This window comes from Butyrivibrio proteoclasticus, assembly GCF_900115735.1.
GTDB lineage: Bacteria > Bacillota > Clostridia > Lachnospirales > Lachnospiraceae > Butyrivibrio > Butyrivibrio proteoclasticus_B.
Genome location: NZ_FOXO01000007.1, coordinates 1 through 57,671, shown reverse-complemented (window position 1 = coordinate 57,671; position 57,671 = coordinate 1). Strand labels below are relative to the sequence as shown.

Here is a 57,671-nt window from a genome sequence, read left to right as displayed (position 1 = left end):
CTGCATCCAAGGCACTCCTGCCTTTCTCCGGTGCAGCAGAAGCATGTGATGATACACCTTTAAACGTATACTTCACCTGAATACAGGAGTTAGATGACCCTGTCACAACCTCATTGCAATCTGCGGGATGCCAGGTCAGCGCGGCATCCAGGTCATTCCATATACCATCTCGTGCAAAAAAAGCTTTTGAAGCGCAGCCCTCTTCTCCGGGGCATCCATACAAAATAATCGTACCCTCATGCCCTGATTCCTGCAGGTATTTCTTTATTCCTATTGCTGCAGCCATGGCTCCTGCGCCCAAAAGATTATGACCGCATCCATGCGCTGAGCTGTCCGAGGTTATGCTTTCTTCAAGTTTTTCAACATCCAGATGCTCTTTCTTTTCCACATCACACTTAGGAATACCTGAAAGAGCATCATACTCAGCCAAAAGTCCTATTACAGGTTTCCCACTGCCAAAAGAGGCCATAAAGGCTGTTGTAATGCCGCCCAAACCTTTTCTGACCTCAAATCCTTCGTCTCCCATGACCTTACAATACAGCTTGCATGACTTATTCTCCTGCAGGGAGATCTCTGCGTAATCCCATATTTTATCGGACACATCATATATAAGTTTTTCTTTTTTCTCTATCTCTTCTACTGCTATTTTTTTATACTTATCCATCATCAAGCCCCATTCATCCGGTTATTTAGTTCAAGAAGTCATATATTTCTATAGAACTTTGCTGAAAAATTCCTGAAGTCTTGGATGCTTTGGATGTTCAAATACTTCTGAAGGAGTCCCCTGCTCAAGAAGCTTACCATCAGCCATGAAAAGAACTCTGTTTCCAACCTCTCTTGCAAAGCCCATTTCATGAGTAACAACAACCATAGTCATTCCTTCAGCCGCAAGCTGCTTCATAACATCCAAAACCTCTCCTACCATCTCTGGATCAAGAGCTGATGTAGGCTCATCAAACAGCATAACTTCAGGTTCCATCATAAGAGCTCTGACAATAGCTATACGTTGTTTTTGTCCGCCGGAAAGCTGAATAGGATAAGAATTGGCTCTGTCCTCAAGTCCGACTCTTTTAAGGAGCTCTAACGCTTTCTTTTTAGCTTCTTCCTCAGGTACATTTTTTACCTTAACCGGGGCAAGAATCATATTTTCCATAATGGTCATATGTGGAAAAAGATTAAAATGTTGAAACACCATTCCCATCTTCTGCCTGTGAAGATCCATATTTACCTTTACCCACTTACCGTTTTTATCCTTATATTTTTTCTTGGTAATATCAACATCATCAAAAATAATAGCTCCGCCTGTCGGCTCCTCAAGAAGGTTCAGGGAACGAAGAAAGGTTGATTTTCCACTACCGGAAGGACCGATAACAACCATTACATCTCCTTTGTCTATATCAACAGTCACTCCGTCAAGAGCTTTAATCTTACCGCCATTATAATGTTTTTCCAAATCAACTATCTTGATCAGTTTATCTCTTGTCGCCACGGCTCATTCTCCTTTCAAAATGTGCTATCAGTTTACTTGTAGGGAAACACAGGCAGAAATATATTGCCGTTGCTACAAGTAAAGGCTCGATGATAATGAAAGTAGCACCTCTTACCGCATTTACAGCTGACATAATATCCTGAACACCTATAGTATAAGTAATTGCTGACTCTTTTATAATGACTACAAATTCGTTAGCTATTGCAGGAAGAATATTCTTGATAGCCTGAGGCAAAATAATATATCTCATAGTTTGAAGCTGGCTCATTCCAAGTGATCTTGAAGCCTCTGTCTGTCCGCCATCAATTGACTGTATTCCAGATCTCATGATCTCACAAAGATATGCACCGGAGTTCATTCCAAGAGCTATAACACCGGGGAAAAACCTCTCAAACTTAATAAATCCCATGAACGTAAAGCTAGGAAGTGTGATAAGGGAACCAAAAACACCATAATATATAATTGCAACCTGAACAATAACAGGTGTTGATCTTAAAATTTCAACATATGCAGTCGCAAGGAAACTGAGTGGATTGAACTTTCCAATAGCAACAAGTAACCCTTTCTCTCTCTGGTGTCCCTCCTTATCAAGTCCCAAAAACGCAAGTGGATAAAATTTTGACATTCTCATGCTCGATAAAATAAGTGCCAAAACAAAACCAATAGCCACTGTAAATAATGAAAGCATTACAGTGACTACAATACCCTGCCAGAACAGGCTGGCATAGGGAGAAATCTTAGTGAAATTTTCTGCCTTAATAAAACTATCCATATCCATCCTTATTTTCTTATGCAGAGCAGAATCCTTTTTATGATCTGCCCTGCATTATTTTTCTATGATATTCAAAGTATTTAGTGACCACAATCAGCAACCTGTCCAATATCAGTTATCAAGCAAGCCCTCGATGATCTCGCCACTTGCCTGCTCATTGGCAGTTGCAACAAACTCATCCATCTTGCCACTTTCTTTTGCACTCTTGATTGCTTCATTTACAGCTGCCTTAAGCGCTTCATTACCTTTTGAAATTCCAATAGCAGAGCCTTCTGCACCATCATAAGGAACATCAAGAACTACACAAAGATCCGGATAGTTCTTAGCATAACTTTCTGCAACAGCTGTCTCAATATATGCACCATCAAGCTTACCGGCAATCAACTCTGCAACGATATCTGTTACCTTTGTAAGCTGAATAAGATCAGCATCAGGACTGTTTGTCTGTGCAAGATCCACCTGAATTGAACCTGTCTGAGCACCAATCTGAAGACCTGCAGCATTAACATCAGCAAGGCTTGCAAACTTATCCTTGTTGGCCTGAGTACATACAAATGACTGTCCACCTTCATAATAGATATCAGAAAAATCCATAATTGATTCACGTTTTGGATCAGGTGAAAGACCTGCAACGCCAAGGTCAACAGCCTTAGTCTGAAGTTCCATCAAAACGCCATCAAAGTCAACAGGAACAACCTCAAGCTCAAGTCCGAGATAATCCGCTATGTACTGAGCAAGTGCAATATCAAATCCTGCAAGCTGTGGAGTTCCGCTCTCATCTACTGCATAGAACTCATATGGAGCAAAGTCAGGAGATGTGGCTACTGTAAGCTTTCCTGCTGTAACTGTGGAAACACCTGAATTAGCACCATCCGCGCTCTCATTTGTAGTAGATGAAGAAGACCCGCATCCAACAGCAAGAATTGCCATCATTGACGCCATAAACAAAGAAACGATTTTCTTTTTCATAATTTTTCCTCCTATATGCATACATTTTATTGAAATATGCATTCTAATATTGATTTTTGTATTTTTATGCATTAATCATGTATAAATAATAATACACTTGATGTTTTTTATCAATACTAAATTAAAAGAAAATTAAATTCTTGATGCGCTATCGCAATTACGATAACATTATTATATAGCATCGATTATATCTTGTTAAGAATGCGGATGGAGCAAATACTTATGAAATTTAGTAAGAAAAACGAAAACCTGATCCATGATTCGGGAATAATAAAAGACAAACGCTTTTACAAATCCAAAATATTTGTCGGACTGTGTCAGCTCTTTTCTGTAATTCTGATTATTTTGGGAATTTTGGCTATATTCGCCAAATAAGGGGACATATCTATGAGTGAAGATTCAAAAAGAAGAGTATATGAAGTACTGGAAGCATCTCATACAGGTGATGTTTCATCAAAGGCTTATGACATGCTGATGACCACTGCTGTAATCGTAAGCCTTATTCCACTTACGTTAAAAAACGAAAATATCTATTCAAAATATATCGATGTATTCACATTCATAATTTTATTAATAGATTATTGTGCGAGGCTATATACCGCCGATTATAAAATGGGCTATAAAAGTATAAGCGCTTATATAGCATATTTCTTTTCGCCACTGGCAATATTTGATTTGCTCTCTCTCGTTCCTATACTATATGTTATATGGCCGGTAAATACCTCCCTTAAACTTCTTCGCCTTTTCAGAGCATTCAGAATAGTCAAGCTTGTCCGATACTCAAAAACCATGGTCGTAATCTCAAATGTATTAAGAAAAGTAAAGAAACAACTTGGCGCAGTACTCATCCTGATTATGATATATATTTTTATCTCTGCAATGCTGATTTTTCAGCTGGAAGCATCTCTTTTTAACAATTTCCTTGATGCTTTGTATTGGGCAACAATCTCCATAACAACTATAGGTTATGGTGATATATCTCCTATCACAACAGCCGGAAGAGTTATTACTATGATATCTGCTCTTGTAGGAATGGCTGTCATCGCACTTCCTACAGGTATTATTACTGCTGCATATATGGACGAGATACGCAGAAAGAAATCCAAATACGAACTATAGTTTCATGGTGACTGCAGAAATTCTTTTATATTAAACTCTTTGCCGGTTCTATCCTCATATATTTCAGAAATACTTTTACCCTGGTCTTTTGGATCTAAATCAACATTCTGTGCATGAACCTTCCAGGAACTGTCATCTGACAAAATTTGATATGCGATATTGTGCTGAAGCCATTCATATGCCATATCCTCTGCTGTCCTATAAGACTCCATATCACTTCCATGAATCTGATGAACTCTAATAAGCGCCTCGCATATAATAGTAATATCTTCAGTATTGTTTATCTTGTAAGAATCGTATATTCTCCAATTATCCGTGGTATATACAGCTGAAAACTCTTCATTTCCATATGTAAAAACATAATTTTTACCATTTCCATATGTATCCCGCAAGTTTATATCTGAAGGATCTGAAAGAATACCACTTTTTGTCTCTGTAGCAGCTACATCTGAAGAATCTGAAAGCATGTCATTGCCGCTTTCTTCCAAAGTACTATACTGACCGGAATCTTCTTTAGTATCTTCCTCTTCAGTTTCAAAGTAACTATATATTTGTTCAAGGCTAAGCTCTGCACTTGCCTCATGTTCCCCAATTTGTTCTAAACTGCATCCACTTAGGGACAGCAAAAATATAAAATAAAGTAAAAAGAATTGTTTTTTCATCATATCCAAGATTATACCTTTATATTTAATGAAATCAATAATACATATTAAGATTGTAAATGAATCTCATCTCCCCCTACCATTATTAAGTTGACATTTAGCCTGAAATATAATAACTTAACCAAGTAATTGATTTTTAATTACGGAAAAAAGTATAAAAGGGGAAAAATTTTAATGTCAACACTAGCTTTACTTGCAGTACTTCCTGCAATCGTTCTGCTCGTTGTTATCTACAGAGCTGATAACATCGAGAAAGAGCCATTTTCACTTATGGCAAAAGTTTTCGGACTTGGCGCTCTTACAACAATCAGCGCCATGATCTTAGAAGAGATAGGATTATTTATTTTATCATTCTTTTTCTACACACCAAATGCTCTGTATACATTCTTTGAGATGTTCTGCGTAGTTGCGCTTGCCGAGGAAACAGGAAAATATTTTGTCCTCAAAAAGGCTACCTGGAAAAACAAAGAGTTCAATTTCTCATTCGATGGAATCGTTTATTCTGTTTGCGCTTCACTTGGTTTTGCCACACTCGAAAATATCCTATATGTATTCCAGGGTGGTTTTTCAACTGCTGTAATGCGTGCTGTTACTGCTGTTCCCGGGCACTGCATCTTCGGTATCTTCATGGGTATCTACTACGGTATAGCCAAGGGATGTGAGCTCAGAGGTGATGAGAAAGGCAAAAAAGACAACTTAAATAAAGCGCTTCTTGTTCCTATTTTCCTTCATGGTTTCTATGATTTCAGTTGCTCACTTGAATATGATGGTATGTTTCTTATCTTTATCCTTCTTGAGATATTTATGACAGTTAAAGCAATCAAGATGGTAAAAAAGATGTCAAAAGAGGATAAGCCTCTTGGTCCGGAGGTTCAGATGGCTGCTCCTACAATAGATTCAATAGGATCCATTGCTCCTGTAGTATTTCCTGAAAACATTCAGCCGGCTGTAGAAAGTCCTGCAAACGTAACACCTGAATCTGTTACATTAAATACTCAATCCGCTCCTGAAAATGTTCCACCGGTAAATCCAAATCCTGTATTTACTGCCGAGAGCATTGACCCGTCAACGAACGCATAAAACAAATAAAAAAAGCTTGCTGAGGTTTTAGCAAGCTTTTTTATTATTCTTTTTTAATTTGCCGGAATGAGATCCCTATACCAGCGCAAAGCGCCAAGATATGCCTCATAAACTTTATCCATATCCATATTTTCAAGAACCATTATCCTTGAAACTTCCGTCCAATCAGCGTCCTCATAGGATCGAATAAAATTCAAAACCTTTGCGTAATCACCCTCCCCCTCCAAAAGAGCTGCTTTTACATTCTTGGGTACAACAACCATATCAAGAGCTTCCCGCATAGGTTTTTCAAGCATTATATCAAGCGCCGAAAAAAGCCCCATAATAAACAGTTCAGGCGCCATCATCGCAAGTTCGAAGCTTTCTGCGAGGTTCTCTGCAAATTTAGCTCTTATCATAACAAGTCTCGTAATCTCAGAAGGCTTATCAGAACAGAGTTCTTTAGTAACAGCTGTATTTATCCATCGTTTCAATTCTTTTTGGCCCATCATGGCAGCTGCATGTCTAATGGATTTAATTTCCGAATTAAGGGCCATCCTGTTTACTATTTCCAAAAGAGAAATAACAAGCGCCGGATCCTTTCCAATTACATCCGCAGCCTCTGTAAGGTCAAAGTCCGGATTATTTACCACATTTAAAAGCTCGATATAATTCACCTTCAAAGGACTAACTTCTGTCTCAGAATCCTTTACAGGCATTCTAAAGAATCCGCCTTCATAAAGATCATAGCCTCCGTCTTTGGTAAGCTCATCATATTCTTCCTGGGTATCAACATTAACTGCACACAGCTTTATTTGGGGATAGACCGAATTAAAATAAAGCCTGGCTTTATCTATATGTATCTTGGCATGGTTAAGCAGAATGTAATCGCACTTACTTAAAATCTCTCTGTAAGGTTCAAAGTCCGTAATTTGGAGCTTTCGCATAGCGAGTTTATACCCCTGCCCCTTGAGTTCTTTTACCCTTCTGATAAACTGTTCCTCCGGTAAGATTGTATTATCCATCAAAAGAACTACCTTTCCAGCCGGCACAGTACACTGAAGAGAAATCTCAGAGAAAATAGAAAACTGATTGACGGGGACAAAGACTTCCTTTCCACCTGAAAGTGTAGCAACCCCCATGTTGCTTACAACTTCAAGCTCATGAATGGTGCCAGCACCGTCATATCTGGCTCCTCCCTCAAAGCCGGGATTAAGAAAATGGTTCTCTTTCCTTGCGAAAACCGAATAGGCACAAACCGACATTTTATCGTCAAATAAAGGAATTAATGTAGCAAGCATTATCCGCTCCTTTCACGTGCGCATAACAAACTTCCACTCAGTATTATTGTACCTTATCATTTGGAATATACCAATTATATTTTTATAAAATTACGTTAATTAGACCTCTTTTTCGTATGTGGTTCTATCAATAATGAACTTAGGCCTTCCCTTAACTTCATCATATATCTTGGAAATATAGAAACCTATCACACCAAGTCCCATCATGATAACAGATGATGTAAAACATTGAAGGATAATAACAGTAGTAAATCCAGCCCTTGCACTTCCCAAAAAGTATTGAACAAGTGCTTCTATACTAAATGTCAATCCCACAAAGAAAACCAAAAATCCAAGTATTGTCACTATCTGCATAGGTGCAGAGGTGAAAGAAGAAATATTAGTAACAGCATATTTAATAAGTGACCTTGTACTCCATTTGGAAGTACCGGCCTCTCTTTCTCTTACGTCATACTCTACTTCTGTGCTCTTAAAGCCTATCCATGATGAAAGAGCTCTAAAGAAAGCATTTTTTTCTCTCATATTAAGAAGAACATTGATGGCCTTTCTGTCAAGAAGCTTAAAATCAGATGCTCTGGACATATCAAATCCAACTGCATCACTCATGATCGCATAAAAACTCTTAGCTGCAAATTTATGAAGTGCACTTTCTGTGCCACGACTTGTTTTTACGCCCTCTACTATTTCATAGCCCTGTTCCCAAAGTCTGTACATTTCAACAATCTTTTCCGGTGGATGCTGAAGATCACAGTCTATAACCACGCAACAATCGCCTGTAGCCTGTGATAATCCGGCAAAAACAGCCGACTCTTTTCCAAAGTTTCTTGAAAAACATACTCCCTTAACATTCTTATTTTGAGAAGCAGCCTCCTCGATAATCTCCCAGGTTCTATCCTTAGAACCATCATTTATAAACAAAAGTTCATGCGCTATATTTGCATCATTCAATATCCCATCAATAGTACTAACTGCCTTAGGGATAATTTCTTCTTCGTTGTAAGCCGGAATAATAACTGAAAGCACCTATAAATCCTCACCTTGTGTATATTTTTGTCTATCTTTTTTTCGCACTGTATTATATCATAATTATGAGGGCAATTCTATAAATCTAGAGAATAGGGGGATTTAATATGAGTCAGAATGAAATGCTGGCTATGATTCTTGCCGGTGGTCGCGGAAGTAGATTAAAAGATCTGACTACCAAAGTAGCAAAACCGGCAGTCTACTATGGCGGAAAATACCGCATCATTGACTTTCCACTCAGCAACTGCGCCAATAGTGGCATTGACGTTGTTGGCGTTTTAACGCAATATGAATCTGTACTGCTAAACAGTTATGTTGCGCAGGATGGACGATGGGGGCTTGACTCCAAAGATAGCGGCGTTTATGTTTTAACACCTCGCGAAAAGGCTGATGAAGGTCTTGACGTCTACAGAGGCACAGCTGATGCTATCTCTCAGAACATCGATTTTATCGATGCTTACAATCCGGAGTATCTTCTTATCCTATCCGGTGATCACATTTATAAAATGAATTATGCAAAGATGCTTGCTTATCACAAAGAAATGAATGCAGATGCCACTATTGCTGTGCGCGGCGTTCCCATGAAAGAAGCAAGCCGCTTTGGTATCATGAATACAGATGGCAATGGACGCATCATCGAATTTGAAGAAAAACCTGCAAAACCAAAAAGCAACCTTGCTTCCATGGGAATCTATATATTCAGTTGGAAGCTTCTTAGAAAGATGCTTGTAGATGATATGAAAAATCCAGATTCTGACCATGACTTTGGAAAAGATATTATTCCAAAGATGCTTGGCGAGCACAGAGGTCTTTTCGCTTATGAATTCAGCGGCTATTGGAAAGATGTTGGAACTATTGATTCTCTTTGGGAAGCAAACATGGATCTTCTTGATCCTAAAAACGAGCTCAATCTCAATGATTCTTCATGGCTCATCTATACTGAAGATGTCTCCACTCTTCCTCAATACATCGGCAAAGAAGCAAAAGTAAAAAAAGCTTACATAACTCAAGGTGTTCAGGTTGAAGGTTCTGTTTCCAATTCAGTTCTTTTCACAAATGCTGTCGTAAAAAAAGGTGCCAAAGTAATAGACAGTGTACTGATGCCTGGGGCAATTGTTGAAGAGGGGGCCATTGTTACAAGGGCACTTGTTGCCGAAAATGTTAAGATTGGCAAAAAAGCAAAGGTCGGTACAAAGGCCAGCGAAAACATAACACTAGTTGCAAAGAATGTAAAAGGAGGTAACAAATAATGGCTAAAGCATTTGGAATTGTATCCTCCGCAGACAACACAATATATGTTGATGGTCTTCAGGACTACCGTCCTATTGGATCATTCTCGTTCCTTGGAAGATTCAGGGTTGTTGATTTTCCTATTTCCAACATGAGCAATTCGGACATCAACAGGATTCAGGTTTACCTACAGTCAAAACCAAGATCCCTCTGCGAGCACATTGGCTCCGGAAGACATTACAACATCAACAGTAAGAGAGGTAAAATTCAACTTCTTTTTTCAGAAAACACCTCTTCACGTTCAATTTATAATAATGATATTTCTGCCTATAAGGCCAACCTTGATTATATCCAGCGTATGCACGAAGAATACGTTATTGTGGCTCCCAGCTATATGGTTTACAAGCAGGACTATCGTCAGCTTCTTGAGAGTCACATAGCATCAGGCGCTGAGGTCACTATCCTCTACCATAAAGTAGAAAACGCAAGAGATTACTTCAAAGGCTGTCATACAGTAGTTCTAAACAAGCAAAAGGGTGTGCAGGCCATTGAAAAAAACCTGGGCACAGCCAATAACAAAAATATCCTCATGGATACCTACTGCATGAGAAAGGAGACATTTATAGAACTTGTTCAGGATGCAAGCTGGATGTCTTCAATTTACACTTTACCCGATATAATTAATCTCTACTGCAAGCAGATGGATGTCAGAGCCTACCAGCACAAAGGTTACTTCGCCAGCCTTACAAGTCTTGATGATTATTACCACGCATCAATGGAACTTCTTGATTACAGTATAGCAAGCGACCTTTTTAAGGCAGACTGGCCAATATATACCAGAACTACAGACTCCTGTCCTACTCAGTATTTTGAGACAGCTAAAGTCTCTAATTCTTTTATCAGCAATGGCTGCCTTATTGAAGGAACAGTTGAAAATTCCATAATTGGCCGTGGTGCTGTGATAGGGAAGGGTGCCACTATCAAAAATTCAATAATTATGGCTTATTCTGAAATTTCAGAAAACATTCACATTGAAAACGCCGTTGTAGATAAATGGGCAAAAATCGTAAATGCCAAGAACATCATAGGGACAGCGCTTCAGCCACAATATATAAAAAGACGCGACATTCTCTGATGAAAAGCAAAAAAGAACTCCCAAATCCGGGAGTTCTTTTTTTGGGGGGAAAAATTTATTTAAGTTTGAACTTACCAACAATCTCTCCGAGAGTATCCGCAATCTCTTCCTGCTTGTTGGACATATCATTTACATTGGATACTACATCAGCTGCAGCCATGACAGAGTCATTCACTTTACTTGACAGATCAGCTGTATCCTGTGTAGACTCTGCGATGTTTTGAATAGCTTTTGATACTTCTTCCATAGCTGCTCTGATATTCTCAACCATTCCTGCAATCTTTTCTGAAGAATCGCCAAATGCTCCTGCATCATCGCCGTACTGTTTTGCCATATTAACAAATTTATCATAGTCAGGTGCAACTGTTTCTTTGATAAATCCAAGGAGCTCTCCGGATGAGCTTGAAAGTGTTCCGAATGCTTCCTGTACACCGTCTATTGTCTCTCTGATCTGTTCTACTGCCTCTGAAGTGCTGCTTGCAAGCTTGTTGATTTCTGAAGCAACAACTGCAAATCCTTTACCTGCATCGCCTGCTCTTGCAGCCTCAATGCTGGCATTAAGTGAAAGAAGATTGATCTGATCAGCGATTTCAGCAATCGTATCTGCAAGAGTTCCGATTTCATCAACAACTTTAGCTTTTTCATTGGCATCAGTAAGGTCAGCCTCACGCTGTTCTGCAATGTGTATTGCGTTATCATATGCAGCCTTACTTTGCTGCTCGATCTCTCTTGCTTTCTTCTTGATATCAACTGCATCTTCGCTTGTCTTTTCAGTCTCAGATGCAAGCTGCTGAACCGATGCATTTACTTCTTCAACTGATGCATTAACCTGCTCTGTAGCAGCTCCTGAAGACATCATTGCATCGTTAACACCTGACATATTGGTCTGGATATCATTAAACTGGCCGGAGAGCTCGTTAGCCATATTTGCGAGGCCTGTTGATGTCTCGCTCACCTGTACTGATCCATCTGAAATTCTAGAAATAACGTCCTTGTTATTCTCAAACATATCGTTAAGGGAATCACTCATCTGACCAAGTTCATCGCCTCTGTTAGATACGATTTTATCAACTGTAAAGTCTCCACTTGCAAGAATGTTCGCAAACTGTTTAACGCTGTTGATACTCTTAGCAATACTCATAACAAAGATTGTTATAATGACAGCACTTACAATAAGAGCAATGATCATGATTACTGTAAGAACTCTTGTAGCACTTTTTGATGGTGCTTCAATTTCTTCAAGATCCATTCTGATGATCATCTTCCAGTTGACATTAGGAATATCCATATAGGTTAAGAGGATTGTTTTTCCACCAACTCTCATAACTCCCATATGTGGCTCTTCGCCTGAATTTGAAAGGATCATCTGACCTGCTGCTGCTATATTTGCATCAGGGTCCTCCTGCATCTTTACGCCATCCATTACCTTTTGGTTGTCGTCCGTATATATATAAGTACCATCAGAAGAAAGAAGTATAGCACTTCCTGTTGAACCTACTTTGATATTTGATACAAGCTCCGAAATATCTGTAAGCTCCATATCAACAGTTACACATCCAATATATTTATTTCCATCATATATTGGAGCAGAACAACTGGACATGATCTTTCCGCTTGTAGGATCATAATATGGATCTGTTATAACGGCCTGTCCCTGTGAAAGAGCTTTTGCATTCAAATAATAATCCTGATTAAAATAATCATACTCTGCATTACTATAATCCCAGGTTTCAACTATTGTACTTCCATCTCTGTACCAATATGGGCCGATATATTTTTCAGCCGGATCAAATGTATTTGGCTCAAACCACAATCCTGCACCAAGGATAGAATCATTATCATTAATAATTTTAGATAATGTTCCCTTATAGTTATCCATCTGAACAAACTGATAAGATGTAGAAACCATTTCTGCAATATTTACAGCTGTAGTTCTTATGATCTCCAGTTTTCCATCAAGACTATTTGCATTTGCCTCAACATTATTGTTCATGGCTTCAGTATTCGCTGTCTGAAGATTGACAGACAGTTCCTTGGTAGCCACATAAGTCAAGATGATCATGGCGATTGCCATGATAGGCAAAATACAAAGTAACATTTTAACTTTCAGGCTCATTTTTTTCATAGACACACCTCTTCTGAATCATACATTTTTTCGCGCCAATGTTTTCAAGTGTATACTGGACGCTAACTATATTTTACAATATATTGTTTATATATATTCTTAAATAAGTATAAATATCTATAAAAAATCACTTTATAGCATTCGCTTTTTATCTTTTTTTAATAAGTTTTTAATACGCTAAATAGTTTATATTCTAACCTGCTGTGGTAAAATTATTATGATTTTCATAAAACACAATGTAGTTAAGAAAGGAAAATAACATATGAGCCCAGAACAATTTCGCCATGCTAACAGTACTTCTTTTTCTGTTTGTGTAGTTATACTATTAAGTGGACTTATACTAACGATAATCAACACATTTTCTACAGGATTAACAGTAGGTAAAATTGCAATTTTTGCCAATGTCATAATTGGTGGCGCAATGATCTGTATTGGTGAGTTTAAGTTTGCAACGCAAAAGCTTGGCTGTATTCTCATAATGGGTGGTTCAACACTCTACTACTTTGTTCTGCTCATCGCTGAAGACAGCATTTCATATTTTGCGTTTGGTCTGCCGATACTTTTTAGCAGCATTGTTTACTTAAATGTAAGGCTTTGTAAAGCAGGAATCTCTGCTATATCTCTTTCGTTCTTAATCACGTGTATCAAAGCCTTTGTGACAAAAGGCACTTTGGATATGGTCCATGTACCGGCGTTTATTACTCTGGCTTTGGCTTTCATAGCTTGTATTGCTACGGTAACTCTTTTAACTAAATTTAATGATGAAAACAATGAAAAGATAACAAAGAATGCTGAAAAGTCGCTCAAGACAGGAAATGCAATGGCAGAAATTGCCAATACTATTACTGACCTATTTAATTCTTCTCAGGAAGATATGGCATCTCTGCAGAATATAATCGAAACACAGCATGAAGGCATGAAAGACATTGCATCAAGCATGGAAAGTACTGCTCAGGCTGTAACAAGGCAAGCTGAACGAGTTCAGGAAATACAGGAAGAAACAAATACTACAGAGCAGCACAGAAAAGATATGACTGTAGCTTCAGAAAGTACTCAGGAAGCTGTAAGAAGCGGCGTAAAAGTTATAGAAGATCTTAAGATCAAATCTGAAGATGTTTCAAAGCAAAGTCAGGTTACAGTTGATGCTACTCAGGCAGTTATCAATAAGGTTGAAGAAGTACAAAAGATTGTCGGTTCTATTATGTCTATTTCCAAACAGACTAACCTTCTTGCACTTAATGCCAGCATAGAGGCTGCAAGAGCCGGTGAAGCAGGAAAAGGCTTTGCAGTAGTTGCTAACGACGTGCGAGAGCTTGCCGATGAAACAAATACAGCTTCTACAAAGATTACCAATATCATAAATGAGCTTAACGAAGATGTGCAGAAAGCCATGGCAAGTATTGATGATACAGTTGCATCCGTATCTGAACAGAATGCAATGATTGAATCTGTTGGAGAGAACTTCAACAGTATCAATGAAAATGTAACAGAAATGCTCGACAGATTCGCCGAGATCGGAGAAGGAATGAAACAGATTGCATCTTCTACTACAGAAATTAACGACAGTATCTCTAATCTGTCAGCAACAAGTCAGGAAGTTGCTTCTCTATCCAACGAAGGAGTTCGCTCATCTGATATGGCTGTTGAAAAATTCGAAGGTTTCAAGAAGATATTGGGCGAAATATTCCAGCAGGCTAATAAGCTTAAAGATATGCAGACTGATGATTAAATATCAGAGTAAAAATATAAGGCTACGCATACAAAATGCGTAGCCTTTTCTTGTGCTTTATTCTGATACTGAGCTGGAAGAAGCATCTGATTCTTCAGAAGAGCTGCTATCTGATGGTGAAGTCTCTACAGTTGTTGCTGTCTCTGTGGCAGCTTGTGTAGTAGATTCTGATGCTTCATCGTAAGATGTAACACCTGTCACATAATAGCTGTCTGTCTCAGAGTTTTTCTCTAATTTAAGTGTGATTGCATAGGTTTCAGGGGAAGCATCTTTAATAAGTGTCTCATATATATCAATGATCTTAATGATCATATCATTGTAAATATATGCCTCAACCTCTTCTTCCGTCTTTTCCTCGTACATTGCAACTATCTGCTCTTCATTTTCAGCATAGTAAGACTGTGCCTGCTCCTCTATTAGATCAAGAGCTTCCGAATTGTCTATTACATCAATTGGAAAAGCAGTATCAATCATTGCTATAACAGTTCCCACACCATTTTTATCAACAGAAACCTCTGAAATCTTGTAATCAGTAATCATATCTGAAAAAAGTGAGCAGAACGATTCAACTCGCTCCATTGTAGCATCATCTATCTCGCTGCTCACAAACCCATCCATAAAGTTCTGTTTAAGGTATTCGCTATCAAATGTCTTAACAAATTCGCCTTCAGAAACCTCGGCGCTCGCGTACTTCTCAATATCTTCATTTGTACCGCTTTTAACTATGGAAAGAAATTTATCAGCAGTATCCTGGATAGCAGTTTTATCAGCTGAAGAACAGCCTGTAAGAAGTGAAAATGATGTTGCTGTTAATGCAACTGACATAAATAATTTTTTAATAGTATTCATTTGTATATTAACCGCCAAAAAGGCTCTGTCATCATCCTTTCAAGAATATATTACAATTTTTGTAACACATGTTTTAGTATAGCACAAATAGCCAAAATAGCCAAAGACTATCGCAATTACATCATTTTAGTGATAGAATATAGACTATAATATCACTTAATTAAAGGAGGTTTTCTTAATGAGAGTTCTTTTTAGTTCAGGAATCATAAGAGAAGTAAGCTCCGTCGAAGTTAAGCCATTGGATTTTGGTGATGGCCAGATAAGCGGAACAGAAATCGACTTCTTACTTACAACCGGTGATAACTTAAAATATATATATAGTCAAAATGTTCCTATAGAGGAGTCAGGTCAGAGAGCTATAGATTTTGTGAAAGCTCTTTACGAAGATGGAAAGGCCAACTTCACACATGAGCCTGTAGAAATGCTTTGATATTTATGAAATATTAAAGGTCCTATGCTTTAATTGCACAGGACCTTTAAATTTGCTGTTCTTCCATGGTATTCTCCATTAAATTGGTGAAGATTATCTCTTTCCAAGACAACCCTGGTTTTTTAGTTCGATTAAAAGATCAAACACAACCCCCAAAGGTAAACCGGTAATATGGGCAACTTTTTCAGGATCTGGATAATATTCGTTTTCACAATCCCTTCTAATGCAGTCAATAACCTCCATTCTGGCATCACATGTAGCTGTCATACACATTTTTCCTCCTTTCCAAAATAGTATAATAATTCAAAAGCAGTTCCCATCTGCTTTTCTATTATTATATCGTAAAATAGGCACAAAAGTTAACACTTCTGTGCCTATTTAATGAAAAGTTTATTATTTTAGAGTCCAAGAAGGAGCCATGCCAGTAATACTATCAGAAGAAGTATCCCCACAGCTATCGGCATAATAACAATCCATGCTGACAATAACATAGCAAAGAGATCTCCTTTTTCCAGGTTATCTCCTACTTCATAGGGAATCCTGTCCTCTCTCGGATCATAATATTCATCTGCATAAATATCAGGCGTCTCTTCACTTTTTTTATTTTCTTCTCTTGCCTTAAATATTCTGTCAACTTTTCTATTCCATCCCATTCAAAGTAACCTTTCAAAATTACACAAGCTTATGATGGCATGCTACAAAGTGATTTGGAGATATCTCTTCCCACTCAGGAACAACATGCTCGCATATCTCTGTACAATACTTACATCTTGTATGGAACTTACATCCCTTAGGAGGGTTAACAGGGCTAGGTATATCTCCTTCGAGAACTACCAGATCCTTTTTGCTATCTGTCGTAGGTATTGACTCAAGAAGAGCTTTTGTATAAGGATGAGCAGGTGCAGCAAAAATGTCATCAGATGTAGCAAGCTCAACAAGGTTTCCTAAATACATAACACCGATTCTGTCTGAGATATATTTTACAACAGAAAGGTCATGTGTAATAAAAAGATAAGTAAGGTTCTTTTTCTCTTTAAGTTCCTGTAACAGGTTAAGAATCTGTGACTGAATTGAAACGTCAAGAGCTGACACCGCTTCATCACATACTACAAATTTAGGATTAACAGCAAGGCTTCGTGCAATACCGATACGCTGTCTCTGTCCACCTGAGAACTGGTGTGCAAATCTGTGTACGAAGTATCCTGCAAGTCCGCAGTCTTCCATGATCTTGATTACTTCATCCTGCATACGCTCATTGTTGCCTTTGCAGAACTTATGAGCCATAAGTCCCTCACCGATAAGTGATGCAACAGTCATTCTGGGATTAAGTGATGAATATGGATCCTGGAAAATGTACTGGAGCTGATTTCTGATAAGGCGAACTTCGTTGTATGAAAGTCTTGCAAGATCAATACCTTCATCACGATTCTCTTCATGCTTTGCAAAATCAGGATTACTTCTATAGTTTGCGCGAAGAGCCTCTATTCTCTCATCAATTGCTGCTATTGCCGCTTTATCAGCATCAATAGTATTTTTAATAAGATCTGCCTTTGCCTTAAGAGAAGCAAGCTTATTCTTCTCTTTATCTGTAGCCTTATCAGCCTTTTTATTAACTACATACTCAAGCTCATCTGCATCAAGCTTGGCACTTTTATGCTTCTCAATATCCTTATTGAGTTTCTCACATGCTGTATATCTCTCTGTATATATCTTCTCAACAGGAGCAAGGTCATCAGCAACAATGAAACCACCGATAAGATTAACGATGTTGAGATACGAGTCCTTAGCAGTCTTCTTTTTAGCTGTGAGATCTGTGTGAAGATGGAGTTTCTTATCATCAGGAGCAGCATCATACTCTTTCTGAGCTTTTTCATACTCAGCCTGATGCTCTTCCATCTTCTTCTTAAGCTTTGTAAGGTTAGTAACAGTCTTTTTAACATACTTAGGAGCAAGTTCATCAAGAGAAGCTCCATAGTACATTGTCTTACCACCAGTCTGACGGTATAGCTGAAGAAGCGTGCGGCCGAAAGTTGACTTACCGCAGCCTGACTCTCCAACAAGACCTAAAGTCTCACCTTCATAAATATCCAGTGTAATACCATCATTGGCTTTTACATACATTCCCTTTTTAGCTACAGGGAAATACTGTTTTAAGTTTGTAATCTTTAAGAGGACTTTATCATTTTGTGGCATGACGATCCTCCTTTCTAGCATAGAAACATCTTACCTGCTGGCCCTCACGAACCTTGATAAGTGGTGGTTCTTCATTTAAGCACTTCTCTGTTGCATATTTACAACGAGGAGCGAACTTACATCCCTTAGGAAGCTTAAGTGGATGAGGTACTGCGCCCGGTATAGCATCAAGCTTCTGGTTAGAAGGAGTATCAAGTCTTGGAATTGATATCATAAGTCCTTCAGTATATGGATGCGAGAACTCTGATACGTGGAAAATTGTCTCTGCATCTGTAAGCTCAACAACCTGTCCGCAGTACATAACTGCAACCGTATCAGCAATCTGTCTAATTACACCAAGATCGTGTGTAATGAAGATAATTGATGTATTATACTCACTCTTAAGATCATTCATAAGCTTAAGGATCTGAGCCTGAATTGTAACATCAAGAGCTGTTGTAGGTTCATCAGCAATAAGAAGCTTTGGCTTGCAGGCAAGCGCCATAGCGATCATGACTCTCTGTCTCATACCACCTGAAAGCTGGTGTGGATACTGCTTTGCTACGATGTGAGGATTAGGAATCTTAACATCTGCAAGCATCTCTACAACCTTTGCAGCTGCTTCTTTTTTATTCATACCCTGGTGGATAATGAAAGGCTCACTTACCTGTCTTTCAATAGTGAAGACAGGATTTAAGCTTGTCATTGGTTCCTGGAAAATAACAGAAATATCATTACCACGAACCTTGTACATTTCTTTTTCTGAAAGCTTTGTGAGATCTCTTCCATCGAACATAATCTCACCGCTATCTATATATCCGTTACCATCAAGAAGCTGCAAAATACTCATTGCTGATACGCTCTTTCCGGAACCGGACTCTCCTACTACGCCAATGGTCTTTCCTTCATCAACCGAATAAGAAACACCGTTGACAGCCTTAACTATTCCTTTTTTTGTTCTAAAAAAGGTATGTAAATCTTTTAATTCTAATAAAGCCATCTTTTACACTCCCTTACTTGTCACGGTCAGATTTTGGATCCATTACATCTCTTAATGTGTCACCTACAATATTGATACAGATACAGGTAACTGCAAGGAAGATTGATGTAAATACCCACTGCCACCAGTAATTCTTGATAATCGTTGAATTGTTTGAGCCACTAAGCATATTACCCCATGTTGGCCTTGGATATGTAACACCAAATCCAAGATAACTAAGTGATGACTCAGTAAGCATACATGTTGCAAAATCAAGTGTAAGTGTAACAAAGATGATTGAAACAATGTTTGGAAGGATGTGTCTGAAAGCAATTCTTCCCTCTTTAACACCCATAGCCTTAGCTGCAGTAACGTATTCATTCTCACGTGCAACAAGAACCTGTCCTCTAACCATTCGTGCAAGTCCTGTCCATGTAAGAACACCAAGGATACACATAAGAATGAATATCTTTTTATTCTCTGAGATATCCATCTGCGCCATAATAGCTGAAAGAATAAGCGCAAATGGAAGGAATGGGATAGCTGCAAAGATCTCAGCTACACGCATGAGAATGATATCCACTGTTCCACCAAAGTATCCTGAAAGGCATCCAACCACGATACCAATTATAGTTGAAATAATAACTGCTACAGCACCGATAGTCATGGTCATCTTTCCACCTGCGATGATACGCTGGAAGATATCTGCACCATTTCCGTCTGTTCCAAAGATGTATCCCTTAAGTCCCCACTTATCAATAAGCTTGCCGCTGTCATTAACTGCATAGCTCTGGAAAGCACCAGCAAATACTTTTGCTACCTTGCCATCAAGTCCACTTGGTACATCTGTCTGATGAAGTGTTGAGCCACCCCATGAGAGCACTCTTCCCTCTGATGTAAGAGCTGTATAGTGGTATGTTCCTGCCTCAAGCTGAACTATTGTCTCGTCTTCATGAAGCTCTGGCATAGCAACTGAATCATTAGGGAAGTTACCTGTGAAGAAAAGGCTTCCATCACTGAGCATTCCGCAAAGATGATTATTAGTTGCATAGATTGAAACAATCTTTCTCTTTCCAAGGAACTTCTTTGAAGACTTAGCTGATTCATTTATATTTGCACGATACTGGTCATACAGGCCACGCTTTCCTGTGTAGATTGATGTTCCTGCATCAGTAAGACCAACTACATAGTTAAGTGTGAAATCGATATCTTTCAGATCATCTTTATCAACAAAGCTGCTGATATTCTGATATGCATTGGCATTACCCCAGATATAGAGCTTACCATCGTTCATAAGAATTGCTGTACACTGATATCCGCATACAAGCTTTTTAATATTAGCTACATCAATAGTTCCATTAACAAGCTCATCAGGCATTGGAATGATGTTCTCACCGGCTGCAACAGATGTAGCTGCTGCAACCTCAGTTTCCTCTGTAGTCTCTTCTTCAGCATCTGTAGCTTCAGTATCTTCACCCTCTACAGAAGCTGAAGCACCAGCCTCTTCGAGAATAGCCTGTTCTTCTTCACTAACTGACTCTTCAGCTTCCTCAAGCTGCTCAAGGACTTCTTTATCAGTTGTGATGTACTGACCGTGCTTATTGGATCCCCATCCATAAACCTTACCGGATTCACTGATTGCAATAATATGGTCAATACCTGCTGCAACATAAGCTATTGTATCATTCTTAACAGCATCAGGTATCTCACTGATATCAATACCGGTTGTTCCAATCTGAGTTGCTCCCCAAACATATACGTCTCCTGAATTAGAAAGACCAACTGAGAAACTACCATAGCTGTCTATCATCTTTATATCATTTTTAAGTCCTGAAGGAACTTTCATCATGCTCATTGTAGGAGCTACGTTTTTCTGAGTAACTTCTGTATATGAGTCATAGTAGTTAGGCATAAAAAGTGGTCCAAAGAAAACCAACAGGAACATTAAAATAACTACTATCAAAGCTCCAACTGCAAGTCTTCTCTCAAGGAAGTTTCTTACAATCTGTCCTACAGGGCTTACTACTTCTTCTACATCAATGGAGTCGGCAAGGTCTCTGCTTCCTCCAAAAAATACTCTGCGTACCCAGCCGCTTAATCGGCCAAAAAAATTCTTTTTCTTCATAATCTCACTGCTCCTTAGGCGCTTACTCTGACTCTAGGGTCAACAAGTCCGTATACAATATCAATTATCAGGTTGCCTATAAGAGAAATAGCAACATAGAAAAGCTGCATCAAAATAACTACATCAAAGTCCTGTGTACGGAGTGAAACAATCATAAGCTTACCCATTCCGTTGATACCAAATGTATTCTCGAAAATAAGTGATCCGCCAAAAATACCAAGGAACCATCCAACAACAAGAGTAACGATTGGAATAAGAGCGTTTCTCCAGGCATGTGAATAAATAACTGCCTTTTCCGTTACACCCTTAGCTCTTGCTGTTCTGATGCAGTCAAGTGAAAGTGCATCGATCATTGAAGCTCTGACATATCTAGTCATAGAACCAAGTGAGCAGAATGTCATTGTTATAAGAGGAAGTGCCATGTAGTACATTCTGTCTACAAACCATTTCCATCCTGTATAGTTACTTCCGGGAGTCTTCATTCCACTAGGAGGGAATATTCCAAGAAGTGAACAGAATATCCAAACAAAAAGGATTGCTGTTACGAAAGTTGGAAGTGAATATCCGATGATCGTAATGACCTGCATGGCCTGATCTCCTTTGCTTCCCTTATGTACAGCACAAACTATTCCAAGCGGAATTGTTATTCCAAGCGCAAGAATGGTTGCAAAGATATTTATAAATATAGTATTTTTCAAAGGTTCCTGAACAACATTGATAACGTCATCCTTGAACTCATATGAATATCCGAAATCTCCCTGCAAAAGTCCTGAATATGTACCATAGTAATTAGGCATAATTCCAACCCATCTAAGGTATCTCACCGCCATATTATCGGTATCTGTTCCATATCTACGCTGGTATTCCAAATACAAATCATTAAACATCTTGTCCTTCTCTTCTTCGGAAGCATTACGAAGACGAGTTTTCTGAGCTGTCATATCAGCCTTAGCGTCTGTATAAGCTCTGTTATTTGGCACCAGATTATATATAAGGAATAGTAAAACTGACATAACTACAAGAACAATAAACATGTAGCCTATTCTTTTAAGAATATATTTTCCCACAGCCAAAACCTCCTAAAAATATTCTTTATATAAACCATCTGTAATCATTTTGCAGATAGGAATGTTCAAATTAAAATAACAAATAATCTATATTGCGAAAATCATCTTTAAACCGACAATAATCCACGGTCATGGGCCCATTCCCATAACCGTGGATTGTCAGTCAGTTACCTATATTACCATAATCCTACCGAAACTTCTAGTAGAAAATTAGTTCCAATAAATATCTGCTTCATCCTTAATATAATATGCCTGATAATCGTCATATATTGTAGGATTAATAGTCATATTAAGTGAGTAATCATAAACCGCTGAGTTGAATCCAGTAGCAAAGTTAAAGCATGTGTACATAGGTGTACCACTGTAGTAACCATAAATCTGCTGCTGAGCAAGCTCATCAAGCATTGGTGCAAAGTCACCAGTTGTCTTCTGAACAGCAAATCCTGCAGCTGCGATATTATCATTCTGCTCAAAACCTGTTACAAGGAGATCTGAGAACTCGTTATCAACAGTACCATACCAGTTAAGTACAAGAGGCATATAGTAGTCGCCATCGATTTCAACTGTCTTGTATGCACCGTCAACTGACTGATAGTTCTTGTCATTCTCTGTAGCATACTCACCTGAAATCTTCTTATAACGAACACCTTCTGTGTACTCGCCACCTTCTGCATTGTATACCCAACCATCGTTCTCAAGAACTTCGATAGCTGAATCTACAGAAGTATCATATGTGTTAAGAAGCATTCCCTGATCTACAGCAGCCTTATACATCCAAGATCCTGTGTAGTAAGGTCCGTCAACAACTCCGCCGTAACCACCTGTGAAGTCCTTAGCAAATGTTGCTCTGTCCATGCAGTATGCAATAGCCTGACGAACTGCTGTGTACTGAACTGGGCCATAGTCACATCTGAATCCAAGTTTACCGTAACCTGCTCTTGAATAGTGTGTATAAGCATAAGCTCCGTTTGAACCATCAGCAAGTGCTACAGCTTCATCAGTTGCAGAACCACCTGTGATACCTGAAAGGAGATCAATACCGCCTGACTTAAAGTCTTCAAGCTGAGTCTCTGCGATTACCTTCTTGTAAACTACTTTGTCGATAGAAGGAACTGCTCCATCATAGTTACCTGCATAGTACTCATTTTTCTCAAGAACAGCTGACTTATCGCTTGCATCATAACTCTTTACAACATAAGGGCCTGTGTAAGGATATGTTGTATCTGTATTGTTAGCTGACTCAGTAATGTGCTTAGCCATTACATAGCTATCACCGTCTTTTGCATAGAAGTCGCCTGTGATATAAACACCTTCGCCGTCATCAGCTATATCACAATCACCAAACCAGAGATCCTTGTATGAAGGAGCAAAGTAATCTCTTGCAAGGTATGTATTAGCATAGAAGTATGGAAGATACTGAGCATCAATTGTTACTGAGAATGTGTAATCATCTAAAAGACGAATACCTGCCATAACCTTTGTTGCGCCATCTGTGCCTTCGTTTGTTCCGTCGTATGCAGCAAATCCTTTATAGCCTACTTCATAAAGAAGTCTTGCGTGATCTTTACCTGCAGCTTCTGCAGCAACCGGTGTTGAAAATGCAAGTGGGAAGTACAGATAGTTCTTAGCTGTTACAGCAGATCCATCTGAGAATTTAAGGTTGTCCTTGATCTTAACTGTGTAAGTTTTTGAACCATCCTCATTATCTACTTCATCGAAGCTGTCAACAACAGTCTTATTTACTTCGTAGCCACCCTCTTTTGTCATAGCAACAATATCAAGACCGTTTGTAAGTCTGTAGATATCATGGTCTGATGCTCCAGGGTTACTTGCTCCGAATGTAGCATATCTAAACTTACCTGAAAGATCAGTTGTGTCACCGAGGATAATTGAGTTATCTTCTTTTTCTGATGTCCAGTCGATAAGAGCAAGCGCTGGATTCCAATATGGGTTTGTAGGATGCTCTTCTACACCCTTAATCTGAGTATTATAAACATCATAGTATTCGTTTGAATAAAGAGGAATCTCAGGAAGCATATAGTTCCAACGTGTGATGTAATATTTCCACCACTCAGCATATACTTCATCTTCTGTAGCGAAGTCTGTTCCTTCTGTAGATGTGTTATAGACCATAGCCATTGAAAGGAAATCAAGACCAAGCTCATAGCTCTTTCCGTCTACATTGAGGTAAGCAAGACCTGTTTCCTCATCCTCTGTTACATCAGCAATTGAGATCTGCTTGCCATACTTGTCGTAAAGTGAAATGTAATCAGCATTCTCACCATACTCTTTTCCGTTCAGTTCCTGAACTGATGATGGAAGATCAGCAGTTGAAACCAATTCTGTTTCTGCTTCTTCTGTTGTTTCTGTCTCTGCAGCTGCTTCTGTAGAAGCCTCTTCAGTTGCCTGAGGAGCTGCAGGTGTCTCTGTTGTTGTCTTACCGCAAGCTGATAATGAACCAGCTACCATTGTAAGAGCAAGGAGAGACGCAAGTGTCTTTTTTTTCATATTTTTACCTCCCGCATAATATATATGTAATCGCACAGTGTTTGTCACTGACGTACATATGTCTTTTTAACACTTTATCATTTTAAATCGGCGAAACCAAAAATGCAACTAAAGTTTTCTTATTTTGGTAAAAAATAATCTATCTCTGTTACTGTTCACTCGCATACAGCTCGCTCCAGTAACCACTTCGCGCATTCATTCCAAATCGACTTCGTCGATGGAATGCGCTCACTCCCGTATCAAGTTCTCACGAAATGCGCAGTTTAGTGCGCATTTCTGTCTGAACAGTAACCTATCTCTTCCTATAATAAATAATTATCAAACTTTTTCTCTCATATTATTAGCCAGCTCTTCTATCGTGCCATCCTTAAACGGACTCTTAAGACCAACTTCAGCCAGCTCATTTTCATAGAAATCTCTTGTTGAAAGCTTGCAAAGCTGCAAGTAATGGTTCCAGGCATCCTTATAATCTTTGTCCATCCATACTTTAAACTGCATAGCTACTACGCTTGCAAGAACATAATCAATATAATAGAAAGGGTTCCAGAAAATGTGTCCCTGTTTCTGCCAGAAACCACCTTCATCAAAGAACTCATCGCCATCAAAATCAAGCCATGGTCTGTATGTTTTCTCAAGGTCTTTCCAAACCTGTTTTCTCTCTGCAGGAGTCATCTCAGGCTTGTCATAAACAATATGCTGGAACTCATCAACCATACATCCATAAGGAATAAATGTAATTGAATCCTGAAGATGCATCTTGAGATAGTCATCTGCTCTGTCGCCAAAGAACTTATCCATCCATCCGTATGTGAAGTATTCCATTGACATGGAATGGATCTCAGCAGTCTCCATAGTAAGGTCATTGTTTTCAGGAGTCTCGTCATTTCTGGTAACAAATCCCTGGAACGCATGTCCACACTCATGAGTGATAACATCTACGTCTCCACTTGTACCATTGAAGTTAGCAAAGATAAATGGAGCCTTATATTTAGGAAGATAATCCATATATCCACCGGCTTTTTTGGTCTTTCTGCCAAGGACATCAAAGAGCTCATTCTCCATCATGAAGTCAAAGAACTCTTTTGTTTCAGGAGAAAGTTCTGAATACATCTCCTGTCCTGCTTTCATGATCTCTTCAGGTGTTCCGATAGGTGCTGGATTGCCATTTTTGAAGAATACATCGTTATCATAGTATTTAAGCTCATCTACACCAATCTGAGCTTTTCTCTTTTCCTGAATCTCACATACAAAAGGAACAAAAGATTCCTTTATCTGCTTTCTGAAATTCTCAACCTCAGCTCTTCTGTATGCATTCCTCTGCATACGATTGTAGCCAAGTTCTACGTAATTATCGTATCCAAGCTTTCTAGCCTGCTCTGTTCTGTTCTTTACAAGCTTGTCATAAATATCATCAATCTCATCAGTAACTGAGAGGAAATACTCTGAAAGAGCTTTCCATGCGCGCTTTCTTGTGTCTCTGTTCTCATCGGTAAGTTTTTTACGAAGAAGTGAAATGTTATACTCTTCCCCATCAAAAGGAATCTTTGCAGAAGCGATCACTTTGTCATACTTACTGATAAGTGCATTTTCTTCCTGCATAAGAGGAAGAATCTCTTCACTGATTGAGTTGTTAGCAAGTTCAATATTCTTGAAAAAGATCTTGTTTATCTTTTCTTCAAGATACTCACGATATGGAGATTCAAATAAAACCTTTTTATACTGATTATCCAGATTGGAAATAAGAGGCATTATCTCATCAACATAATCATTTTCTTTTGAATAAAACTCATCAGTTGTATCAATATTATGTCTAAATACAGCGAGTCTGATCTCTGTATTAACATCTGCAGAAAAATCTGTGTATTTCTTATGGAGCGCGTACTGTTCTTCACCGCTCTTAGCATTCTTACTATCTGCAATAAGTTTTTCATAAAAAGCATTTATTGCTTCCATATCAGGACGCTCATAAGGCATCTGTGACAGTTTCATCATTTATGTAAACCCACTTTCTACTTTAAATATTAAATTTTTATAAATTACATTTTTTCATTATACTTTATACATATCAATTTAGCAATAGAAAGCGTTGAATTGTTAAAATATATCAAGTTAATTCACTAAACTGCAGGAGTGAAATTAATCTATTACCGATATCACGTGTTTTTATATGTAAAATATTATGTCAACATATTAACGTGGTAAATTACTAAAGGTATTTATCATAATAATCCGCGGCAATATGATCTCCTTTTGTATATGCGTAAGTGACTTCTTTAACTCTCTAAAAATTTTAGATTACGGCTACGTACGCCACAATTGACTGAACCTGATGAAAACGCCTTGGCCTGCGAGCCGACGGTGAGGATGATGGGAACAGTAGATTTTCACGCACCGTCGGATTCAGCATTGTAGCGTTTTCCTCAGAACCCGTCAATGGCAAGCACCTTCGGTGTGGCTGGGGATTATTGCCTCAGGCTCCAATTCCGAGAACAGTAGGGATGGCTACTTTCAAAGATGCATGTGACTATATGTCTGCGTCTGCGTCTTTCAATGTAAAAAGAGTGAAGATTCTGTTTTGGAAATATAGCCTGATTTTTGAGCTTACGACACCATGCGACAAGGGTTTTGACTTGTGATTTTGGGCATATACGGCCTTATTTGAGGTTACCACACCATTATATAGAGAGCATATGTCTAAAGTTCACTCATCCAATGGATGTGGCAATCCATTTTTTCTCGTATATGCCCAATTTCACTTCCTGAAAATACTGTCGATGGATGTGTTAACTTAAAAAATATGACTATATACCCAATTCACTTTGATACCTATCATGACCTAAGTAAAAGAAAAATACAAAATAGGTCATGAATTTTGTAGCAGTTTAAGCATTATCACGATAAAAATATGACCTAAATATAAGAAAAATACAGAATAGGTCATGAATTTTGTAGTAGTTTAGCAATATCACGACAAAAAATATGACCTAGCCAAAAGAAAAATGCTGTTTAGGTCATGAATTCTGTAATAACAAGGCAATATCATGACAAAAATCATGACCTAGGCAAGTGAAAAATGCTAATTAGGTCATATTTTTTGTAATAGCACGTTATCTGTGCGGTTATAATAAATAAATTGTCACAGTAAAATGAAAATATAGCCCTACACATTATTGAAAGTAGCCATCCCTACTGTTCTCGGAGTCAGAGCCAGAGGCAATTGTACCAGCCACACCGCAAGGTGCTTGCCATTGACGGGTTCTGAGGAAAACGCTACAATGCTGAATCCGACGGTGCGAGAAAACTACTGTTCCCATCATCCTCACCGTCAGCAGAGCCTGCATGGCGTTTTCCTCAGGCTCAGTCAATGGTGGCGTAAGGAGCCGCAATATAAACTTTTTTTCAAACCGTCCCTATGTATCCAACTCACTTACGCATATACAAATAAAGAGGATTTCTGCGCAACCAAACAGGTTGACAGAAATCCTCTTGCTAATCCACAAAGTGGTTTTTAGCTGTTTTCAAGCTTATCTTGTATCAATTCTTAACGATCATCTTGCCGCCGCGCTTTGATACTACATCAAAGATAACTGCTGCAAGAAGAACTACACCTTTTACAACCTTCTGCATGTTGGCATCAACGCCCATAAGTGACATACCAAGGTTGATAACACCCATAAGAACCGCACCTACAATAACCCCCGGAACTGTTCCGATTCCACCGTAAGCTGATGCTCCACCGATGAAACAGGAACCAATCGCATCCATTTCATAGTTCTGGCCATAGGTTGGCTGAGCTGATGTAAGTCTTGCGATTGTTACCATTCCTGCAAGTGCTGCCAAAAATCCCATATTTGTATATGCAAGGAAATATACTCTGTTTGTGTCGATACCTGAAAGCTTTGTAGCCTTCTCATTTCCGCCAACTGCATAGAAGTAACGGCCAACTGTAGTGTTACTTGTGATGTAACCATAGATGATTACTACAACCAATACCCAGATGAGAACTGTAGGAATTCCCTTATGCTGAGAAAGTTTATAAGCAAATAGAATAATAACTGCTGCCAAGATTGCAAGCTTTATTCCAAAGGTCCATACAGGTTCAAGGTCATAACCGTTCTGTTTTTTCTTTACTCTGCTGAGAATCTGCAAAAGAACCAGCACTGATGCCGCAAGGATTCCTCCAAAAAGACATGTGAGGTTCAGGCTTCCATTCCCAAAGAAATCAGGAATATAGCAATCTGCACCGCCTCCGAAAAGGTTTACAAATGTTGTCTGATCCTTTATAGATACTGTAAGACCATTTAATGCTACATTTGACAATCCTCTAAACGCCAGCATTCCTGCCAGTGTAACAATGAAAGGAGGAATTCTTACAAATGCAATCCAGAAGCCCTGGAATGCGCCGATTGCTGTTCCTATGAGGATCATTATCAGAATTGTAAGCCACACAGGTGCTCCTACATTTACCATCAAAAGAGCTCCGATAGCACCTACAAAGCATACCACCGATCCAACTGAAAGATCGATGTTACCACCTGTCAGAATACAAAGCAGCATACCTGTTGCAAGAATGAACACATACGCGTTCTGCGAGATCAGGTTACTTACATTCATAGGAAGAAGTATTGCTCCACCTGTTCTCCATGAAAAAAACGCTACTACAATAATTAAGACTATTACCATGGTGTTTTTCTTCAAAAACCCCAAAACCTGTTCCTTATTCATCGCTTTCCTCCTATTTATTTAACCAGCAGTTTGCAAAATCTTAGACATAATTTTTTCCTGAGTTGCCTCCTTGGCATCAAGTTCTCCTACAATCCTTCCCTCGTTCATGACATAGATTCTGTCTGACATTCCAAGTACCTCAGGAAGTTCGGAAGAAATAAGGATTACAGATTTTCCTTCCGCTACCAGCTGATTTATTATGCAGTAAATTTCGTATTTAGCACCTACATCAATACCTCTCGTAGGTTCATCAAGTATTAGGATATCAGGATTAGCAAACATCCATTTTGCCAAAAGAACTTTCTGCTGATTTCCACCGCTTAAGTTGCCAACATGCTGCTCTACAGAAGGCGCCTTTGTCTTTAGCTTATCCTTGTACTCTACCGCAACCGCATATTCTTTATGCTTGTCAATTACTGTTCTGTGGCTTACTGCCTCAAGATTTGCAACTGTTGTATTTGTCTTGATCGGATTTGAAAGAATAAGGCCATTTCCCTTTCTGTCCTCAGTAACATATGCAAGTCCATGCTTGATCGCACTCTTAACAGTATTTAGCTGTACTTCTTTTCCGTTTAATAAAATCTGTCCGGTGATATTCTCTCCGTAGCTCTTTCCAAAAATACTCATGGCAAGCTCTGTTCTTCCTGCGCCCATAAGGCCGGAGATTCCTAAAACTTCACCTTTTCTGACATAGATATTTACGTCATCAACAACTTTTCTATCTTTATGTAAAGGATGGTAAACATTCCAGTTCTTTACTTCCATGCTCACATCGCCGATGTTTGGCACTCTCTTTGGGAATCTGTCTGAGATCTCACGACCTACCATTCCCTTGATTATCCTGCTCTCAGAGAAATCATCAACGCCCTTTGTAAGAGTCTCAATAGTCGCTCCGTCTCTTATGACAGTGATCTTGTCTGCCACATAAGAAACCTCATTTAATTTGTGAGAAATGATAATGGAAGTAAGACCACGTTCTTCCTTTAACCTTAGCAAAAGATCAAGCAGCGCTTTTGAATCAGTCTCATTGAGTGATGATGTAGGCTCATCCAAAATAAGAAGCCTTGCCCTTTTAGAAAGAGCCTTGGCAATCTCTACAAGCTGCTGTTTACCAACACCAATATCCTTGATCAATGTCTGTGTACTTTCTCTAAGTCCAACAATATCCAGGTATCTTCTCGCCTGCTTGTTTGTCTCGTTCCAGTCAATCTTTATTTTCTTTCCTCTCTCATTTCCGAGGAACATATTCTCAGCAATAGTCATATAGGGAATAAGCGCAAGTTCCTGATGAATAATAACTATTCCCTTCTCTTCACTATCCTTTATGGCTCCAAACTTGCAAATTTCACCATCATATACAATATCACCCTCATAAGAACCATATGGATAAACACCACTAAGCACATTCATCAGTGTGGATTTTCCTGCCCCGTTTTCTCCAACAAGCGCATGGATCTCACCATTCACAACTTTTAAGTTAACGTTGTCTAATGCTTTCACACCAGGAAAGGTCTTGGTGATATTTTTCATTTCCAATAATATCTTTTCCAATGTTGCCCCTCCTCCTTTTCTATCTGTATCGACTTATTCTCAAATATAAGGCGGGCCAGTAAGACCCGCCTGTATAAAGCTTAATTACTGAAGATCGCTCTCTTTGTAGTAACCCGAATCAATAAGAAGTTCTTTGTAGTTGTTAACATCAGCAAATACAGGTTCGCAAAGGTATGAAGGAATAACGCCTGTTCCGTTGTTGTATGTTGATGTATCGTTAACAGGAGCATCTGTGCCCTTCATGATAGCGTCAACCATCTCTACTGTCTTAGCTGCAAGTGTACGTGTATCCTTGAAGATTGACATTGACTGCTTACCAGCGATCATGTTCTTAACGTTTGCAACGTCACAGTCCTGACCTGTGATGATTGGCCAATCACCTGTGTAGTTAGCTTCAAGAGAGTTTGTAACACCAAGTGCTGTTGAATCATTTGAGCAAAGAACTGCATCAAGCTTTGTTCCATTTGCATAGTTAGCAGAAATGATAGCATCCATTCTTGACTGTGCATTCTCTGTTGACCAGTTAGCTGTTGCAACGTTATCAAAGTCCTTCTGACCTGACTGAACTACGAGCTTGCCTTCGTCAATGTACTTGTTAAGTACGTCCATGGCACCGCCATAGAAGAATCTTGCGCTGTTGTCACCAGGATCACCTGTGAAGATCTCGATATTGAATGGGCCTGCTGCGTTATCAAGGTCAAGCTGATCTCTGATGTACTCGCCCTGCTTTGTTCCAACCATGTAGTTATCAAATGTTGCATAGTATGAAACAGCATCTGAATTCATAATAAGACGGTCATAAGCGATAACTGATATCCCTGCTTCTTTTGCCTGAGCAAGAACAGTTCCAAGTGAATCACCATCGATAGAAGCAATAACAAGAACCTGTGCTCCTTGGCTGATCATGTTCTCAATCTGAGAAACCTGAGTAGCAATATCGTTTGATGCATACTGAAGGTCAACATCATATCCTGCTGCCTTGAGCTGCTCTTCCATGTTGGCACCATCCTGGTTCCATCTCTGAAGATCCTTAGTAGGCATTGCAACGCCGACTTTTCCGCCGCCTGCGCTCTCTGTCTGTGCAGGTGTCTCTGTCTTTGTCTCTGTTTTGGTCTCAGTCTGAGCTGCGCTGTTGTCAGTCTGTGTCTGAGCCGGTGCTGCACTTCCGCATCCAACCATGAGCGATGCTGCCATAGCCATTGAAAGAACTGCACTTAATAGTTTTCTCTTCATTTCTTTTCCTCCCACAATAGTTTGTTAGTAGTTTTTTGCAGATTGTTTTCTGCTCCTTACGAGAGTCATTCTAGCATCGGGAGAATAGGAGTAACTTACGACTTATAGCACATTTTTATTATTAAATCTTTGTAAAAAAAAGCTGTGCTAGCATTTTATTGCAAGCACAGCTTAATCGTTTTCAAAATAATGCTATTATCATTATTTTGGCATTTTACCCGGAACATTTAAGTACACATCTTCTTTTAAATGAAAACCGCTTTTAATTATAACTTCATCGATATTATCCGCCGTAACACTGACCGGTTCTATCTTTAGATACGGGATTTCTTTTCCATCATTATCATATACAGAGAGTTCTTCTTCCATAAGTTTCTCACCTTTTGCAAGTCTAACTGCTGATTGCGCCGCTTTCTGAGCCAGCTTCTCGATTGGCTTATACACAGTCATAAGCTGAGTTCCCTCGACTATCCTCTGGCAGGCTTCAAGATCAGCATCCTGTCCCACAACCAGCTTTTTCCCTGCAAGTCGCTTTTCAGACAGCGCATGGACCACTTTGCTGGCAAGGTCATCATTGCCGCACATAATAGCATCAGCCTGTTCAACCAGATCCATGTGCTCGTAGATATAATCCCCTGCAAGTTCCGCTCTCCAGCCATCAGCATGAAAGACATCAAGGACAAGTATCTTATTCTCCTCCATTACTTTTCCAAAGCCGCTCTCAACCATAGGTACATTGTAGTCTGTTGGCGATCCACAGAGCATAAGCACTTTCCCGCTGCTCAGCCCCTTTTTCATAAGGGCATTTCCCATCATTTCCCCGACCTTCTCATTGTCAAAAGAAATATAGAGATCTGCATCTGCCCCTGCAATAGGTCTGTCATAGGCGATTACCTTGATTCCTGCTTCCCTGGCCTTTTCTACGCTCTCCAAGATTTCCTCGGAATCAATAGTAATGATAACTATCACATCCATGCCCTTTTTTATAAAATAATCAATCTGCTGTTTTTGCTGCGCAGGATCTCCATTGGCATTTTGAACATTAACCTCTGCTCCCAGTTCTTTTGCCGTGGAGACAAATATGTCCCTATCCCTCTGCCAGCGCTCTATCACAAAAGAATCAAAGCACATGCCGATCTGGATCTTATCGCTTTCCTTCTCCGCACTACTATCTGCTTTCGCCGATTCTTTTTCACATCCGCTAAAGGACATAACAGTTAAAAAAGCCAGTAAAAAAACACAAATAACCCTTCTTATTCTTTTCCCCATTTTAAATACCCTTTAGAACCTGTCTTTATATTCTGTAGGTGTAACTCCAACGTTTTTCTTAAAACTGCGGCTAAAATAATTGGGATCAGTATAGCCACAGGAAATACATATCTCTTTTATGGAAAGGTCCGACTCCTCCAAAAGCTTTTTAGCCTTTTCTATCCTTACATTTGTCAGATACTCAATGAAATTAAGGCCATTCTCTTCTTTAAATATCTTACTGAAATAGTAAGGCGATATATTTACAACCCTTGATACATCATCAAGTGATATGTCCTTGTGAAAATTGTCTTTTATATAATCCATAGCCGTTTTCATGATGCTATTTGAGCGTTCTTCTCTCTTACTGATCACATTTTGACAGGCCCCAGACATCTTGTCTATAAACCATTTCTTTATCTCAAGTGGCGAATCAAGCTCCATTATTTCAGGAAGGTAGTTATTTCTCCCAGAGTACTTGTAGGTCTGTCCGCCGTTTTGATATGCAAGATGCTCTGCGTATAAAGAAAACTCCAGAACTTTAAGCCTCATGGACATCAGGTCTCCATCCACGGCCCTCTGGCACATCCAGTCGGCATACTTTTCCGCATATACCAAAGTTCCATTCTGGTCACCTTTTGAAACCGCATCAAACATGGGCTTTTCAAGGTCCTTGGGATAATCATCCTCATATCCACAGCTAATAGTAAGGTCATCCACATGGGCAACTGAGCCCGTTGTAGCTATAAGTGCGTTTAAAGCTTCCTTATAAGACTCTGCAAGCTCCCTTAAGGGCTTAACTCCGCCAATTCCCACTCTGAAGCTGATCTCCGTCTTTTTCTTAAGAAACCTGGCCATTTCCCTTGCCCTGTCAATGATCTCAGTTCTCTCGTTATAATCAAGACTCTCTTTTTCAAGAGGCAAAAGAACTGCTATCTTATTGGCCATTACGTTTCCAATCTTGCAGTCAAAAAAAGTCCTGACACCTTCTCTTATCTCCTGATATTTACCTGATATTTTTACAGAGCTTCCAACTGCGTTGGTCATGTGGTTTCCCTCCTGGGAATCGCCACAGACAATGGCAAGCATACAGCCATAGTTCTCATTCATCCCCAAGATAGCCCTATAACTGTCTATATCCTCTTCAAAGTGTTCCTGTAAAAGAATGTCATAAATAAGTCCATTCTCGATAATAGGCTCAACAGTCTCAAGCTTTTCCTTGATTAGGAGCTCATTGCTGCGCTTTTCACGCTCGCTATCTATCTGCTCCATGGCCTTTTTCAGCACTGTAATTACCTTTATCCTCTCCATGGGCTTTGTGATATACTCCAAAACCCCCAGTTTTATGGCCTCTTTAGCATAGTCGAACTTATCATAGGCGGACATAACAATGAAAACAGTGTTAGTGCAGAACCTCTTCATTTCTTTTATAGCATCAATGCCGTTGATTCCCGGCATATGGATATCTATAACCGCAATATCAGGTCTAAAGCTCTCTGCAAGTTCTATGACCTTTCGTCCTGATTTTGCAAACTCAACCTGGCATAGCTGCCCGAACTCTTTTTCGATTATGAATTTCATTGAATCGATGACAATCCCCTCGTCATCAGCGATCATCACTCTGTACATTCTTTGCTCCCTCAAGAGGCAGACGAATAACTACTTCGCAGCCCTTACCTTCTCCTTCACTAAATATCCGCAATACGTCCTCATACCCCACAAAAAGACGTAGCCTTTTTATCACATTGTCCATGCCTATTCCGTTGTTGTCATAGGCGTTTTCATCGCTTACATAATCCCCTGAAAGGATCTTTTCTATAGTCTCATTACTGATGCCTTTTCCGTTATCCTTCACACTTATGCAGACATCTTTATCCTGCCTGTAAACCCTAAGAACAATCCTGCCATCACCGGCCATTTCCCTTATACCGTGATTTACAGCGTTCTCTACGATAGGCTGAAGGATCATACTGGGCATTTTGTGATCAAGAAGTCTTTCATCCACCTGTTTTTCATAACCGATATCCCCAGAAAAACGCACATTTAAAATGTGGATGTAATTGTCAACCAAAGTAACCTCTTCCCTTAAAGTAACAGCATCCTTCTGATTTTTAACATTGTATCTGAAAAAGTCAGCTACAGTCTGAACATATTCATATGTTCTGTCGGCCCCCTCCATCATAGCAAGCTGTGCACCTGCATTTAACGTGTTAAAAAGAAAATGCGGGTTTATCTGGGCCTGCAGATACCGCAGCTGTGCGTCCTTAAGATGTGCCTCCATCATCAGCTCTTTTTCCTGCATATAACGCTCATTGGCCATACTGACCTTGAGCTGTTCAATATAGTCCTTGATGCTGACGATCATCTTGTTAAAGGCGCCAATAACAATGCCGACTTCATCGCTATAGGATACCGATGGAAGCGTGACATCAAAGTCACCGTCTGCGATCTCATTGGCTGAATCCGCAAGGCTTCTAAGTGGCATTATCATTGCTTTAACAAAGCTTGTGATTATGATCACATTCCCTATCATCACAAAAGTCATGACCACAACGCCTATAATCTCAAAGGTTCTAAAGGTCTGGATCAGTGTTATGAAATCCTCTGAATTTATTACAAAAAGCTCCAGATTAAGACTTGTAATATAGCTTTGTATGTTCTCAAAAAGATCCGTGGAGGATTCATAGTAGGCTCTGTATTTTTCTACATTTCTTCCTCTTTTGGCCTCTATAGTCTGCTCAACCTGCTCAAGGTATTCCCCCGACATGTACTTTATGTTTCTTTCCATTCGGTTAAAAGAAAAATCAGTAACTTTATCTCCCAGATCATCAGTCAAATCCTTGAATTTCTGAGCATTTATATAGTAGTTCTCAAGAGACTCGCTGGTCTTTGAAGAAAGATACTCCGTCATGGAATCCTGAACCATGTTAAGCGCCACGGAAAGCTCATTTAAAGACCTGTTACTTTCATAGACCATCTCCATGTCTTTTGACATACTGTTGATCCCGACTATCAAAAAGAGATTAACGATAAATATGGTTATATTGGCAAGAACGCAGGCGCTTATGATCTTGGTCTGAAGGGGGCTGTTTAAGAATTTATTCATCAAGAGCCTCCTTCTTCAGGAAATCTGCCACGTTACTTCTGTCGATAAGTGTTACGTCTGCCAGATAATATTCGCTTGTATTTCCAAATTCATAATAGTCCAAAAGGGCAGAAACACTGTACTCTCCAAGCTGCCTGGTATCAATTGAGATTGTTGCATAAACACCTCCTCTGTCTATAGCTTTAACAATCTCCGAAGAGTCATAATATCCAAGTACATTGACCTCACCTACCTTGTTAAAATCGACAACTGCCTGATACGTACAAGTGGTATTAAGCTCATTCAGACACACAATTACATCAGGAACATCCTCATTTAAAAAGATATCCCTGATTGATTCTTCCACTGAAAATGCATTTGTGTTATCAACTGTAACAATTGAAACATCAAACTCTGCATCTGTTACATTTTCTTCACTGATAGTATCCTGAATGGCAGAAATAATGATATTCTGTCCGGCATCTTTGGTATCAGCATTTGCAAGAACTGCGACCTGAACCTTTCTGTTTTCCTCAATTCCCTCGTCTCCAAAAAGCTTTTCGCGCCTCGCATCCTTGATAATATTGATGATCTGCTTAGCATACATTTTGCCTACGCTGTATCCACCGATTCCTACAAAACTCAGCCTGTCGGAATGAGTGTTATCACCATAGAGAGTGACTACAGGTATTCCATTACTAACCGCATCATTTATAAGTGCAGTCATGGAACTTGACTCATCGGCACAAACCATAATCCCGTCAACCTTTGATGCTGTTGCTATCTTCATCAGTTCTTCACAGGAATAGTCCCTTGAAAGATTCATCCCCAAAAGATCTACATAGATATCAGATTCCCTGGCTTTTTCCAGCGCTCCCTCATACACCGACTGCCAGAAATCTGTCTTGTAATTATCAGTTATCATCACAAAGTACTTGTCATAAGTGTGGGCTTCCGCCTGCTTAACAAGCTCTAATCTATAAAATCTAAAGTATAGCGACCCAAAGATAAGTGTCAAAAGCGTAAAAAGAAGCGTTAGTATCAGCACCAGATACTGTCTTCTTATTTTTTTTTCGTATAAGTCTTTTCTTACTTTCATAAGGTTGATTTTAGCAGATGACTTTAGTCAAAAAAAGTGGATTTTATTGTCATTGAAAATCAAAAATGACAATAAAATCCACTTCATTATGCATAAAGCGCTTTATTATTGCTTGGTGAGAAAATTGATGTAAATGTAGTCTCTCTGTTTTTAAAGCTTATTTCACCTGAGATATTTTTCTCAATTATGGAAGCTGCTATCTTACCTATCTCCGGATCAAACTGTGTTCCGCAGTTTCTAAGAATCTCTTCTTTGGCTTCAAGCGGCGATAGCTGCCTTCTGTATGACCTGTTTGATGTCATGGCATCATAGGCGTCAGCCACACAGATTATACGAGGGATAAGCGGTATCTCATCGCCCTTCAATCCGTCAGGATATCCCTTTCCGTCATATCTCTCATGATGCCATCTGGCGCCGTAAGAAATAAGTGGTATCTCTGTAATAGATGAAAGTATCTCATGACCAATAATGGGGTGCTGTTTGATAGCAGCCATCTCTTTTTCATTGAGTTCTCCGGGTTTGCGAAGAACCGTATCAGATACTCCTATCTTACCTATATCATGTAACAGACCTGCCTGATAGATAATCTCAAGCATTTTGTCATCGTAGCCCATCGCCTCAGAAATCTCGCAGGCATACTCGGCAACTCGCACCGAATGACCATTAGTATATGTATCCTTGGCATCAATTGCAGAAGAAAGCGATTTGATGATCTGTTTAGTATAAATAACCAGCTTTTTATGCTCCTCAGCAAGAGAATCTCTATATGAATACATCTTAGTGATAAGATAATCATTTACATACTGACTGTTTATAACATTATCTATTCGTCTGTTAAGAACTTCCTGCGCCAAAGGCTTTCTGATAACATCAGCCGCACCAATGGTAAGGAAAAAAGCTTCTTTTCCTGAATCTTCAGGAATAAGAATGATCACAGGTGTATTCTCCAATACCGGATCAGACTTAAGCCTTGAAAACAGGGCAAAATAATCATTCCCCGGGTAATCAAGATCCAACAGGATAAGTGACGGACGAAGTCTGGACTTAAGGAGCGAGAGCGCCTCTCTCTCAGATTTAACAAAGACACAATTTCTGTCCCCATTTATCAGATTACGGATATTCTCTTGTTCAGATACATTAGAAGATATACAAAGTAATATCTGTGTGTCTTTCGAAAACATGTTTTCCCTTTAACAAAACCCTTTTTACAAAAAATAAAAAACCTACCTAAAAACGCAGATTTAAATATAACAAATCACCTGTGAAAAAATCTGCAAAAAAATGTGAAAAAAAAACGAATTTTTTCAGTGCTTTACTGCCATTGTCAAAAACTTCTCGACAAACTCAGGGCATGAAGGATAATAAAGGTGCGGAAAACCAATATATGAGCCATTTATATGATGGATGCACATGTACTTACGATTTCCGGTTGGCTTTTTTGCCACAAAAGCCTCTCCGTTATTATCTGTGTCATAATAATGGAATTCATGACCCTTAATATGAAGCTCGTCATCACTTAGATCAACATAGCCAAAGCGTACAAGTTTCCCTGCCCAGCTTGTATCAGCATCGATAAAACCAGCCATTTCGTAAGAATTTCCATCGGGATCCGTGATCTTTTTCGTAAGGTACATGAATCCTCCGCACTCCGCCAAAACGGGAAGTCCAAGGGCGAGCTTTTCTTTTATATCATTTAGCATATCTCTATTATCAGAAAGCTCTTTTAGATAATTTTCAGGATAGCCCCCACCAAGAATGATGCCATCTGTATTTTCAGGAAGCGCCTTATCCCTGATTGGTGAAATGAAAACAATATCCGCCCCAAGGCTTTTTAAGAGTTCGAGGTTTTCTCTGTAGTAAAAACAAAAAGCCTCATCACATGCCACTGCTATTCTTGCTCTTAGTGCCTTTGTATCAGCCTTTCTTTTGGGAAAAGAAATAGTTTCTGCCTTTTTAGAAAGCTCTAAAAGGCCTTTTATGTCTACGCCTTCTTCAATTATCCCGGCTGTCATATCAAGTTTTTCTTTAAGATCATCTATTTCTTTGGGGAGAATAAGGCCTAAGTGTCTGCTTGAGAGCTCAATATCTTTTTTATTTTCAACATACCCATAGCACCTTATTCCCAGCTCTTTTTCTATAAGGGGCATAAGTACAGCCGCAAAGCTCTTTGATGTCTTATTAAGAATCACGCCTTTTATAAGTTTTTCACTGTCATAGTCAAGAAAGCCTCTTATCTGCGCAATAACAGATCTTCCGGCGCCTCTCCCATCAACTACCAGCACAATCGGTGCTTTTAAAACTCTTGCCAGATCATAAGATGAACCCTGTTCCTCTACTCCGCCTAAGCCATCGTAAAGCCCCATTACGCCTTCTATTACAGCGATATCCCCCGCATACTCATCTGCAAAGATTTTTCTTGTAAGGTCATCTGACGTAAAAAAAGTGTCCAGATTCCCTGAAGGGATACCTACCACATTTCTGTGAAACATGGGGTCAATGTAGTCCGGGCCGCATTTAAAGCTGCACACATTTATATTCTTATTTTTAAGGGCAGCAAGTATCCCGAGGGTTACTGTGGTTTTTCCACTTCCGCTTTTAGGGGCTGCTATAAGTATTCTTGGATAATTCATTCTTCCTCAATGTCCAATCGTAAAAGAAACGATATATACCGGGTTTTCTGCTTCCATAAGGGAGTATTGTCCAAGGCTTTTTGCTTTACTTACCTGGACAAGTGCTATATCTGCATCTTTGATCTCATAATCTTTGATAAGTTCATTTAATGCAGAGATTGTCTCGATCGTAACTGCATTTGCAACAACTCTTATCTTCTTTTCAAAGCTTCTTAATCTTTCAAATATACTCTTTAGATTCCCACTGCTACCGCCAATAAAAACCTTGTCAGGAGCAGGCAGATTATCAAGAGCTCCTGGTGCAACGCCTTCCACTACTTCGAGATTTAAAAGCATGAATTTGTCAGCATTTTTCCTAATAAGGTCGCATGCCTCTTTCTTTTTCTCCACAGAGTAAACTTTTATTTTAGGAGATAATCTTGCACATTCCACTGAAACAGAGCCTGTTCCACCTCCGATATCATATATGACATCTCCATCACATGGCTTTAGCTTGCAAATAGACAAAGTTCTTATTTCCTCTTTTGTCATTGGTACTTTGTCCCTGATAAATTCTTCATCCTTAAGTCCCGGAAGAAGCTTTTTTTCTGCCTTCTGCTCATTTTTGATCATCAGGGTGTAAAGACCTTCTTCCTTAAGTTCCATGCATCCTGCGGCGTCAAGCACACAAATCTTTTCATCACCATAAATGTTACAGCCGGCATATACTGTGAACTTACCTTTTTTATTATCCTCCAGTTTTTTTAGAAGTTTTCCGATTCTGTTTATATCTTTTACACCGGAAGTAATGACTATGGTGCCGGCATATCCTGTTACAGATGCTATTAGCTCTCCGGTCCATTTTTGCTCATCTACTCCATGAGTACTGATTATTGCTTTATCCTGCCAGTTCTCACCTATTCTTGCACACAGGGCACTTACTGATGATATTCCCGGCAAAACTATGGGACTGTAGCCCTCATTTTCAAGCGCTTCAAGGAGCTTTCCGGCGCCGCTGTAAAATCCAGTATCACCTGAGAAAAGAACTACCACTTTAATAGTTTCTTTTTCATTTTCTTCTTTTATCTTTTTAAGAGCAGGTATTATGTCAGATGCAAGATAATAAGGATACTTTGGGCAGTCTGAGTCTATGCCCTCAAGCATTCTCCCCGCACCAAAAATGTAATCCGCTTCATCTAAGGCCTTTTGTACTTCCAAAGTAAGGGTTTCTTTCCCCATTCCAAAGCCCGCCAAAGTGACTTGCAGGCTCTTTACTCGCTCTTTACCTGTGTTTTGGCCAAACAGACTGATAATTTTCTCTCTGACTCTTTCATAGTCTTCACCGGCATTTTCGACCGGGCGCTTTATTATAAAGATCTGAGCCCCTGCATCCCTGGCGGCCTGTATCCTTTCAAGCTCTCCTCCGGCCTTTCCGCTCTCCTTTAAGACCACGACCTTTGCATCATAGTTTTTAAAAAAAGTAAGATTCATGTCATAGGAAAATGGCCCCTGCATGGCTATTATCTGCTTTCCCAAAAGTCCATTGTCGTAACAGATCTTAAGGCTCTCACTATTTGGGATGACTCTTACCACAAGGCGTTCTAATAAGCTCTTTTCACGGCAAAACTCAGGTATATCCTTAGAGCCTGTTGTCAAAAAAACTGTACCCCTCGTTTCAAGAAGTGCTTTGACGCAGTCCCTGGCACTTTCAAAGAACCTTGCGCCAGGGGCAGCGATCTTCTCATTGCTTCTGTGCACTCTAAAAAAACGAATATCATGAAAATCCTTTCTTGCATCATCGATTTCTTTTTTCACAAGCTCTGCATAAGGATGAGTTGAATCAACTATCGCCAGTGGCATTTCTCTTTCAAAAAGCTCTTTCATCTGCCATCTGTCAAGCCTTCCGATGCGCACGTCAATAAAAGGATCATCATCTATCACCATTTTCCCGTAATCCGTTGCAACAAGATAAATACTTGGTATTTGAGCCTTTGCAAGGTCTATTGCCAGTTCTTTTCCTTCAGTTGTTCCGCCAAAAATGATTATCTTATTCATTTATCCTGTACCCTCTTGGAGTCACCAATTTATCACCAATAAGTTTAGATCTTGAATTACCGATAAATACTGTGGTGAACATGTTTACACTCTCGTTTTTAAGGTCTGATAAAGTGCACACATGGGCCCTTGTGCATTCTCGGCCAATATTTTCCACGTAACCGCAGGCTCTTTTTTCGTCTGCACCGCTTGAAAGCATGATGTCACAGGCTTTTTTCAAATAGTCTGCACGCTTTTTGCTGGAAGGATTGTAGATAACTATCGAAAAATCCCCATCTATCGCTGCTTTCAGTCTCTTTTCTATCTGCTCCCATGGGGTCAATAAGTCACTTAAGGATATTACGCAAAAGTCATGATTTATGGGTGCTCCCAGGACCGCTGCCCCGGAAATTGCTGCAGTAACGCCAGGTATCACACAAACGTCTACCTCAGGATACTCTTCCCAAAGTTCATACACAGGTGATGCCATACCGTAAACTCCAGCATCGCCGCTGCAGATAAGTGCTACATTTTTCCCTTCCCTTGCAAATTCAAAGCTTTTCCTGCACCTTTCAATTTCCTGTTTCATAGGGGTTGTAAAAAAGTCTTTTTCCGGAAAAAGATCCTTAACAAGATCCACATAGACTGTATAGCCTGCAATGATATCGCTGCTTTCCATAGCTTCAATTGCCTGCCCGGTCATCATACTCTTATCTCCGGGCCCCATTCCAACTAAAAATATCTTTCCTACCATGTTATTGTGATCATCCTTCTCTTTGCTTCCGCAAGGGTCATTCCATCTCTGGAAGTCTTAGTTTTTAAAAGCTCCGCCCCTTTGCCTGCGCCCAAAACTGCTGCCCTTTCACATACATTTCCCACGCCGACTTTGCTCTTTACAAAATCAGATTCCTCAAAATTCCCTTCGGCCTTTTCAATTTCTTCAGAGGAAAATGTGAGGAGCTTTACTCCAAAATACTGACACAGCTTAAGTAGGCCAATCTCGCTACTTTTCACATCTATTGAACAGATGGCATAGAGATTTTGGGATAGCTCTTCTTCGTCATACTGCTCAAGAACAAATTCTTTCAGTTGCTCAAAGCTCTTGCCTTTCTTGCATCCCATTCCTAAGACCATGCGCTTTGGATAAAGAAAAAGCGCATCACCAAAGGTCTTTTTTTCTTTATCATCACCTATATAAAAATCAGGAATGCATAAAAGCCCAGTGCTATCATTTTGTAAATTCATATTGATTTCTGATAGCTCTGCCGGCTCTTCTCCCACAAACTCTTTTTCCTTAAGGTCACAGAAAAACCTAACCTTTTCGCCCCTTAAAACCTTGGAAGATATCTTTTTTATCTTTTCCTTTTCAGAGATAACAAGGCCGTTTTTCCTGGCAAAAACATCTATGGCAAAGGCTCTGTTAATATCCGTTGCAGTTGTGATAACTGCTGTAGCACCTATTCTTTTGGCCAAAAGAGCTGCCAGGTCATTACCACCTCCGTAATGCCCTGACAAAATCGGAATGACAAAGTGTCCCAGCTCATCTATTACAACTACCGGGATATCTTTTAATTTATTCTGAATGCATGGAGAAAGGAGCCTTACTGCAATTCCCACAGCTCCGATAAATACTATAGGTTGATGTTCTTCAAAGCATCTTTTAAAAAAGTCAGAGAGCTTCTCATCCTCACTTTTTATCTCAGCAAGAATATCACTATTTTCGGAAAAGAGCTTTTCTGCCAACTGCCTTCCTTTATCTGTAATATAGGAGGCCTGTACCACTTTGATCTGGTTCATTTTTTTATTCCTCTAAAACCTGTTTCAAAATCCGGTGAATAGAGTTTTGACAATGAGTATCCGGATTTTGCTATCACTCCTCCAACAAGAACAACTGCCAGATTCTTAATGCCTTCTTTCTGTCCGCTCTCATAAAGGCTCCCCACAGTACAGAGAATTTTCTTTTCATCAGGCCAGCTTGCCTTATACACAATTGCAGCCGGAGTATCAGCGCTGTATCCACCGTTAATCAGCCTTTTTGATAATTCATCAAGCATTCCCGCACTTAAATATATTGCCATTGAGGCCTTATGAGCTGCCAGGCTCTCAATTGATTCATTTACAGGGACCGGGGTTTTCCCCTCCATTCTGGTGATTATAAGGGTCTGACTCACATCAGGAAGTGTGTATTCAAGATTAAGCGAAGCCGCAGCCCCAAAGCAGGCGCTGACACCCGGGCAGCTGTCATAGCTTATATTTTCTTTATCAAGAAGCTGCATCTGTTCCATAACAGCCCCATATATACTAGGCTCCCCTGTGTGAAGCCTGACCACTTCCTTTCCATTTCTTTCTGAAAGGACCATTATCTCCATGACTTCATCCAGGGTCAAAAGGGCGCTGTTATATATTTCGCAGGTCTCTTTTGCATATTCTAAAAGCTGTGGATTAACCAAAGATCCTGCATAGATTATTACATCTGCTTTTTGTAAGAGCTTCATGCCCCTTACCGTTATAAGGTCAGCAGCACCGCACCCTGCACCAACAAAATGAACCATTTTTTCCTCTTTCTTTTACATCAGTAAATCTTTTGCACCGGCAGACTTTGCAAGTATCCCAAAATCCCCGGAATAGATGACACATTCTATCTGTATTTTCCCCTGAGCCCTGAAGTTTAGGTAAAACAAAACCTTCTCAAGTACAATGTCCATGGTCTCCTTAAGTATCCCAGCCTCTTCCACAAGGCGAAGTGCTTCCTCAGTGTTTGTGCACCCAAGTATCTTTCTTGCAAGTGCAGAATCACCATTAGCCAGGATTCCGCAACAGGCAAGGATTTCCATTCTGCAGTCAGCCTCATGGGAATGAGTATTCATGATACCGCCCGCAACTTTGATGAGCTTTCCGATATGGCCTGTAAGAACCATTTTCTCAAATCCCATATCGCATACCATGTCTACGGTTTCACCGATGAAATTGGAGCACTTTACGCTTTTATCAAGGTCATATCCAAAATTATCCTTCATAAACTGCTGGCCAAAATTGCCAGGAGATACTATGGCAACCTTCTGCCCAAGAGCTTTTTTCTGATTAAGCTCTACCCTTATGGTATCAAGAATAGCCTTAGTACTCATGGGCTCAACAATGCCTGTGGTTCCAAGTATCGAAATTCCGCCCTCAATTCCAAGCCTGGGGTTAAATGTCCTTTTTGCAAGCTCTTCCCCCTCTGGAACGGAGATCTCAACTTTCAAAACGCCATTAAAGTCAAAAATACTGCACACTTCTGTAACTTCTTTTTGGATCATCTCCCTGGGAACATGATTTATTGCAGCATTTCCAACCTCCTGGTCAAGTCCAGGCTTTGTAACTCTTCCAACTCCGATTCCGCCGTCAATTATTACTTTCAATGAGGAATGTATATCTTTTTCAAAAGAATCCTCTATAATACTTACTTTTGAAACAATGTGGCTTCCTGTTGTAACATCCGGATCATCACCACCATCCTTGATAACAGCGCAGGTTACATAGGTCTTTCCCTGTTGTATATCCACGATCTTAGCCTCAAACATAACACCAGCAGGGGTCTCTATCTTAATCGTGCTTTTTTCTTTTCCCGAAAGCAGCATGTACGCTGCTGCCTTTGATGCAGCCGCAGCACAGCTCCCTGTTGTAAATCCTTTTCTCATAGGCCATATACCAATGCATTTACGATAGCTGCAGCTATATTACTGCCGCCTTTTCTTCCGCGGTTTATTATGTACGGGACATCTGATTGTAAAAAGAGCTCTTTTGCCGCTACTACATTTACAAATCCCACCGGCACACCAATGACAAACTCAGGTCTGTAGATACCTTTTTCCATCATCTCATATAAGGAAATAAGGGCTGTCGGGGCATTTCCTATGGCAAAAATTATAGGAACATTAAGCTCTGCTGCCCTTTCCATACTTACAGTTGCCCTTGTGACTCCGCGCTCTTTCGCCTCCTTAGCAACACTTTCATCAGCCATGAAACAGTGGACTTCTCCGCCGTACGTAGCAAGTCTCTTTTTATTGATGCCCGCCATGGCCATATTGGTGTCGGTAACGATATGTGCGCCGTTTTTTATCATATCTCTGGCAATCTTTATGGCGTTTTCTGAGTAGGCAAGAGTATCAGCATATTCGAAATCCGCACTTGTATGTATCACTCTTTTTGTGACAGGAGCCTCTTCATCAGGAATTATCTTGCCCATGTCCTCAAGCTCTTTTGTTATTATCTCAAAGCTTCTCTTTTCAATTTCAGAAGGAAGTACAAATTCGATATTCTCCATATTCACCCCAAAATGCTGTATATATAATCCATGTCCAGGTTATCTCTGACGACCTTCGCAAGCCTGTCATATTCGTTTTCCTTAAAGACCCTGTAATTTACTGCCTCTCCAAGCTTTATGCCTTTTTTATCTGCTATCTTTTTTACCAGGTCAAGAGCTATATCACCTTCATCGAAGACTCCGTGAACATAGGTGCCAAAAACATTCTCCTGCTGGCATGACAAAAGAGCTTCTCCGGTTCTGCCCTTAGTCTCACCCATATGTATTTCATAGCCTGTATATTTTGCTCCTGAGAGCACATCAAAGAAGCCATCCATCCGGTCAAAAGTACCTTCACACTGGGTTCTTCTTTTTTTATCCTTAAGCATAGTTTCTACAGGCAAAAGGCCAAGTCCCTTAATACTTCCGCCCTCTTCAACTTTGTCAGGATCGCTTATTATTCCTCCAAGCATCTGAAAGCCTCCGCATATGCCAATAACCGGACAGGAGGAAGATTTTCTTTTTATGGCCGCCTCTATTCCGGACTCCCGCATCCACCTAAGGTCTCCTATAGTATTCTTACTGCCGGGGATGATGATAAGGTCCGCGCTCTCTATATCTCTGGGATTTGTTATAAATCTCACGTTTACCCCATCAATGCTTTCAAATGGAGCAACATCTGTAAAATTGGATATCCTGGGAAGCCTTACTACTGCTACCTCTATTGAAGGGCCATTCTCCTGCCTGTGATCCGTAAGCCTTTCGCTAAGGCTGTCCTCATCATCTATGAGAAGTCTTGTATATGGCACCGTTCCTACAACAGGCACATGTCCCATCTCTTCTATCATCTCTATTCCGGAATCAAGAAGACTCTTATCCCCTCTGAACTTGTTGATGATCAGGCCCTTTACTCTTTCTCTCTCGTCTTTTTCAAGGAGTTCCAAAGTACCAAGGAGCTGGGCAAATACGCCTCCCCTGTCGATATCCCCCACAAGAAGGACCGGCGCATCAATGAGCTTTGCAAGTCCCATGTTGACTATATCATCTGCCTTCAGATTGATCTCCGCAGGGCTTCCTGCGCCCTCAACCACAATAATGTCTGCCTGCTTTTCAAGCTCGTGATAGGCTGCAAGTATATCGGGTATCAGTTTCTTTTTATATTTAAAATACTCTCTGGCAGGCATATTACCTATAACTTCGCCATTTACTATAACCTGAGACCCTATGTCATTTGTGGGCTTTAACAAAACAGGATTCATGTACACAGAAGGCTTTACTCCTGCGCATTCTGCCTGCATTGCCTGGGCTCTTCCAAGCTCTAATCCATCCTCTGTGACAAAAGAGTTAAGCGCCATATTTTGGGATTTGAATGGCATAACTCTATACCCGTCCTGTTTAAATACACGGCAAAGGCCGCCTGCTAAAAGGCTCTTTCCCACATTGGACATAGTTCCCTGAACCATTATTACTTTTGTTTTCATATATTTACCTGTTTATAAGCTGAAAAAGAGCGTCTGAATAGCCTCTAAGTCCGTCAATCAGCGTCTTTCCACAGCCTTTTTCCATGTGATATATCTCTTCTATTGTCTCACCGGTTACTATCTCTTCTGGTGCTCCAACAGCTACGACTCTTCCATCATTTATCGCAACCACTTTATCCGCTAAAGCCTCTACAAATTCAAGATCATGCATAGAGAGCACAACCGCTATGTTTTCTCTTTTAGCCATCCTCTTGATTATTGACAGGATATCCACTTTGAACTGAATATCAAGAAAAGAAGTGGGCTCATCAAGGATCATTATCTCAGGCTCCTGACAGATTGCCCTGGCAAGCATGATCCTCTGTCGCTGTCCGTCGCTAAGTTTACCAAAGTCATTCTCTGCAAATTCTTTTGCATCAACCAAAGCGATCGACTGATCAACTTTTTCCCAGTCCTTTGGAGATAGTATTCCAAGTCTTCCTGTATAAGGGTATCTCCCTGTTGCCACCACTTCTCTTGCGGACATAAGCTGCGGCGTGATCCTCTTTGTTGTGACCATAGACATCACAGTTGAGAGTTCTTCGCCATTTACAAGTTTGTCCTCTTTTTCTTTTATATAAATATTTCCTGATAGTTTCTCAAGCTGCCTTGTGATGGTATTAAGGATCGTAGACTTGCCTGCCCCGTTAGGACCTATCAGTGCCACGATCTCACCCGGCATAACCTCCATTGTGATGCCTGAAACTACATTTTTTCTATAGCCGACATCCAACTTGTAAACTCTTAATACTTTATTCACTTCGTCTCTCACCTCGCCTTAAAAGCAGCAGGATAACAACAGGTGCAAGCCCCACAGCCGTCACAGAACTGATACTAAGTTCCATGGGTGCAAAGGCTGTCCTTGCTACATCATCGCAAATAAGTGTAATAATTGCTCCTCCAAGGAAACACGCAGGTATCATGATAAGTGTTTTTTCTGTCTTAAAAAGACCACGCATGATATGTGGAACTGCTATTCCCACAAAAGATATAGGACCGGCAAAGGCTGTCACTGTTGCCGACAAAAGGCTTGATGCAAGAATAAGGATTACTCGTAATGCCTTTATATTGACTCCCATGTTCCTTGCATACGCTTCACCAAGCTGATATGCGCCAATAGGCTTTGAGAGCATGAATGATAAAAAAAGGCATGCAAACACGATGATTACCGATATCCGCACATGCTCTATTGTAGTTCCTGAAAAGCTTCCAAGTGACCAGTTATGGAGATTAACAATATTAGAGTCTTCTGCAAAACACACAACAAAATCAGTTATTGCAGAGCATATGTACCCGATCATAACGCCGCATACTACTAAAAGAGACATATTGCGGACTTTACCAGCCAGGCTCAGAACGATCCCCATTGAAAGAAGTGACCCCAAAAATGCTGCAGCTATCATTCCAAAGGATGAAAATACCCTGCCGCTTTTTAATAAAAAGACCATTACAAGTGCGACAAAGAGCTTGGCTGATGAAGACACACCAAGCACATAAGGCCCTGCAATGGGATTTCCAAAAAATACCTGTAATAAGAAGCCTGAAACAGCCAGCGCTCCGCCCATGATAACTGCCGCAAGGATCCGTGGCAGTCTTATTGTCAGTAAAATATTCCTGGCAAGATCATCTACTGATCCATTAAAAAGAGCATAAAGCTCTTTGATGCCTATATCTGCACTTCCTGTCAGCACAGAAATACACCCAAGGATCACAAGTAGAACTACCAATATGAAAATAATAAGAATCTGATCAGCGGTTCTTTTTTGCAAAATCATTCCTCTAACCTGTACAAAAAGCTAAGCTTTTTTGTATCGCCTTCAAGTATATTATTAACGTCCTCTATAAAATCAGCAGCGCTTGTGCTCTGCTGAAAAAAGCTCTCCGGAAGGCAATATATCATGCCACTTTTAAAAGCTTTAAACTCTTCAAGAAGCGGCATCTTTTCCGTCAGTTCTTTTTTCCTGTCTATATTCCCCTCGATGGTGCCGTTGTATATAAGCAGGTCTGCGTCTTTTGCCCCTGCATAAAAATCCTCCACTGTAATATTCATAGTGGAAAGATTACTATCTTCTTCGTCAGTCAAACCTTTTGGAACATAAATGCCTCCCGCCAGATCTATCATGGAGCTTATATAATCTCCATTTTGTCTGACTGTCACTGTTCCATTTGAATTAATAGAAAAAACTGCTACCGATTTCCCTGTTTTTTCTTTTGCTTTAACCTCGTTTACTCTTTTTTCCTGCTCATCAAAAAGAGCTGTTGCTTCATCAAGTTTGTTATAAATTACTCCGTAGAGTTTTACCCACTCAAGTCTTCCAAGAGGGTCACTCTCATAGCTTGAGCGCTCTATCATAACTGTGATCCCAAGGCTTTTAAGTTTCTCATAGACCTCCGGGTTGTGATAGATCATCGTATTTTCTATTGCAAAATTGCAGCCTTTCGATAAAAGAAGCTCATAGTCAGGTGCCGCATATTTTCCCGCATAGAGAAGGCTGCCGCTCTCCATGGCCCTTTTGGCCTCATCTACTGACCAGTCTTCTTTTTTGGTTCCTGATAGTCTTATACTGTCCAGAGCTCCTATTGAAGCAATAAGGTCCATTACAGATGTTGACACCAGATAAGTTTTATCAGTCTTTATTGTTTCATATTGGGAAGCCGTATCTGAGCAGCTCTGCAAAAAACTCTGCTCTAAATCTCCACTTCCAATAGTTATGAAATTATATTTGTTTTTCTCGCTATCCTCGTAAAAGTCTACCTTAAACTCTTTTGCATACTTAAGTTCAAGGCTTCCTGTAAGACTTAGTCCTTCCGTCGAAGTGTGTCCTAAGTTTATTACCGGGGTTGTGCTCTCTTTTGAAGAAATGTCTTTTTCTCCTGTTCCATGAACGTTAAGCCTATACTCTATCTCATGGGGCGTACTCATGGCAGTTGTATCCGCAATCACCGTAAATTCCCGATCAAATTCAGGAACAGGTATAGTAAACTTTGATTTTTCTCCGGCCGAAGCCTCGTTAAGAAATTTTTGCCCGTCAACTATCATGTAATCATAGTTTGAACTGGACCATGTGACCACTACTTTGATCTTTCCATCCTTCACTACTACTTCAGTCGGAGATTCAACTGTTGCTTTGCCGCTTCCTCCCTCTAAAGAAACTTCGCAAACATATTCTCCGTCGGCAAGTATTTTGTTTTCTGTATTCTGACCACACCCCGTAATTATGAGCAAAAGAGCTATGATCATTGCAAGTGTCTTTTTCAAAATAAATGCCTCCGGATTAGAAAATATTACTGTGTTACAGAAACTTTATGATCGTACCACTTGCCTTTTTCACCTAAAATGGCAAGGTCGAACTCCTCTGAAAGCTTCTCAACAGGAACATCAAAACCATTTACGGTTTCTTTGCTTCCATCGCTGTAAGTAACCTCAACGTCATAAGGCTTAAGCCAGTCTGCTTCATTCTTCTCAGCATCGGCTGCTGTTCCAACATAGAGATTAACTATCTTTTTGGAAACAAGCGCAATTGAAACATACGCTGTTCCATCTTCATTTACTGTCAGTGTGCCTTTTCCATTGTTAGCTTCATTAACACGGAACATACTTGAATCTGTGTTAAAAGAAACTTCGTAAGTACCTTTTTCAAGAGCTATACCAGATTCCTCTGATTTTACTGAATCACTGTTTTTTTTTATTGCATCAGCTGTGTGCTGAACATAAAGAGCCTCAACATTCTCGATTCGGCCAAGACCTACGATCTGGCAATCAACTGAAAGGCCTGCTGCCTCAAACATTGACTTCCATGAATCCTCGTCATCACCTGCCATGTCGTTGTTGGCATGATCTCCTGCTACAACCATAAGAGGTCTTAAGATGACCTTTGTATAACCTGCTTCCTGAACAGCAGCGATTACATTTTCACATGATGTCTCTTCAGGCTCACCCTCTACAGTTCCGACGAATACATTCTTGTAGCCAAGTTCATTCATCTGAGTCTGCATCTGAGAATAGGTAACCTTTGCAGCATGGCTTGTGCCATGGCCCATGAATACAAAAGCAGTCTGCTCATCTGCAGCCTTTTCAAGACTCTCAAAGCCAGCATCCAAAAGAGCTGCATTTGTTATCTCTTTTGCTACAGTCTGCTTATCTTCGTTGATGATCGTTGCATCAGCGCCAACTTCTCCAAGAAGTGGCTCTGAGATCTTAACTGTCTCAAAAGAATCAGCGTATTTATTAACTGTTTCAACAAGCTCGTCGTACTCTGCACCATGCATAAGGTGTGTAGGCTGGATCACAAGATTTTTTACCCCATTATCTACTGCTCTTGTAAGAGCCTGATCCACATTATCGATCTTCTCACCATCTCTTGCCTGAATATGGTTGATAATGATCTGAGCTGTAAATGCTCTTCTTACTGAATAATCAGGATTTGCTGCAGCAATTGCCTTTTCAATTCCGCCAATATCCTCAACGCGGCTGTCACTAAAAGACGTGCCAAAGCTTACAACAAGGATCTCATTTTCACCTATTTCGTCCTGATTAAGTGGATCATCCAATGAAGCATCACCTGTATCTCTTCCAAAATAATCAGGATCAGCAAATTCTCCTTCGACCATTTCTTTCTGTGCATCAGTGAGTGCATCCCAAGCCTCCTTGGCAGCAGCGCACTGAGCATCTGTCTCGTCTGTCCTTGTCTGAACATAAATAGCATCAATTAAAGCAGCTACCTTATCAGCAGCTTCCTGATCAGATGTTTCCTGAGTAGTAGCTGCTTCCGTGCTTGCCTGTGTTTCTGCTGCAGCTGATGTTTCTGTAGCAGCACTCTCGGAATTACCTGCCTGACTGCTGCCGCAACCGCAAACTGCAAGTGCTGTCAAAGCTGTCAGAACAAGTGTAGTAACTAGATTCTTTTTCATTTTTCCTCTCCTTTACAGGGATTTCATTCTGCAACTTTGACGCAATAAAAAGAAAAAGACCACATGCGTAGTGGTCTTCAAATTCAGATAGATATATCAAAAGATATTTCACATGAATCTGATTCGAAGTCCGCAAATCAAAATTGCAAAACTTAGGCAGGTCTCCTGACTTCGATCAACATCTGTGCTATCTTCCCAATTTCTCAGTGATAACAAGCACAGACTCCCTGACACAGTGACGGCTTCGCTCCGGATTCTCACCGGATTCCCTTTTCACCCATCCGCAATGATGGACACCTAAGCTCTATGAAATCTATTATTTTTTCTATGTCAAACTAACATAAAAGAAAAATACTGTCAATTCCGCCTCTTGCTTCTTTAAAATCTTTATGTATAATAGGAAAGTACTTTTTTTGTAATATCGAGGGAAAATTAATGAAGTATTTAAAACAGTTTCTTATTATTCTGGCAATTTCTCTTTTGGGTGAAATATTAAAAGCCATTCTTCCACTACCAATACCAGCCAGCATCTATGGAATGGTTCTTATGTTTGTCTTTCTTCTCACAGGAATTCTCAAACTCAATCAGGTAAAGGACGCAGGTAAATTCCTCATTGAGATCATGCCTGTTTTGTTTATTCCTGCCGGCGTAGGTCTTATGTCATCATGGAATGTACTTAAGCCGGTTCTTATCCCCGTATCGGTTATTACCGTGATCACGATCTTTACAGTAATGGCTGCTACCGGATTGGTATCGCAGTTTATCATTCGAAGGGATAAGAAGGAGAAAACACTATGAACGAATTTATGCAAAGCAGCGCCTATGCAGGCGTAACAATAAGCCTTATTTCTTACGGTCTTGGAAACTTCCTTAAAAAGAAAACAGGCCTTGGACTTTTTAATCCGCTTCTTATTTCAATGATAGTGACAATGCTGTTTTTGCTTGGATGCGGGATTGATTATGACACCTACAACGAAGGCGCCAAATATCTTAGCTGGCTTTTGACACCTGCTACCGTGTGCCTTGCCATTCCTTTATACGAAGAATGGGAGCTTCTTAAAAATAATGCAAAAGCTGTAGTTATCGGCATTTTTTCAGGTGTTATAACAAGCCTTGTGACAGTTTTCGTACTTGCCAAGCTCATGGGACTTTCTCATGAAAGCTATGTAACCCTCCTTCCAAAGTCAATCACAACAGCCATAGGAATGGGCGTTTCACAGGAGCTTGGAGGATATGTAACTATCACAGTTGCAGTTATTGTCATCACCGGAGTTTTAGGAAATATCTTAGCTGAAATTATCTTTAAACTCTTTAGGATACATGAGCCTATATCCAAAGGCCTTGCCCTCGGAACTGCCGCCCACGCAATAGGAACTGCCAAAGCTATGGAGATTGGCGAAATAGAAGGTGCCATGAGTTCACTTTCAATCGCTGTAGCCGGCATCCTTACTGTCATATTTGCATCAGTCTTCGCAGGACTAATCTGATCTGGGCAGCTTAGTATTTTGCTATACCTGTAAGCGGAACCTTGTTAACCTTGCTAAAGGCCAGGAAATTGATCACTACTGAGAAAAGAGTATTTTTCTTTAAGAAAACGCTCAGCCTTATCAAGCTCGAGCATTCCATACTGGAAGTTCCATTCTCGTCCGCAATGCGTGCTCACCGGAACAACCACGGCTGTAACACTCTTTTACATAGTTTGAAGTGAAGGGGGTAAGAAATAGCGGACAACTATTTATACATCAACATCGATTTCCATTTATATGGAAAATCAATATGTGCCTTTACTATGTCTGATTTATACTTTCTCATTAGTTTTGCCAACGGCTTTACAAATTCCTCGTTCCATTTTTTATGATCCGGATACATCAGCTTCAGCATATATAGCTGCGCAAATAATCTCCTAGTAGGAATATACTTCTCACCTTGTGGCATCCTAGGTAGCGCTGTGAATATCCAATAGTACAATCTAGAATAATGTGCACATTTATTTCGTAAATCAGTAAGACATCTAAACCAACTATCGAGTACCTGATAATTCACACCATATGTATTTTGTGCAATAGTCGCTTTATCTATATTAGGTAAATCACGATAAAAATATGAAAGCATTCCAATAGAAAAATACTCGATCAATACCCATATAGGAAAATGCCCACCATAATTATTCATATGATGCTTTACAACAAGTGTACGCTGGTTTTCAGCTATACAAGCTGACACACGTTGTAAAAAGGCATTGTGGTTATGTTTGCTATTATAATTTGTACTATCTGTATAGCCTTCTGCATCATACTTCTGAGAATGGTAATATGAAATCTGAGATTTTAAGTATATCTCTATTTCATCTATAGTTCCCATTATCAACTTTCTTAATTCAGAATCAAAATAGTATATATTCTCTAATTGCTCAAAACTTGTATCTTCATGAAATTTTTTGTCTGTTTTTGAAATAAATGGAAGAAAATATCCCGAAAACCTATAATAGTTTACATGATTGAGAAACAAGATAACATTACCACTGTCGTTAATCTTAAGTCCCTTATTTCTTAATATCTCAACCTGCTCCTTATAAGTCTTAGACTTTTTAAGTTGCATAATAACCCCTAAAATAAAAATGTGCTCCCATTGGACACTTCAATGAGAGGTGTGGGAGCTCCTGTTAGTTTCATTATAACAAAAGCTACTTTTTTTCAATAACATTTTTCTGTCGTCAGATATATTGTATAGTTTATCTGACGAACTGCTACTATTGTTATACTGAGTGGTTGTTTCCAAAATGGAAATAACCACCTTCAGCAATTTTCTAATGCCATCATACATATTTCAGTGCGATATGCATATATTCTTCCAGCATTCATTTAGTGCTAAAGAAATCAATTATCTGCTTTACAGAAATCGGATAAAAACTGTTGGCATCTACCCCAACATCATATCTAAATATTCCCTCTTTTCGGTTTTGCTCGTTATAATCCATCCGAGCGTGAATATGACCATGAAGCTGTATGCTACCACTATTTTTCTTAGGCCAAGAAAGCATGGGATAATGCATCAAAGCAAAATAGCGTCCGTTAAGAGATACAGTCATAAAATCTCTCACATCCTCAAATAGACTCGGATCATACTTTTTATCATGATTACCAGAAATGAGATATTTATTGCCATTCATTTTCTGTATAATTTCATTTGCAGCATCTGCCGTCATATGATGACAAACGTCTCCCAGTATATAAACCGTGTCATCCTTGTGAACTACTGCATTGTAGTTTGTAAGGATGGTCCTATTCATTTCCTCAATAGAATCGAAAGGCCGATTCTGCATTGATATAATTCCCCGATGTCCCAAGTGTTGATCTGCTGTAAAAAATATCATTCAGCCACCTCTAAACTCATTTGTAGTATAACGATACTCACAAGCAATTAGTCCTCACACCAATTCCCTCATATAGCCAGATTCATATATGTTCCTATATACTCTGTCAGGGTAAAAACGCAAATATTCCTTTACTACCGAAAAATCCAGTCTTGTTGTATTAACATACTTTTTCAATTTCTTCAACAGTTCTCCACCGCTGATCTCGCTGTATTTGTCAATATTTGTCATCAGATCAAGGAACTGGAGAGCAGATACATTTCTCTCAGTAATAGTGTCAACAGGCTTGTACACAATAATGGCATTACCGTCAAAGTCCTGTTTTCTCTGCTTAGTAGTAGCTTCATTGCTGCAAATTTCATAGCAAGCTGGATTTTGTGAAGTAAAGCCATATTGATTTGCCAGTTGAAGTCCTGTAACATATCCAGAAATAGCACCACCAGAATTCAGATACTTCTTATCGATATACTTTTCTACAGATATTTTTCCCTTTGTTCCCAGGCTTGTAACATATGGAAGATAGTAAACGCCGTTATAAAGTCGCTCCAGCCTGCCTTCATCAACAAGCTTCTTCATCTCCTGCCTTAGATAATCCTTGGAATTTGCAGGTATTTCTTCAAGAAAAATGGGCTCACCATCTGTAAAGTTCTCAATCAAATAATCAATTACCATAACCCCCTCATGTTTTTGAAATTGTTATTTTCATTTTTATAATATGACCATTCAAAATATATTGCAAGTAAAAAAGCCCACACCTTATGATGCAGACTTTTTCATATATCTATTATTCTACTTGTCACGTTTATTATACAATTATCGTGACGCTTCCAAAACAATATCCTTAATTCCTGCCCTGATCTTCGACTTGGGCACCACATGATTCAAATTGCCATTCTTCCAAAACCGGTCCATGACTGAATATTCTTGTGCGGCGGAGCCGCCTATCCGGTGTGGCGTGAGCCACGTGTCCGGACAAGCGTGAGCCACCTTTATTTGTACCTTTACAATTACATACGGTCAGTTTCTGATAAACCATAAACCTCTCGCATGGAAAGATCCTTGGATGGATCTATTGGAACGATGTTGATGACGTATCCGTCATGTACGATACGATCTAGTATAGCATCTGCCAGAGGGGAATCATCTCCTCCGAGCTGTTCATACCAACCCTCTTTTGTATATTGAGAGCAGAAGATGGTGGAGGATCTCTTTCTCCTTCTGTGGAGCAGCTCAAAGATGTCTGTCTGCTCTTCTGGTG

51 protein-coding genes and 1 riboswitch (1 of these 52 running past the window's edge) are annotated in these 57,671 nt (G+C 39.7%); of the genes, 10 read left to right on the top strand and 41 right to left on the bottom strand.

The annotated features are described in order from the left end of the window. The 4 genes from BM146_RS05920 to BM146_RS05905 all read right to left on the bottom strand — a co-directional run. Positions 1-664 carry the 5' end (the start) of an amidohydrolase gene (locus BM146_RS05920; RefSeq protein WP_074885800.1) on the bottom strand. The gene continues 797 nt to the left of window position 1, outside the view, so the window shows 664 of its 1,461 coding nt (coding positions 1-664); the start codon lies at positions 662-664; the stop codon falls past the left edge of the window. A gap of 48 nt (positions 665-712) precedes the next feature. Next, the gene (locus tag BM146_RS05915) at positions 713-1,489 is read right to left on the bottom strand and encodes an amino acid ABC transporter ATP-binding protein (protein WP_074885797.1); all 777 of its coding nucleotides are present in this window, start codon (positions 1,487-1,489) and stop codon (positions 713-715) included. Next, complete coding sequence (locus tag BM146_RS05910; RefSeq protein ID WP_143087432.1) at positions 1,473-2,261, bottom strand: amino acid ABC transporter permease; 789 nt, start codon at positions 2,259-2,261, stop codon at positions 1,473-1,475. The genes BM146_RS05915 and BM146_RS05910 overlap by 17 nt, the downstream gene beginning before the upstream one ends. Positions 2,262-2,372: 111 nt before the next feature. After that, positions 2,373-3,230, bottom strand: coding sequence for a transporter substrate-binding domain-containing protein (locus BM146_RS05905; protein ID WP_074885790.1), 858 nt, complete (start codon positions 3,228-3,230; stop codon positions 2,373-2,375). A 222-nt stretch (positions 3,231-3,452) separates the two neighbouring features. Here BM146_RS05905 and BM146_RS19385 point away from each other — a divergent pair, with 222 nt between their 5' ends. Both BM146_RS19385 and BM146_RS05900 read left to right on the top strand, forming a co-directional pair. After that, on the top strand, positions 3,453-3,605 hold the full coding sequence (locus tag BM146_RS19385) for a hypothetical protein (RefSeq protein WP_177201601.1): 153 nt from the start codon (positions 3,453-3,455) through the stop codon (positions 3,603-3,605). Positions 3,606-3,617: 12 nt separating this feature from the next. Then, positions 3,618-4,349: an ion transporter gene (locus tag BM146_RS05900; protein ID WP_074885788.1), complete on the top strand. Its 732-nt coding sequence runs from the start codon at positions 3,618-3,620 to the stop codon at positions 4,347-4,349. A 2-nt stretch (positions 4,350-4,351) separates the two neighbouring features. On the opposite strand, the gene BM146_RS05895 is transcribed toward BM146_RS05900, so the two are convergent. Next, the gene (locus BM146_RS05895; RefSeq protein WP_143087430.1) at positions 4,352-5,014 is read right to left on the bottom strand and encodes a hypothetical protein; all 663 of its coding nucleotides are present in this window, start codon (positions 5,012-5,014) and stop codon (positions 4,352-4,354) included. 171 nt (positions 5,015-5,185) lie between these two features. Between BM146_RS05895 and BM146_RS05890 the strand changes: the two genes are divergently transcribed. Then, positions 5,186-6,091 carry a PrsW family intramembrane metalloprotease gene (locus BM146_RS05890; protein WP_074885783.1) on the top strand — a complete coding sequence of 302 codons (906 nt, stop codon included), beginning with the start codon at positions 5,186-5,188 and terminating at the stop codon, positions 6,089-6,091. A 53-nt stretch (positions 6,092-6,144) separates the two neighbouring features. Here BM146_RS05890 and BM146_RS05885 read toward each other — a convergent pair whose 3' ends face one another. Together BM146_RS05885 and BM146_RS05880 are read right to left on the bottom strand one after the other, a co-directional pair. Continuing rightward, a complete protein-coding gene (locus BM146_RS05885) occupies positions 6,145-7,371 on the bottom strand; it encodes an EAL and HDOD domain-containing protein (protein WP_074885780.1) in 1,227 nt (408 codons plus the stop codon). A gap of 99 nt (positions 7,372-7,470) precedes the next feature. Then, the gene (locus BM146_RS05880) at positions 7,471-8,394 is read right to left on the bottom strand and encodes a glycosyltransferase family 2 protein (protein WP_074885776.1); all 924 of its coding nucleotides are present in this window, start codon (positions 8,392-8,394) and stop codon (positions 7,471-7,473) included. 107 nt (positions 8,395-8,501) lie between these two features. On the opposite strand from BM146_RS05880, the gene BM146_RS05875 reads away from it, so the two are divergent. Both BM146_RS05875 and glgD read left to right on the top strand, forming a co-directional pair. Further along, positions 8,502-9,644: a glucose-1-phosphate adenylyltransferase gene (locus BM146_RS05875; RefSeq protein ID WP_074885773.1), complete on the top strand. Its 1,143-nt coding sequence runs from the start codon at positions 8,502-8,504 to the stop codon at positions 9,642-9,644. After that, positions 9,644-10,759, top strand: a complete 1,116-nt coding sequence (gene glgD / locus BM146_RS05870; RefSeq protein WP_074885770.1) for a glucose-1-phosphate adenylyltransferase subunit GlgD — start codon at positions 9,644-9,646, stop codon at positions 10,757-10,759. The genes BM146_RS05875 and glgD overlap by 1 nt, the downstream gene beginning before the upstream one ends. 55 nt (positions 10,760-10,814) lie before the next feature. Here glgD and BM146_RS05865 read toward each other — a convergent pair whose 3' ends face one another. Then, a complete protein-coding gene (locus BM146_RS05865; RefSeq protein ID WP_074885766.1) occupies positions 10,815-12,884 on the bottom strand; it encodes a methyl-accepting chemotaxis protein in 2,070 nt (689 codons plus the stop codon). A gap of 262 nt (positions 12,885-13,146) precedes the next feature. Here BM146_RS05865 and BM146_RS05860 point away from each other — a divergent pair, with 262 nt between their 5' ends. Continuing rightward, positions 13,147-14,613 (top strand): methyl-accepting chemotaxis protein, encoded by a 1,467-nt coding sequence (locus BM146_RS05860; protein WP_074885763.1) that lies wholly within the window; start codon positions 13,147-13,149, stop codon positions 14,611-14,613. Positions 14,614-14,670: 57 nt separating this feature from the next. On the opposite strand, the gene BM146_RS05855 is transcribed toward BM146_RS05860, so the two are convergent. Then, positions 14,671-15,462: a hypothetical protein gene (locus tag BM146_RS05855; RefSeq protein ID WP_074885760.1), complete on the bottom strand. Its 792-nt coding sequence runs from the start codon at positions 15,460-15,462 to the stop codon at positions 14,671-14,673. 178 nt (positions 15,463-15,640) lie between these two features. On the opposite strand from BM146_RS05855, the gene BM146_RS05850 reads away from it, so the two are divergent. Further along, on the top strand, positions 15,641-15,892 hold the full coding sequence (locus BM146_RS05850; protein WP_074885757.1) for a hypothetical protein: 252 nt from the start codon (positions 15,641-15,643) through the stop codon (positions 15,890-15,892). Between the two features lie 93 nt (positions 15,893-15,985). Here BM146_RS05850 and BM146_RS19380 read toward each other — a convergent pair whose 3' ends face one another. The 8 genes from BM146_RS19380 to BM146_RS05815 all read right to left on the bottom strand — a co-directional run bounded on the left by BM146_RS19380 (position 15,986) and on the right by BM146_RS05815 (position 26,732). Continuing rightward, positions 15,986-16,159, bottom strand: a complete 174-nt coding sequence (locus BM146_RS19380; RefSeq protein ID WP_177201600.1) for a hypothetical protein — start codon at positions 16,157-16,159, stop codon at positions 15,986-15,988. 131 nt (positions 16,160-16,290) lie between these two features. Beyond that, positions 16,291-16,545, bottom strand: a complete 255-nt coding sequence (locus BM146_RS05845; protein WP_074885754.1) for a hypothetical protein — start codon at positions 16,543-16,545, stop codon at positions 16,291-16,293. Positions 16,546-16,564: 19 nt separating this feature from the next. Next, positions 16,565-18,085: an oligopeptide/dipeptide ABC transporter ATP-binding protein gene (locus BM146_RS20165; protein WP_074885750.1), complete on the bottom strand. Its 1,521-nt coding sequence runs from the start codon at positions 18,083-18,085 to the stop codon at positions 16,565-16,567. Continuing rightward, positions 18,072-19,064 carry an ABC transporter ATP-binding protein gene (locus tag BM146_RS05835; RefSeq protein WP_074885747.1) on the bottom strand — a complete coding sequence of 331 codons (993 nt, stop codon included), beginning with the start codon at positions 19,062-19,064 and terminating at the stop codon, positions 18,072-18,074. Before BM146_RS05835 ends, BM146_RS20165 begins: the two co-directional genes overlap by 14 nt. Positions 19,065-19,077: 13 nt before the next feature. Then, complete coding sequence (locus tag BM146_RS05830; protein WP_074885744.1) at positions 19,078-21,168, bottom strand: ABC transporter permease subunit; 2,091 nt, start codon at positions 21,166-21,168, stop codon at positions 19,078-19,080. Positions 21,169-21,182: 14 nt separating this feature from the next. Then, complete coding sequence (locus tag BM146_RS05825; protein ID WP_022774210.1) at positions 21,183-22,235, bottom strand: ABC transporter permease; 1,053 nt, start codon at positions 22,233-22,235, stop codon at positions 21,183-21,185. Between the two features lie 210 nt (positions 22,236-22,445). Further along, the gene (locus tag BM146_RS05820; RefSeq protein WP_074885741.1) at positions 22,446-24,743 is read right to left on the bottom strand and encodes an ABC transporter substrate-binding protein; all 2,298 of its coding nucleotides are present in this window, start codon (positions 24,741-24,743) and stop codon (positions 22,446-22,448) included. 318 nt (positions 24,744-25,061) lie between these two features. Next, entirely contained in the window at positions 25,062-26,732 is a 1,671-nt protein-coding gene (locus BM146_RS05815; RefSeq protein ID WP_074886052.1) for a M3 family oligoendopeptidase, read from the bottom strand. Between the two features lie 509 nt (positions 26,733-27,241). Between BM146_RS05815 and BM146_RS19830 the strand changes: the two genes are divergently transcribed. Further along, on the top strand, positions 27,242-27,379 hold the full coding sequence (locus BM146_RS19830) for a hypothetical protein (protein WP_207649898.1): 138 nt from the start codon (positions 27,242-27,244) through the stop codon (positions 27,377-27,379). Between the two features lie 898 nt (positions 27,380-28,277). Here the strand turns inward: BM146_RS19830 and mmsB are convergent. From mmsB to BM146_RS05715, 20 genes are all read right to left on the bottom strand, one after another. Continuing rightward, on the bottom strand, positions 28,278-29,468 hold the full coding sequence (gene mmsB / locus BM146_RS05810) for a multiple monosaccharide ABC transporter permease (protein WP_074885738.1): 1,191 nt from the start codon (positions 29,466-29,468) through the stop codon (positions 28,278-28,280). A gap of 18 nt (positions 29,469-29,486) precedes the next feature. After that, positions 29,487-31,019: a multiple monosaccharide ABC transporter ATP-binding protein gene (gene mmsA, locus BM146_RS05805; protein WP_074885735.1), complete on the bottom strand. Its 1,533-nt coding sequence runs from the start codon at positions 31,017-31,019 to the stop codon at positions 29,487-29,489. Between the two features lie 84 nt (positions 31,020-31,103). Next, a complete protein-coding gene (chvE, locus tag BM146_RS05800; RefSeq protein WP_074885732.1) occupies positions 31,104-32,252 on the bottom strand; it encodes a multiple monosaccharide ABC transporter substrate-binding protein in 1,149 nt (382 codons plus the stop codon). Between the two features lie 201 nt (positions 32,253-32,453). After that, positions 32,454-33,521 carry a sugar ABC transporter substrate-binding protein gene (locus tag BM146_RS05795; protein ID WP_074885729.1) on the bottom strand — a complete coding sequence of 356 codons (1,068 nt, stop codon included), beginning with the start codon at positions 33,519-33,521 and terminating at the stop codon, positions 32,454-32,456. Between the two features lie 12 nt (positions 33,522-33,533). Continuing rightward, entirely contained in the window at positions 33,534-35,129 is a 1,596-nt protein-coding gene (locus BM146_RS05790; protein WP_074885725.1) for a helix-turn-helix domain-containing protein, read from the bottom strand. Then, a complete protein-coding gene (locus BM146_RS05785) occupies positions 35,107-36,606 on the bottom strand; it encodes a sensor histidine kinase (RefSeq protein WP_074885720.1) in 1,500 nt (499 codons plus the stop codon). The genes BM146_RS05790 and BM146_RS05785 overlap by 23 nt, the downstream gene beginning before the upstream one ends. Then, positions 36,599-37,684, bottom strand: coding sequence for a sugar ABC transporter substrate-binding protein (locus BM146_RS05780; protein WP_074885717.1), 1,086 nt, complete (start codon positions 37,682-37,684; stop codon positions 36,599-36,601). The genes BM146_RS05785 and BM146_RS05780 overlap by 8 nt, the downstream gene beginning before the upstream one ends. An 86-nt stretch (positions 37,685-37,770) precedes the next feature. After that, positions 37,771-38,865 carry an HD domain-containing protein gene (locus BM146_RS05775; protein ID WP_074885714.1) on the bottom strand — a complete coding sequence of 365 codons (1,095 nt, stop codon included), beginning with the start codon at positions 38,863-38,865 and terminating at the stop codon, positions 37,771-37,773. 123 nt (positions 38,866-38,988) lie between these two features. Beyond that, complete coding sequence (locus BM146_RS05770) at positions 38,989-40,314, bottom strand: cobyrinate a,c-diamide synthase (protein WP_074885711.1); 1,326 nt, start codon at positions 40,312-40,314, stop codon at positions 38,989-38,991. Positions 40,315-40,320: 6 nt separating this feature from the next. Further along, positions 40,321-42,348: a precorrin-6A reductase gene (gene cobK, locus BM146_RS05765; protein ID WP_074885708.1), complete on the bottom strand. Its 2,028-nt coding sequence runs from the start codon at positions 42,346-42,348 to the stop codon at positions 40,321-40,323. Next, complete coding sequence (cobJ, locus tag BM146_RS05760) at positions 42,341-43,081, bottom strand: precorrin-3B C(17)-methyltransferase (RefSeq protein WP_074885705.1); 741 nt, start codon at positions 43,079-43,081, stop codon at positions 42,341-42,343. Before cobJ ends, cobK begins: the two co-directional genes overlap by 8 nt. Beyond that, a complete protein-coding gene (locus BM146_RS05755) occupies positions 43,075-44,124 on the bottom strand; it encodes a cobalt-precorrin 5A hydrolase (RefSeq protein WP_074885702.1) in 1,050 nt (349 codons plus the stop codon). Before BM146_RS05755 ends, cobJ begins: the two co-directional genes overlap by 7 nt. Continuing rightward, positions 44,121-44,879 carry a precorrin-4 C(11)-methyltransferase gene (gene cobM / locus BM146_RS05750; protein ID WP_074885700.1) on the bottom strand — a complete coding sequence of 253 codons (759 nt, stop codon included), beginning with the start codon at positions 44,877-44,879 and terminating at the stop codon, positions 44,121-44,123. Before cobM ends, BM146_RS05755 begins: the two co-directional genes overlap by 4 nt. A gap of 15 nt (positions 44,880-44,894) precedes the next feature. Beyond that, entirely contained in the window at positions 44,895-46,004 is a 1,110-nt protein-coding gene (gene cbiD / locus BM146_RS05745; protein WP_074885697.1) for a cobalt-precorrin-5B (C(1))-methyltransferase CbiD, read from the bottom strand. Continuing rightward, on the bottom strand, positions 46,001-46,630 hold the full coding sequence (locus BM146_RS05740) for a precorrin-8X methylmutase (RefSeq protein WP_074885694.1): 630 nt from the start codon (positions 46,628-46,630) through the stop codon (positions 46,001-46,003). Before BM146_RS05740 ends, cbiD begins: the two co-directional genes overlap by 4 nt. Positions 46,631-46,632: 2 nt before the next feature. Further along, positions 46,633-48,090, bottom strand: coding sequence for a cobyric acid synthase (locus BM146_RS05735; protein ID WP_074885691.1), 1,458 nt, complete (start codon positions 48,088-48,090; stop codon positions 46,633-46,635). 4 nt (positions 48,091-48,094) lie between these two features. Beyond that, positions 48,095-48,889 carry an ABC transporter ATP-binding protein gene (locus BM146_RS05730; RefSeq protein WP_074885688.1) on the bottom strand — a complete coding sequence of 265 codons (795 nt, stop codon included), beginning with the start codon at positions 48,887-48,889 and terminating at the stop codon, positions 48,095-48,097. Further along, positions 48,882-49,904, bottom strand: a complete 1,023-nt coding sequence (locus tag BM146_RS05725; RefSeq protein WP_143087429.1) for a FecCD family ABC transporter permease — start codon at positions 49,902-49,904, stop codon at positions 48,882-48,884. The genes BM146_RS05730 and BM146_RS05725 overlap by 8 nt, the downstream gene beginning before the upstream one ends. After that, positions 49,901-51,388, bottom strand: a complete 1,488-nt coding sequence (locus BM146_RS05720) for an ABC transporter substrate-binding protein (RefSeq protein ID WP_143087428.1) — start codon at positions 51,386-51,388, stop codon at positions 49,901-49,903. The genes BM146_RS05725 and BM146_RS05720 overlap by 4 nt, the downstream gene beginning before the upstream one ends. A gap of 26 nt (positions 51,389-51,414) precedes the next feature. Continuing rightward, positions 51,415-53,040, bottom strand: a complete 1,626-nt coding sequence (locus BM146_RS05715; RefSeq protein ID WP_074885676.1) for a sirohydrochlorin cobaltochelatase — start codon at positions 53,038-53,040, stop codon at positions 51,415-51,417. Positions 53,041-53,177: 137 nt separating this feature from the next. Next, a riboswitch (cobalamin riboswitch) is annotated at positions 53,178-53,356 on the bottom strand. A 119-nt stretch (positions 53,357-53,475) separates the two neighbouring features. Here BM146_RS05715 and BM146_RS05710 point away from each other — a divergent pair. Both BM146_RS05710 and BM146_RS05705 read left to right on the top strand, forming a co-directional pair. Beyond that, complete coding sequence (locus BM146_RS05710) at positions 53,476-53,838, top strand: CidA/LrgA family protein (protein ID WP_074885673.1); 363 nt, start codon at positions 53,476-53,478, stop codon at positions 53,836-53,838. Then, positions 53,835-54,527: an LrgB family protein gene (locus BM146_RS05705; protein ID WP_074885670.1), complete on the top strand. Its 693-nt coding sequence runs from the start codon at positions 53,835-53,837 to the stop codon at positions 54,525-54,527. The genes BM146_RS05710 and BM146_RS05705 overlap by 4 nt, the downstream gene beginning before the upstream one ends. A gap of 244 nt (positions 54,528-54,771) precedes the next feature. Here BM146_RS05705 and BM146_RS05700 read toward each other — a convergent pair whose 3' ends face one another. The 4 genes from BM146_RS05700 to BM146_RS05685 form a co-directional block, all read right to left on the bottom strand. Further along, a complete protein-coding gene (locus BM146_RS05700; RefSeq protein WP_083413419.1) occupies positions 54,772-55,638 on the bottom strand; it encodes an Abi family protein in 867 nt (288 codons plus the stop codon). A gap of 259 nt (positions 55,639-55,897) precedes the next feature. Next, positions 55,898-56,413: a metallophosphoesterase gene (locus BM146_RS05695; protein ID WP_074885664.1), complete on the bottom strand. Its 516-nt coding sequence runs from the start codon at positions 56,411-56,413 to the stop codon at positions 55,898-55,900. Positions 56,414-56,467: 54 nt separating this feature from the next. Continuing rightward, positions 56,468-57,085, bottom strand: coding sequence for a hypothetical protein (locus tag BM146_RS05690; protein ID WP_074885661.1), 618 nt, complete (start codon positions 57,083-57,085; stop codon positions 56,468-56,470). Between the two features lie 335 nt (positions 57,086-57,420). Continuing rightward, a partial coding sequence (locus BM146_RS05685) for an ATP-binding protein (protein ID WP_177201599.1) occupies positions 57,421-57,671 on the bottom strand: 251 nt, incomplete at its 5' end.

Coding starts and splice junctions, on each gene's coding strand:
- BM146_RS05910 (WP_143087432.1), bottom strand. CDS start 2,261: ATGGATAGTTTTATTAAGGCAGAAAATTTCACTAAGATTTCTCCCTAT.
- BM146_RS05905 (WP_074885790.1), bottom strand. CDS start 3,230: ATGAAAAAGAAAATCGTTTCTTTGTTTATGGCGTCAATGATGGCAATT.
- BM146_RS19385 (WP_177201601.1), top strand. CDS start 3,453: ATGAAATTTAGTAAGAAAAACGAAAACCTGATCCATGATTCGGGAATA.
- BM146_RS05900 (WP_074885788.1), top strand. CDS start 3,618: ATGAGTGAAGATTCAAAAAGAAGAGTATATGAAGTACTGGAAGCATCT.
- BM146_RS05895 (WP_143087430.1), bottom strand. CDS start 5,014: ATGATGAAAAAACAATTCTTTTTACTTTATTTTATATTTTTGCTGTCC.
- BM146_RS05890 (WP_074885783.1), top strand. CDS start 5,186: ATGTCAACACTAGCTTTACTTGCAGTACTTCCTGCAATCGTTCTGCTC.
- BM146_RS05885 (WP_074885780.1), bottom strand. CDS start 7,371: ATGCTTGCTACATTAATTCCTTTATTTGACGATAAAATGTCGGTTTGT.
- BM146_RS05875 (WP_074885773.1), top strand. CDS start 8,502: ATGAGTCAGAATGAAATGCTGGCTATGATTCTTGCCGGTGGTCGCGGA.
- glgD (WP_074885770.1), top strand. CDS start 9,644: ATGGCTAAAGCATTTGGAATTGTATCCTCCGCAGACAACACAATATAT.
- BM146_RS05865 (WP_074885766.1), bottom strand. CDS start 12,884: ATGAAAAAAATGAGCCTGAAAGTTAAAATGTTACTTTGTATTTTGCCT.
- BM146_RS05860 (WP_074885763.1), top strand. CDS start 13,147: ATGAGCCCAGAACAATTTCGCCATGCTAACAGTACTTCTTTTTCTGTT.
- BM146_RS05855 (WP_074885760.1), bottom strand. CDS start 15,462: ATGAATACTATTAAAAAATTATTTATGTCAGTTGCATTAACAGCAACA.
- BM146_RS05850 (WP_074885757.1), top strand. CDS start 15,641: ATGAGAGTTCTTTTTAGTTCAGGAATCATAAGAGAAGTAAGCTCCGTC.
- BM146_RS19380 (WP_177201600.1), bottom strand. CDS start 16,159: ATGACAGCTACATGTGATGCCAGAATGGAGGTTATTGACTGCATTAGA.
- BM146_RS05845 (WP_074885754.1), bottom strand. CDS start 16,545: ATGGGATGGAATAGAAAAGTTGACAGAATATTTAAGGCAAGAGAAGAA.
- BM146_RS20165 (WP_074885750.1), bottom strand. CDS start 18,085: ATGCCACAAAATGATAAAGTCCTCTTAAAGATTACAAACTTAAAACAG.
- BM146_RS05835 (WP_074885747.1), bottom strand. CDS start 19,064: ATGGCTTTATTAGAATTAAAAGATTTACATACCTTTTTTAGAACAAAA.
- BM146_RS05830 (WP_074885744.1), bottom strand. CDS start 21,168: ATGAAGAAAAAGAATTTTTTTGGCCGATTAAGCGGCTGGGTACGCAGA.
- BM146_RS05820 (WP_074885741.1), bottom strand. CDS start 24,743: ATGAAAAAAAAGACACTTGCGTCTCTCCTTGCTCTTACAATGGTAGCT.
- BM146_RS05815 (WP_074886052.1), bottom strand. CDS start 26,732: ATGAAACTGTCACAGATGCCTTATGAGCGTCCTGATATGGAAGCAATA.
- BM146_RS19830 (WP_207649898.1), top strand. CDS start 27,242: ATGGCTACTTTCAAAGATGCATGTGACTATATGTCTGCGTCTGCGTCT.
- mmsB (WP_074885738.1), bottom strand. CDS start 29,468: ATGAATAAGGAACAGGTTTTGGGGTTTTTGAAGAAAAACACCATGGTA.
- chvE (WP_074885732.1), bottom strand. CDS start 32,252: ATGAAGAGAAAACTATTAAGTGCAGTTCTTTCAATGGCTATGGCAGCA.
- BM146_RS05795 (WP_074885729.1), bottom strand. CDS start 33,521: ATGGGGAAAAGAATAAGAAGGGTTATTTGTGTTTTTTTACTGGCTTTT.
- BM146_RS05790 (WP_074885725.1), bottom strand. CDS start 35,129: ATGTACAGAGTGATGATCGCTGATGACGAGGGGATTGTCATCGATTCA.
- BM146_RS05785 (WP_074885720.1), bottom strand. CDS start 36,606: ATGAATAAATTCTTAAACAGCCCCCTTCAGACCAAGATCATAAGCGCC.
- BM146_RS05780 (WP_074885717.1), bottom strand. CDS start 37,684: ATGAAAGTAAGAAAAGACTTATACGAAAAAAAAATAAGAAGACAGTAT.
- BM146_RS05775 (WP_074885714.1), bottom strand. CDS start 38,865: ATGTTTTCGAAAGACACACAGATATTACTTTGTATATCTTCTAATGTA.
- BM146_RS05770 (WP_074885711.1), bottom strand. CDS start 40,314: ATGAATTATCCAAGAATACTTATAGCAGCCCCTAAAAGCGGAAGTGGA.
- cobK (WP_074885708.1), bottom strand. CDS start 42,348: ATGAATAAGATAATCATTTTTGGCGGAACAACTGAAGGAAAAGAACTG.
- cobJ (WP_074885705.1), bottom strand. CDS start 43,081: ATGGTAGGAAAGATATTTTTAGTTGGAATGGGGCCCGGAGATAAGAGT.
- BM146_RS05755 (WP_074885702.1), bottom strand. CDS start 44,124: ATGAACCAGATCAAAGTGGTACAGGCCTCCTATATTACAGATAAAGGA.
- cobM (WP_074885700.1), bottom strand. CDS start 44,879: ATGGTTCATTTTGTTGGTGCAGGGTGCGGTGCTGCTGACCTTATAACG.
- cbiD (WP_074885697.1), bottom strand. CDS start 46,004: ATGAGAAAAGGATTTACAACAGGGAGCTGTGCTGCGGCTGCATCAAAG.
- BM146_RS05740 (WP_074885694.1), bottom strand. CDS start 46,630: ATGGAGAATATCGAATTTGTACTTCCTTCTGAAATTGAAAAGAGAAGC.
- BM146_RS05735 (WP_074885691.1), bottom strand. CDS start 48,090: ATGAAAACAAAAGTAATAATGGTTCAGGGAACTATGTCCAATGTGGGA.
- BM146_RS05725 (WP_143087429.1), bottom strand. CDS start 49,904: ATGATTTTGCAAAAAAGAACCGCTGATCAGATTCTTATTATTTTCATA.
- BM146_RS05715 (WP_074885676.1), bottom strand. CDS start 53,040: ATGAAAAAGAATCTAGTTACTACACTTGTTCTGACAGCTTTGACAGCA.
- BM146_RS05710 (WP_074885673.1), top strand. CDS start 53,476: ATGAAGTATTTAAAACAGTTTCTTATTATTCTGGCAATTTCTCTTTTG.
- BM146_RS05705 (WP_074885670.1), top strand. CDS start 53,835: ATGAACGAATTTATGCAAAGCAGCGCCTATGCAGGCGTAACAATAAGC.
- BM146_RS05700 (WP_083413419.1), bottom strand. CDS start 55,638: ATGCAACTTAAAAAGTCTAAGACTTATAAGGAGCAGGTTGAGATATTA.
- BM146_RS05695 (WP_074885664.1), bottom strand. CDS start 56,413: ATGATATTTTTTACAGCAGATCAACACTTGGGACATCGGGGAATTATA.
- BM146_RS05690 (WP_074885661.1), bottom strand. CDS start 57,085: ATGGTAATTGATTATTTGATTGAGAACTTTACAGATGGTGAGCCCATT.